Here is a 55,985-nt window from a genome sequence, read left to right as displayed (position 1 = left end):
CGCAGTTGTCCTACCCGGCCATGGTCGCGCCGTTCGTGCTCTGCGGTGTCGGCGTCTCGATGGCCATTCCCGCCGCCCAGAGCGCCGTGCTGCGTTCGGTGCCCTTGGCGGCGGTCGGTGCGGCGTCGGGCACGTTCAACACCTTGCGCCAGCTCGGCAGCACGTTCGGGATCGCCTTGCCCGGAGCGGTTTTCGCGACATTCGGTGGACTCGGATCCGCCGCTGCGTTCAGTGCCGGATTCGCCGCGGCGATCGGCACGGCGGCGCTGCTGGCGCTGATCGGCGCCGCGCTCGGGCTGCTGCTACCCGCGGGCGAGCCCGTCGCGGCACGCTCCGACGCGCAGCCGGTCGCGGCTCGGTAGGTTGCGGCCATGACGATCGGCGCCGACTTCACGGCCGAGACGATGGCCTACCGGCCGGAGTTACTCGCGCACTGCTACCGCATGCTCGGGTCCGTCCACGATGCCGAAGACCTGGTGCAGGAGACCTTGGTCCGGGCCTGGCGTGCCGCCGACCGGTTCGACGAGCAGCGGGCTTCGCTGCGCACCTGGCTGTACCGGATCGCCACCAATGCCTGCCTGACCGCGCTCGAACAGCGTGGCAGGCGGGCCTTGCCCACCGATCTGAACGGACCGGCCGCCACTCTCCAGACCCGGCCGGCCCGGCATCCCGAAGTGTCCTGGCTGGAACCGATTCCCGACGCGCTGCTCGGCGGCTCGGCCGATGATCCGGCGACCGTGGTGGCCGCGCGCAGCGGCATCCGCCTCGCCTTCATCGCCGCGCTGCAATATCTGCCCGCCCGCCAGCGCGCGGTGCTCATCCTGCGCGACGTGCTCGCCTGGTCCGCCGCAGAGGTTGCCGACCTGCTCGGCGCCTCCCCCGCCGCGGTCAACAGCGCGCTGCAACGCGCCCGCGCCCAGCTCGAGAAGGCCACCCCCATGATCGATCGGACGTCCGAGTCGTTGAGCCCCGGTGAGCGCGCGATGATCGACCGCTACGTCACCGCATTCGGTAACGGCGATATGGACGAGTTGAGCAAACTGCTGCGCGACGACGTGGTGCTCGAAATGCCACCCGCCCTGTTGTGGTTCGCGGGCCGCGCCCACGTAGTGGGTTTCTTCGCGGACAAGGAGGCCCGGGACGGCGACACCTGGCGCGCCGTGCCGACAGCCGCCAACACCCAGCCCGCCGTCGCCTATTACCTGCGCGACGCGGACGGTACCCACCGCGCGCACTCGATCCACGTTCTCGGCACCACGGATACCGCCATAGAGCGCATCACCGTCTTCCTCGGCGACGACTTGTTCCGGCCGTTCGGGCTGCCCACGGTACTTCGACGGCCGACCGAGAGCTCCATACCGGAGTGATGCTCGGTGCGGACGACTGCACAGGCGATGGGGCCGAATTCCCGGTGCGGCGGGGAGCTATATCGTCGGAGCATGCGAGCCCGGCCGTTGACTTTGATCCAGGACGACCTCGTCGACTACGACAAGGCCATGCAACGCATGGGAGAGCTGGTCGAAGAACGCCACAGCGGCGCGCGGCCGGACACCCTGTGGCTGCTGAGCCATCCGCCGGTTTACACCATCGGGCGGAAGACGCCGCAGGAGCACCTGCCGGACCCGGCACACGACATCCCGGTCGTGCAGACCACCCGCGGGGGCCAGCTGACCTATCACGGTCCCGGCCAGCTGGTCGGCTATCTCGTCGTCCGGCTCGATTCCGGCGAAGGGGTGGTGGACTACATCCGGGAGGTCGAGTTCCGCCTGATCGAGGCACTCGGCCGGTTGGGCGTGCCCGCCGAACGCCGCGACACTCCGCCCGGCTCCGAACTGCTCACCGGCGTGTGGACCCGGCACACCGGCCGCAAGATCGTCTCCATCGGCATGCGCCAGAGCCGAGGGATCACCAGTCACGGCTTCGCCCTCAATGTGAACGGCGACCTCAAGCCATGGCACTGGGCCGTCGCGTGCGGGCTCCCCGACGTCGATATGACCTCCGTGGCCAGGGAATCCGGCGCGGCGACCATGGAGCAGGTGCGCTCCATGGTCGCCACCGCTTTCGAGGCGAGCTGAACTTCGCCCGCAAACGATCCACGGCTCGCGCGGCGGCGACCCCGGAACTCGAAGCGCGCGGTGTGACCGTGCGCAACTTCGGCCTGGTCCGGTTGTCGGGCCGGTCGGCCGCGGAACTGGATCTCGCCCTGCGTGCGCGGAGGCTGTGGGAGGAGATCGGCGGGAAGGTGCTCGGCGTCCGCGCCGTCGATCCCGTTCTGCGGATAAGGCTCCCTACGAGCACCTGACGTCGGTGACCGAGGAGTTGCTGGGCCGCAAACCGCCTTCGGCCGAACCGATCGAGGCGATGTCTTCGACGCCGACGCGAGCGCCGGGACGGAGGCCGGGCCGTCGCCGTCCGGTCGCGCCATTATGCGTTACCAGACGTATCCCAAATTCCGTGCGCCCGGGTGCTGGCACACCACGAAATCCGCGCGTCGATTCGCGCAGGCGCGCGCGACGTGTGAAGAATGCTCGCAATCACGAAAGTAATTGTCCGCCTGGGGATAACGCGCCATATGGAGCGGACGGGGATGACTGGAGAAATAGCGGTGGTACTGCTGTGGGTGGTGATCGTTGCCATCGTCGTGGTTCTGCTCGGCGGTGCGGCCGCGGCAATGGTGTGGGATCCGAGTCCCCGCCGGAAAGCCCGGGCGACCGAGCGGGGCGCAGCGCTGCCGTTGGCGGGCATGCCATCGCCGCGCGACGGGTGGCCCCGGCGATCTTGACACTTCGCCCCGCCGCGAGCCGTTCCTTCTAGTCCGCCGAGCCGATCGGCCCGACCCGCCGCCGCGGCCCGCGATGTTGCCAAACAGTTGCCAACCGTTTGGCATGTCCCGCTTCACGACGTAGGCGCACCGGGTACGGTGGGCGCTGCGCTGCGCCTCCGCAGGCGTCCGCGTGCGGCACTGGCACCGAGAATCCCGAGACGACGGAGGTGCGGCAGTGACAGGCTCAGGAATCGCGCCCGAGCCGTGGCCGGCGTTGCGCGTCGATGACTGGACTCCCACGCGGGAGACGCTGCACATGTGGACGCAGATCGTCGGCAAGATCAGGCTCTCGTACGCCCCGCTGGTCAACCATTGGTGGCAGGTCACCTTCTACGTCAGCCCGAGAGGGCTCACCACCTCCGCCATTCCGCACCCGGCGGGATGCTTCGATATGGAATTCGATTTCCTCGATCATCGACTACACATCCGGTCCAGCGACGGCCGCGACCGGCAGGTCGCGCTGGAACCCAAACCGGTGGCGGCTTTCTACGCCGAAACCGTCGCGGCGCTAGAGGAACTCGGGATTCCGGCGCGAATCGAGGCCAAGCCCAACGAGGTCGAACTCGCCATCCCGTTCGCCGACGACTACGAACATCGCTCCTACGACGCCGCGGCCGCCACCTTGTTCTGGCGGCAACTGCTGGTCGCCGACCGGGTCATGCACGAATTCCGTGCGCGCTTCATCGGGAAAGTGAGTCCGGTGCACTTCTTCTGGGGCGCGATGGACTTGGCGTGCACCCGTTTCTCGGGGCGGGCGGCTCCACGACACCCGGGTGGCGCGCCGAACTGTGGCGACTGGGTCATGGTCGAGGGCTACTCGCACGAACTGAGCAGTTGTGGCTTCTGGCCGGGCGGCGGGTCGGAGGGCGCCTTCTACGCCTACGCGTACCCGGAGCCCGCGGGGTTCGCCGAGCACCCGGTCGATCCGCGAGAAGCCTTCTACAGCCGGGAGAACGGCCAGTTCCTCCTGCCGTACGAGGCCGTTCGCACGGCCCCCGCCCCGGAACGCGCGCTGCTCGAATTCCTCGAGACGACCTACGAGGCCGCTGCCGATCCGGGCCACTGGGACCGCGCCGCCCTGGAAGCCGACCCGGACCGCTGGAAGCACAAGCGCCGAGCGCACGAGACGGGCACGCCACGGCCGGCCGAGTGATCCGGCATGGCGCCGCGCGTGACCGATTCCTTCGGGGCGAGGGCTTGACGCCCGCCTTCGACGGCCCGTCAGGACAGCAGGGGATCCACCGTTGAGTGACCTGTACAACGGCACGTTGACCAGGTTAGAGATCCTCAGTCGCCAAGGCCACTTGATCCAAAAGCCGCTGTTCACAGGCCATTCCGCAACCCTTATCTTCCCATCATTGGGAACCCGCTATCTGATGGATCACCAATGAATGTATCGTTATATGACGGCACGTTAATCGACGGGATGAAACTAATGCACAACACGAGCAGGCGCGTGACAGTGCGTCGAGTGGTGGCCTCGGCGCTGATCGGCGGAGCGGTCGTCATGGCGGCGGCAGTCGCTTCGCCCGAAACCACGGTGACCACCACAGCCGACCGGTACTCCCACAACCCCGCCGACAAGCGCGGTTCCGGAGTGGGAGAGCGCGCCCGGAGCAGCAACCACGGCGGATACCAAGGGCGCAACGAGCGCCCGTGCCAGTACACCCCCGAGGGTTACTGCACCGGAGGGCGTTGATACCCATACCGGCGGCGAGCCGGATCGCCCGGGCGGCCCGAACGGGCCGCCCGTCCGCGTGCGATCAGCCCTCGGCCGGACCGTAGGACAGGTGGACGACGCCATTGGCGTAGACCTCGTGCTCTTTGAGCGCGAGCTTGGTCGCGTCGACGCCGTCGCTCCACAAGCGCTTGCCCTTCCCGAGTGCGATCGGGTAGACGAACAGGTGCAGATCGTCGATCAAGCCGTCGGCGAGCAACGCCCGCACCAGTGTGCCGCTGCCGCTGATGTAGATCACGCCGTCGATCTCGTCCTTCAGCTTGCGGATGACCTCCGCGTCGTAGGCGCCGACGCGGGTGCTGTTGGCCCACTCCACCTGCGGCTCGCTCGCACCGACGACGTATTTCGTCGTGTCGTTGAAGAACGGCGCCCCCGGGTCGTCCTCGACGGTGCGGGTCGACCAGGCCGGTGCGAACATCTCGAAAGTGGTGCGGCCCAACAGGATCGCCTTGGACGCCGAGGTGATCGCCCCGAGAGTCTCCCCCATCTTCGGGTCGAACCCGTACTCGAAGGTCCAGGACGGATCCTCGTACACGCCGTCGAGGGCGATGAACTCGTGGACTGCGATGGTTCCCATGGTTTTCCTTTCATCGGGTGCGGCGGTCGCCGGGTGCGGCCCGGTGCCGCTGTCGACAACGACTCTGCTGGCCGCGCCTTACGGTTTGTTTACGGTCGGTCCGTCGTTTCGGACGAGCCGGGTGTTCGAGGTTGCTTTCTACCGCACGAACGGCGTTTCGGCCCGCGCCTGGCGCAAGGCGCGCGCCCACCACATGAGCTGGTCCAGCGTGGCGTCGACGGCCTCGTCGAGTTCCGCGTCGCGGCGCGGCCAGCTGCCGTCGCTCGCGAAGCGCTGCCAGACCTTGGTCACGGTGACCGTGCGGCGGATGGGGACCGCGTTCAGTTCGCCGAAGACGGGACGCAACTGGGCGGCGGCGTGACCGCCGTCGGCGTCGCCGCCGTATCCCACCACCGTCACCGGTTTGGCGGCCCACTCCACGTCGAACCAGTCGACGGCATTCTTCACCGCGGCCGGAAAGCTCCGGTTGTACTCCGGAGTGACCAGGACGAACGCGTCCGCGGCGGCCAGCCGTTCGCCGAGCGCGCGGACGGCGGGCGGTAGCGGCTCGTCGGGATCGGGTAATCGATCGGGCAACCCGGTCTCCGCGAGATCGATCCGGTCCACATCGATATCGCGGCGGCGGCCCAGCCGCCCGGCGAACCAATCCGCCACTGTGGGGCCGAAGCGACCTGTGCGGGTGCTGCCCACGATCAGCGCCACCCGTACCCGGCGGGGTCCCCTCATCGCACGTCCCGCACCGGTGGCGCATCGGCTCCCGGCCCCGTGTGTCGATCGGCGTCGCACGGCACCCCTTGCTGTCCGGGTACCGGGTGCACCCTGCGGTCCGCGCGCGGTCTGTTCAGGCAGGCAGACGCCTCCTCGATAGGAGTCTCACCACAGCTGATTCGACGTGCGGTAGTCGTGATGAGTGGCATGTCGCGCTTTCCTTCCACGAGTTCGGCCTTCGGCGTTCTCATCGTGGGCGCGCCACCTTCCGATTTGTTTGCGGTCACCTTCCGCCGCCGCTCGCATAGGCTGCCCCAATGCGTTTCGGGGTGCTGGGTCCGTTGACGGTATGGACGGATGCGGGCGCCGTAGTGCCGATTCCGGGGGCCAAGGTGCGTGCACTGCTGGCCGACCTGCTGGTCACGCCCGGCCAACCGGTATCCGGCGACCGGCTGATCGATGACATCTGGACCGACGCCCCGCCGGGCAATCCGGCGGGCACGCTGGCGGCGAAGGCCTCGCAACTGCGCAGGGCGTTGGAAGACGCCGAACCCGGCGGCCGGGACCTCGTGGTGTCGCCACCGCCCGGATATCGGCTGGCCGCCTCCGACACCGACGCGCAGGAGTTCCGCGCATTGGTGGCGTCCGCGCGAGCGACGGCCGACACCGCCGAACGGGCCCGGGCGCTCGCCGCGGCGGTCGCACTCTGGCGCGGGCCCGCGTTCGCCGATTTCCGGGACGCGGCATTCGCCCAGCCCGCCATCGCGCAACTCGAAGAGCAGCGCTTGGTGGCGGTGGAGGAACTGGCGGAGGCGCGGCTGACGCTGGGCGAGTACCGCGAAGTGGCCGGAGAGCTCAGCGAAGTCGTGACGGCGCATCCGCTGCGCGAGCGGCTGCGCGCGGCCCACCTGCGCGCGTTGTACGGTGCGGGAAGGCAGGCCGAGGCGCTGGACGGTTACGAGGATCTGCGCAGGCACCTCGCCGACGAACTCGGCATCGACCCGAGCCCGGAGCTGGTCGCGTTGCAGCGCGCGCTCCTGGCCCAGGATCTGCCGCAGGCCGCGCCACCGGAGATCGTGGTCGCCCGGCGGCGCAGCTCGAACATTCCGGCGCAGCGCACCGAGCTGATCGGCCGCGACAGCGACCTCGCGCAGTTGTGCGACGCCGTCGAGAACGCCAGGCTGGTCACGCTCACCGGGCCCGGCGGCGTGGGCAAGTCGCGCTTGTCGCTCGCCGCCGCGGCGGCGCTGCCCCAGCGATTCGCCAACGGCACCTGGCTGGTGGAACTGGCCGCGCTGCAACCGACCGCGACCGATGCCGCCACGTTCCTCGCCGACGCCGTGGCCGGTGTGCTCGGCATCCGCGCCGCCGACGGCGCCGACATCACCGCGTCGTTGTGCGAGGCGCTGGCCGAACAGGAACTGCTGCTTGTCCTGGACAATTGCGAGCACGTGGTGGATCGCGCCGCCGATCTGGCCGAGACGCTGCTCGGCGCGGCTCCCCGGCTGCGCATCCTGGCCACCAGCCGGGAACCGCTGCGGCTGCCCGGTGAGGACGTCGTCGCGCTGCAACCCCTGGATGTGCCGGCGCGGGACGCGGCGTTCGACGAGATCGCCCGAGCGGGAGCGGTGCGGCTGTTCGTATCCCGGGCGCGCGCGGGCGCCCGGGATTTCGCGCTCGACGCCGACACCGCCACGTCGGTCGCGACGCTGTGCCGCAGGCTCGACGGCATACCGCTGGCATTGGAACTCGCCGCCACCCGAGTACGCGCGCTGGGCGTGCACGAGATCGTCGCCCGGCTCGACGACCGCTTCAAGCTCCTGGCCACCGGGCATCGCGGCGTGCCGCCGCGGCAGCAGACGCTGGCGGCGATGATCGACTGGAGCTGGGGACTGCTGGACGCGACCGAGCAGGCGGTGTTGCGCAGGCTCGCGGTGCACACGGGCGGCTGCACCCTGGCGGCCGCGGAGGCAGTGTGCTCGGCGGGCGCCGAGCCCGCGGTGGACGCGTCGCTCGTCGCCGACGTGATCGGCAGGCTGGTCGACCGGTCGTTGGTGCACCCGGCGGGACAGCGCTACCGCTTGCTGGAATCGGTGGCCGCGTTCAGTCTCGACCGGCTGGCCGATGCGGGGGAGTTCGACGCGGTGCACCTCGCCCACCATCGGTACCACCTGGGGCTGGCCGAGCGCGCCGAGCCCGAGCTGTACGGCGCCGACCAGCGTCGCTGGTTGCGTCGGCTGGACGACGAATCGGCCGATCTACGCGCGGCGCTGGACGGTTTCGTGCGCGCGGGCGACGCGGATCAGGCCCTACGGCTGGTGAACGCGCTCGCCTGGTACTGGCAGCTGCGCGGCAGGCCGACCGAGGCGCGGCGCTGGCTGGACGCCGCGCTGGCGCTCGGCGGCTCGCCGCGGCACCGGGCGCGGGCGCTGGCGTGGAGCGTCGGATTCGCGTTCCAGCAAGGCGATTTCGAGGACGGTTCGGCCAAGCGCGCCGCCGTGTTCGATCTGTACGACATGGTCGACGATCCGGCCGGGCGGGCGCGCGCGGAACTCTTCCTCGGCTTCTCCGCACTGGACTCCGGTGACGTGCAGGAGTTGGAAGAGCTGCTGCGCAAAGCGCTTCCCGTCTGCACCGATCTCGGCGACCGCTGGGGTGTGGCCTCCGCGCACGTGGCGCTGGCCAAGGCGGCCCACAATCGGGTCGATCTCCCGGCGCTGGAGCGGCACGCCCGCACGGCTGCCCGGCTGTTCGCCGAACTCGACGACCGCTGGGGCAGGCTCCAGGCCGCCGAATGGCTCGGCGGCCTGGCCGAACTCACCGGCGATCTGACCTCCGCCGCCGATATCCACGCCGAAGCACTCGGCTTGGCGCAGGAGCTGGAGCTGTGGGGGCAGGCGTGCACCCATCTGTGCTGGCTGGGCTGGATCGCCATGCAGCACACCGATTTCGGCCGGGCGCGGGCGCTCGGCGAACAGGCACAGCGCATCGCGGCCGAACACGGGTACGAGCCGGGCCGGTTGTTCGCCGCGCTCGTGCTCGCTTTCACCGCGCGCCGCGACGGCCGAACCGATGCCGCCGAGCGGATTCTGCGCGAACTACTCGCCCTCCCGCTGGCCGCGGGTGAGGAGACGCCGCTGTTCCTGCCGATGCTGCAGGTCGAGCTGGGCTACATCCTGGAACAGCGCGGCGAACCGAGCGCCGCGTTCGACCTCTATCTGACCGCGTTCGACGGCGCGCAACGCATCGGCGCACCACGCGACACCGCCTTCGCCCTTGCCGCGCTCGCCTCGGCGCTCACCGAACTGGGCCTGCCGGAGATCGCGGCACAGCTGCTCGGCTCGGCGGCGGCGGTACGCGAGGCGAACGGCATCGCGCTGCTTCCGGCCGAACGCCCCGACATCGACCGTCCGGCGAACCGCGCCACCATGGCGCTCGGCGAGCACGCCTTCACCGAGCGCCACGCCGCGGGAACGCGGTCAACTCCACTCCAGGCGCGCGAGCTGGCGGCCCGCGCGGTTCGGGTCAGCCGACGATCGAGTTCATGATCGTGCCCGCGCTCGTGGCCACCGCGCCACCGGCCATCGCGCTGGCGACCATCTTCGGCGACTGCAGGGTGCCGCCGTTCCATTTCTCCCACGCGAACCTTCCCCCGCCGTAAGTGATCGCCGTGATGCCGGACAGCTGCACCAACCAGGTGAAGTAGCGCCCCATCTGCATCAGTTTGTCCGCCAGCGGCGGCTCTTCGGGGGTCGGATTGTCGAATTGCTGCGCGATCACGGTGTCGTGCAGCGCGGCGAGAATCATGCTCACGTTCGTGCTCCTTTTCGCATGCCGAGGTGATGCCGGAGACAATCGAGAGAGAGAAAGAGCTGCGCTACCGAGACGTTCGGCGCGCCACGGGCACTGCGACGCCCACGGCCGCCGTTCCGGCGGTTCCGCGTCGTGATCGTATCCCGTTTGCCGGATGATTGCCGGAAAACGCGTGACAAGATCGATTAGACCGCATGGCGAAGGGGTGTTCCGCGCGACACACCGTCGTGCGCATGACTCAACTCACAGCCCTTCCCCGTGCCGGAGAAGGCTGCGACCTCTAGGATTTCACTAGGTGCAGGGGCTGATATGACGTCGGTGCAGTGCGGCGCCGAACCTTCCGCTGAGATCACCGTGACCGCGGGGAGGGCACAATGCACACCGCTTTCTTGATTCCACTGCTCATCACACTATTGATCGTCACGGCGACGGCCGTTGTGGCCGGTTACGCCACCGTCGTCGCAGCCTATTGGTTCGAGCTGCGCTCCACCGAAAGGCACGGCGGCCGTCCGGATATCTCGCCGCGCTGACCTTCCCCGGACAACCGAATGGGCCGGGGATCGCCGCGACACCCCGGCCCGTCCGTTTTCTCCGATTACGCCGTTACGCCGGATTCGGCGCGCACCGTCTCGCCGATCCACGGCACGACCGCGTCCCGGACCCGTACCGTCCGCGGCAGCAGGTCGTTGGCGGCCAGGAGATCGGCCGCGTGCTGCTGTTCGTCCAGGAAGTCCTCGGAAACGGGTTCGACACCGAAGGGCCTGCCGCGCAGCGCGGCTTCCCACGCGTCCAGGCTCGCCTTCCCGCCGCGAGCCACCACGTCGTCCACGAAGTACTGGGCGGCCGCGCGCGGGTTCGCCTTGATCCACGCGTCCGACTGTTGCAGAGCCGTGATGATCGCCGTCAGCGCCTCGCGGTTGCCTTCGGCGAAGTCCCGGCGGGTGAACCACAACGAGGGGTGGCTGAACAGCGATTCGGTGTCCACGAGAGTGCGCAGGTCGGCGGCCGCCTCGACCGCGGCCAGACCCGGATACGCGCCGACCCAGGCGTCGAGGTCGCCGCGCAGCAGAGCCGCGCCGCCGTCGTGCACGTCGACGTCCACCGGCTCGATGTCCTTCCAGGCCAGGCCCGCCTGGTCCAGCGCGAACAGCGCGAGCGTGGTCTGCCAGGAACCGTGCGCGATGCCGACCCGCTTACCCTTCAGATCCAGCACCGTCTCGATGCCGGAATCGGCCTTGGCGACCAGGCGGCCGTTCTCCACCCGCGGCCCGGAGATGCCGACGTAGACGATGTCGCGGCCGTTGGCGAGCGCGGTCACCGGCGGCGTGAAGCCGGTGCCGATGAAGTCGTAGCCGCCGTCGAACAGATGATCCGAATGCAGCGACGGCAGTCCGTGCTTGGGGTCGACCGGAGCCGGGCGCGGCAGCTCGCGCAGGTCGACCCATTCCACGTCGGGCAGCAGGTTTTCCAGGATGCCACGGTGGCGCAGGACGAACAGGGAGTTGTTGTGCGGGAAGTAACCGACACGAATGGTCATGATCGCTCCTCGATCTCGATGTGCGGGGCCGGTCAGATCAGGCCGTGGCGGCGCGCCTCGTCGGCGAGACCGGTGCGGCCCCACTGCACCGCGAGGTTGGACGGGTCGAATTCGACCGAGCCGCCGAGAGTTTCGGCGATCGCCTGATATTGCGCGCCCTCCTCCAGCAGCACCACGAACTTCGCCAGCTCCAGCAGTCCCGCGCGTCCGATGACGTTCGCGCCGCCGTTGGCCTCGAAGATCGCGACCAGATCCGGGTCGTCGACCAGCTTGGACAGGATGAAATCGCCCGCGCCGATGCTGCGGTCGATGTGCGGCGGAACGGCCCGGGACAGGGTGAGCCGCTGCGCGGCCGCGTAGCGGATCGGCAGCGTGCGATGGGTCTGCGCCCATCCACCGAGCCACGGCGTGTGGATGTGCACCACGGAGGTGATCTCCGGATGCGCCCGGAACACCTTCGCGTACCCGGTGACGAATCCCGCGGAGCCGGTCCCGGACAGCACCTCGCCGTCGAAGGTGGCGACCACCGGCGCGACGGTGCGGTCATCGGCCCACGGGCCCGGTTCGTTCAGGGCGACGGCGATCTCCTCGCCGGGCACTCGCTCCACGAAATTGACGGTGCCATTGCCCGCGACGGTGCCGGTCTCCCGGAACACCCGGAATGCCTTCTCGGCGTCGCGAACAGCGGCGGCGACGAAAGCGGTGACGGACTCCGGCAACCGGGTCTCGGTGGTGGTCATGGTCTCTCCTGAATCTATCGAGCGGGGGAAAGGGATGCCGCGGCGGCGGACGCGGTGAGCCGGGATCGGCCGAGCAGCGGGAGCACCTCTTCGCCGACGCGGTAGGCCTCCTCGAGATGCGGGTTGCCCGCGAGGATGAACGCGTCGACGCCGAGAGCGATCAGCTCGTCGAGCCGCTGCGCCACCTGTTCGTAGCTGCCGACCAGGCCGAACGCGGGACCGCCTCGGATCAGGCTGAATCCGCACCAGACGTTGGGTTGGACCTCGAGGTCCCGGTAGCCGGTGATGGTCTCGGGCACCCAGCCCTGGATGCGGGCGGCCCCGACCGAATCGCCCTTGGCGGCGCGCTCGGCCGCGCCACGGTCGACGAAAGCCCAGCCCTTCTCGATCTCCGCCCAGGCCGCTTCCTCGGTGTGCCGGGCCAGGACGTCGATGCGGACGGCGAATTTCGGTGTACGGCCCATGGTTTCGGCGTTCGCGCGCACGCCGTCGAACTTGGCGCGCAGATCGGCGAACGGCTCCAGCCAGGACAGGTAGTAGTCGGCGTGTCTGCCCGCGGCGTGCACCGCGGCGGCGGACGACCCCGAGAAGTACACCTCGGGGAAAGGCTGACCGGCGATGCCCGGCGCGAGCGCCGCACCCTCGGTGCGGAAGAACCGGCCGTTGTGGTCGTAGGGCTCGCCGTCCCACACGCCGCGCAGCACGTCGAGGAATTCGCTGGTGCGGGCATAGCGGTCGTCGTGGGCGACCTTGTCGCCCCACCACAGCTGGGCGGGCCCGCCGCCGCCGCTGATGATGTTGTAGACCAACCGGCCGCCGGTCGCGCGCTGCAGGCTCGCCGACATCCGCGCGGCCTGCACCGGATGCAGGAAGCCGGGCTGGAAGGCGACCATGAACCGGTAGGTGGTGGTCTCCCTGGCCAGGGCCGCCGCGACCGCCCACGGGTCGTCGGTCACGGGGAACGACGGCAGCAGGCCGCCGAGGAATCCGGCCGATTCGGAAGCCTTGGCGACCGCGGCCATATGGTCGATGTAGCCGTAGCCGTCGAGGGCGCCGTCGCGGATGGCCGGTGCGATATTGCCCGGCCCGTAACCGTTGGCGTGGCCGCGGTTGTAGCGGCGCGGCGTGCGCAGCGACGCGTGGTCGCCTTCCATGCCGATGCGCCAGTAGATGTCGATGGTCATGCGGTTGCCTCCTGCGCGGTCAGCGTGCGGCCGGCCGGGTCGGCGCGGAACAACAGGTGTTCGCCCGCGCGGTGCAGTTCCTCGATGTGCGGGTGTCCGAGAGCACCACGCTGTCGACGCCCGCCGCCACATAGGACGAAAGATGTTGCGCTATTTGCTCATAGCTGCCGACGAGGCCGATGTTCGCGGCGTATCCGAGTTCGGCGAACCCCGCCCAGCGGCCGTCGCCCAGATCGTGTTGCCGCGCGCCGGTACCGTCCGGGCGCACCTCGCGCCACTGACGTTCGACGCGGGCCCACGCCTCGTCCTCGGTTTCCCGCGCGACGACCGGCAGCTCCAGTCCGGCGCGCACCGCGCGTCCCGCCGCCGTCGCACGTTCGCGCAGGTCGGCGATAGCGGTATCCACGCCCGCCGCGGTCTCGGTGAAGACGTGCACGTCTCCGTGCTGGGCCGACAGCTCGAGCGCCGCCGCGGAATCACCGGACAGGTAGACCGTCGGGAACGGCAGCCCGGAGAGGATGCCGCGGAAACCGCCGTCGATCACGTCGTAATACGTGCCCTCGTAGTGGAATCCGGTACCGGCGAATCCCGCCGACGGCACCGGAGCGTCGTTCCATACGCCACGGGCGACGGTCAGGAACTCCGCGGCCCTGGCGTAGCGGTCGTCACCGGTGACGCGATCACCGCGTGCTCGCGCGTCGTCGGGATCGGTGTCCAGGGCCAGCTGCCAGGCCAGGCGACCACCCGAAATGCGTTGTAGGGTGGCCGACATCTTCGCGGCATAGACCGGAGTGCCGAAAGCGGGCTCGAATTCGACGACGACGCGCGAGTACCGCGTGCCGCGCAGCGCGCCGCCCGCCACGATCCACGATTCCTCGCCGTGCGGATCGTAGGGCGCGAGCACGCCGTCCAGCCCGGTCAATTCGGCGGCGTCGATGATCTGGACGAGGTCGTCGAACGGACCGAATCGCCCCGGACGCAGGTCGGTCACCGGCGTCACCGGCGCGGGCCCGCCGAATCCGCCGCGGTTGCGTCGATCCCGGCTGGCGTGGCGGCCGTCTCCACGGGAAGGCAAGCGCCACAGGAACTCCGTCATGCGGGGACCTTCCCGGACTCGACGATCTCCCTGGCCCGGGCCAGCGGCTCGGGCGCGACCCAGGAATCCAGGTCGAAGTCGGCGGCGAGGAATCCATGCGTGTAGAGGAATTGCTTCTGTACGCCGATCAGCTCGATCCGCTCGTCCGACAACGAGGGGTGCAGATCCCGGTGGAAGTTCTCGCCGTACGCCGCGACGACCCCCTCCGGACCGGACAGTGTTTCCCGCTGGAGCACGTCCCGCACTCCGCTCAGATTGCCCGCGGCCCAGTCCGCCGCGCGCAGGCTCTGCGCGAGGAACTCGACGACCACCTCCGGACGCGCCTGGAGTAGCTCCTCGTGCACGGTGATGGGGCGTGGCGTGCCGTTGTTGACCCGGAAGCGTTTGGCCTCGGTGGCGTCCAGGTCCACCGCGACGCGCAGGCCGTGCTCCCTGGCGACCTCTTGCGCCCGGGCACCCTTGACATAGATGGCGTCCACCTCGCCGCGCAGCAACTCCTCGACGCCCCAGGTGACCACGCGGCGATTCGCCTGGACCTCCGTGCGCACCTGCGGGTTCCGCTCGACGCCGATCTCGGTCACGCGGACGTCGGCGAGCGTGTGTCCACCGAGACGCAGCGCGTTCGCGAAACCGTGCAAGGCCATCGCGCGGGGAAAGCTGCGCGGCTGGTCCCGCGCCCACGCCGGGACGCCGATGCGCAGACCGGCCAGCTCGGCGGGGCCCCCGACGGTGGATTCCGGACCGACCAGAATGGCTTGCCCCTCATCGATCCAGGTCAGTCCGATCAACCGGGTCGGCGAGCTCTGGGCGCGCGCCGCCAGGGCCGGAACGTTGCCGCCCTCGCGGATCAGCCCGGACAGGTCGTGCAGGAAATGGTGGCCGGCCAATTCCGGCCCGGCGTCCTGCAGGACGCCGAACTCGAGCCCGGCCCGGGTGGCGGCGTCGCCGAGCCAGCCGAGGCTGTGCGCGAGCCCGCTCGCGGTGGGCACGGGGCAGCGGGTGTACCAGAGGGTGTCGGTCATGAGGCACTCCTTGGAGCGGACGTGGTGCTACCCACGCCGAGCCGGCTGAGGAAAAGTGATCGGAAATGCAGGGTTTCGGGGTCGGCGCGGTCGCGCGGACGGGCCACGTCGATGTCGACGTCCACGGCGAAGCGCCCTTTGTCCAGGATCAGTACCCGGTCGGCCAGGCGGATCGCCTCGTCGACGTCGTGGGTCACCATGAGCACCGCGGGGCGGTGCCGGGCCACCAGATCGCCCACCAGGTCCTGCATCTGCAGGCGGGTCAGCGCGTCCAGCGCCGCGAACGGCTCGTCGAGCAGCAGCAATTCCGGTTCGCGAACCAGGGCGCGTGCCAGCGCCGCGCGCTGCGCCTCGCCGCCGGAGAGCGTGGCGGGCCATTGCCTGGCTTTGCCGTCGAGGTTGACCTCGGCCAGTGCGCGTAACCCGGCTTCGCGGTTGTGCCGGGAACGCCGCTGTCCGACGATCACGTTCGCCAGCACCCGTTTCGAGGGGATCAGCCGCGGCTCCTGGTAGACGGTGGTGCGCCGCGCCGGGACGAGCACCTGTCCCGCGTCCGGAGCCTCCAGTCCGGTGAGCAGGCGCAGCAGCGTGGTCTTGCCGGTCCCGCTGGGCCCGAGCAGGACGACGAACTCGCCGCGCCGGATGGTGAGGTCGACGCCGTCGAGCACGGTCTTGGCGCCGAACGACTTGCGCAGGCCGGTGATCGAGACGGCGACCGGCTCCTCCCCGGCGGGTGCGGCGACCACCTCGGCCGCAGATTCGGTAATGGTGGTCATCGGATCGCCACCTGTCCGCGCCATGGCATCGCGAAGCGCTCCGCCACCCGCACCAACCCGTCGAAGACCAGGCCGAGCAGTGCGTACAACACCACGCACAGCACCATGTAGTCGGTGCGGTTGTACTCCTGGGCCAAGGTGACCAGGTAGCCGACGCCCTCCTTGGTGCCGACCTGCTCGGCCGCGATGAGACCGGTGATGCTGATCGACAGGCACACGCGCAGCGCCATCAGCACGCCGGGCAGCGCTGAGGGGAGGATGACCTCCAGCACCAGCCGCGGCCCGATCAGCCCGAAACTGCGGGCGGCCTCGACCATCTTGCGATCGACGTTGCGCACGCCGAGATAGGTGTAGGCGTACATCGGCGCGACCGTCGCGACGGCGATGAGCAGCACCTTGTACAGCTCGTCGATGCCGAACCAGGCGATGAACAGCGGCACCAGCGCCAGGAACGGCACCGCGCGCAGGATCTGCATTGTCGAATCGACCAGTTCTTCACCGAGACTGGACAAACCGGAGACCAACCCCAGCGCCAGCCCGATGGCCACGCCGATCCCGACGCCGAACGCGGCGCGGGTGAACGACGCCACCGCGAAGTCGAACAACTGGCCGGTGCCGAGCAATTCGGTGAACGCCGTCCACACCGCGGGCGGTCCCGCCAGCACGCGCTCGGAGATCGCTCCGCTCGCGGAACCCGCCCACCAGCCCGCCACGATCACTGCCGGGAGCAGGAACCGCAGCGGCACGGAAAACCATGCGGGCCTGCGCTTGCCGACACGCGTGCGGGGCGGGGCGAGCTCGGTGGGGCCCGGCCCGGCCGCCACGACGACCGCCATCTCAGCTGCCCGCCTTCACCGATGCCAGCTGCTCGGGCGTCAGCTTCGACTTCAGGTCGTAGAAGATGTCGGCGGCGGTGATCTTGCGGGTGACGACGCCGTTGTCGAAAAAGGTGTTCACCACGTCGGCCAGCGCGGTGGCGTCGGTCTCGTTAGGCAGGTGCGGCACGGTGGCCTCGGCCCCCACCCGGTAGGCGTCCGACAGCCGCTGGCCCGACAAGGCGCGCGGGCCGGTCTTCTCGAAGACGTTCTCGAACTCGGCGGGGTTGGCGCGCTGCTTCGCCGTGAGGTCCTGCAGCACTTCGAGGTATTTCGCCGCGATGTCCGGACGCTGATCGAGCACCTCGGTGCGGAACACCACCACCGAGTTGTCGTTGGAGCCGATGCTCTTCTCCGTGGCGATCTCGACGCCGCCGTTGGCCTTGGCCTCCTGGTAGGGCACCAGGAACGACGACCAGCCGTCCACCTTGCCGGTCGCGAACGCCGAGGCGGCGTCCTTCTGCTGCAACGGAACCCTGGTCACCTTGTCGGCCGGGACGCCTGCCTGCGCGAGCGCCTTGAGCAGGATGTATTCGCCCTTGGCCGCCGGGTTCACCGCCACGCGTCTGCCGACCAGCTCGGCGACCGAGTGCACGCCCGATTCCGGAGTGACGATGATGCCGCTCTGATCCTTGCCCGCTGGATCCTGTACCGCGACGATCCGCACGCCGACGTCCTTGGACAGCGCGCCGACGACGGGGCTGAACGCCGCGCCGGAGACGTCGAGTTCCTTGGTGTTGAACAACTTCAGGTTGGAGCTGAAGCCGGGGGTGATGCTGACCCACTCGATCTTCGCGCCGAGTGGTGCCAGCGCGGCATCGAAGGTGCCGTCGCGCTTGCCGACCGCCAGCGGCCCGGAGTTCCCCGGGTCGGCGACCTTGAGCACGAAGGAAGCGCCTGCGCCGGTGTCGCGGTCGGTGTCCGAACCACACGCGGCGACGAGTGCGACTAGGGGAACGATCGCCAGCGCGATGCGCATGAGGGCTTGCCGCCACATCGTGAGGACTCCTTGTCCGAATCGTCGATCAATGCCCTCGGAGAGTAGGGACGGCGGCGCGGAGTCACGAGGTAATGCTTTCCGTAGATCGGAAAGCTTGACATATCGAGTCCTCTGTACTGCCCGCGCTCAATGCGACCGTGAATGCGGATCGGACCGTGCCGTTGCCGGTCGGTCCACGCTGCTCATGCCAGAGTTTTCCAAATAACGGAAAGAGCAAACTCTTTGGTCCGCACTCTTGTGTTACCGTCACAGTCGTGGAACCCTCCGGCGTGCAGACCGTCACCCGCGCCCTCTCCGTGCTGGACTGCTTCCGTGACGGCCGGGAGCGCGGCGTCTCGGAGGTCGCGCGGCAACAGGGCCTGGCGGTCAGCACCACGCACCGGCTGCTGACCACGCTGGTGCAGGCGGGTTTTCTGGAGAAGAACACCGAATCCAGTCGATACCGCATGGGCGGCGCGCTGGCCGAGTGGGGGCAGATCGCCTACCGCCAGCACCGGATCTACCTCGCCGAACCGTATCTGGAACAGCTCGCGGGCACCACCGGGGCAAGCTGCTCGGTCGCCACCCGCCACGGCATCCACGCCGTGCTGCTCGGCACCAGCCGGTGGCGGGAGACCGACGGGCACAAACTGCAGGGCGTGCGGCTGCCCCTGCACGCCAGCGCGCTCGGCAAGGCCCTGCTCGCCTGGTCCGAGGCCACCGACGAGCAGCTACGCGAACTCCCCTACGACGAAGGTACCGAGCGCTCGGTGTCCGGGCCCGGCGAGCTGCGCGCCGAGCTGGTCACCACGCGGGAGCGCGGATACGCCTACAACGACGAGGAACTCGATCCGGGCTTCCGCACCATCGGCCTGCCCATCCTCGATCCGGCGGGCTGCTGCCGGTTCGCACTCGGTCTGCGCGGCCCCACGACACTGATGATTCCCGAACGGGTGCCGTTCTTCGTCGAACTCGCGAAGGTCACCGCGCAGGAGATCGCGGCCAGATTCGCCGCCGCCGAGTGACTCTCCGGAAACGGACCAATCGGCGGAATTACCGCTCATTGTGGATGCGTCACCCTATTCTTGACGCGTAATTCGTAGCGCGAGGTCGCCTTTGGAGGCGACAGGGGTGCGGCGCCGGTCCTGCGTCGCCGGGAAAGGAGTCGCCATGCCGGACGGTCACGCGCGAGTGCGCGCCGGATCGTCGACCAAGCTCGACACGAGCCTTCCCCATGAGGCACGGGTGTACGACTACTGGCTCGGGGGCAAGGACAACTACCCCGCCGACCGCTCCCTCGGCGACACGGTCGCCATGCACATCCCCGGTATCCGCGACATGGCCCGCGCCAATCGCGCGTTCCTCGGCCGGGCGGTGCGCCATCTGGCCCGCGAGGCGGGCATCGATCAGTTCCTCGACATCGGCACCGGCCTTCCCACCGCAGGCAGCACGCACGAGGTGGCCCAACGCATCGATCCGGCCGCGCGCGTGGTCTGTGTCGACAACGATCCGCTCGTGCTCGCCCACGCCAGAGCACTGATGGCGAGCACGCCGCAGGGCAGGATCGCCTTCCTGGACGCGGATCTGCGCGATCCGAGCGCCATCCTGGACGCACCCGCCTTGGCCGATACCTTCGACCAGGACCGGCCCATCGCGATCCTGCTGGTCGCGGTCATGATGTTCTTCTGCGACAGCGACGACCCATACGGTGTCGTCGGCCGGCTGCTGGACGCGGCCCCGTCCGGCAGCTATCTGGTGCTCACCCACTTCACCGGCGATTTCGACCCGCGCCCGATGGCGCGCGCGGCGGCCGCCGCTCAGCAGGCCGGCATCGCGTTCCAGCCGCGCAGCCACGCGGAGACCGAATCCTTCTTCGCCGGAACGGAACTCGTCGAGCCGGGAATCGTTCCGGTGGACGCGTGGCGCCCGGACACAGATGTCGCCCCGGCCACGACGCGGTCCGCCTGGTACCTGGCCGGCGTCGGACGCAAACCCTGAGCGGCGTTTGAGCCGCCGCCGTTCGGCAATCACGTCGGAGGAACCGGGGGCCAGGGACGGCGAGGTGGTGAACATGGTCGAAGACGTCGAGAAACGCTGGCGCGATCCGCGCGGATTCCGGCGCGCCGCGACCTACGTCGCTTCGGTGCTCGCCACCGCCGCGCTGGTCTTCCTGCTGGCCGTGCTGTGGGCCGCGCAGCGCGAGTGCGCGGACGCGGACAACCTGCTGTGCGATACCGCCGCGCAGGTCGCCGTGGTGCTCGGGCCGTCGGTGGTGCTGCTGATCGGCGGCATCGGCGCCTTCGTCGAAACCTACGTGCAGTGGCGCCGCGGCCGGACCTGGCCCATCTGGCAGGGCGCGGGCTGGTTCCTGTTCGTGCTGATGGTGGTCTACCTCGGGATCGGCGGCGGCGCGGTGGCGAGCTGATCAGTCGGCGACCCGCACGACCAGCTTGCCGAAGTTGCGGCCCTCCAGCATGCCGATGAACGCCTCGGGTGCGGCGGCCAAGCCGGACACGACGTCCTCGCGGTACCGCACGCGTCCGTCGGCGACCCACTCGCCCATCTCGCGCAAGAATTCCGGGTACAGCTCACGGACGAATTCGCTCTGAATGAACCCGCGCACCGTGAGGCTCTTGGTCAGGATCCGGCTGTAGTAGGCGGGCAGCCGGTCCGGGCCCTCCGGGGAGCCGGTGGCGTTGTACTCGGCGACCAGCCCGCAGACGGGCACACGCGCGTAGGTGTTCAGCAGCGGGTACACCGCGTCCGCCACCGCGCCGCCGACATTCTCGAAATAGACATCGATGCCGTCGGGGACCGCCGCCGCGAGCTGCTCGGCGAAATCGGGAGCGCGGTGGTCGAGCGCGACATCGAAGCCGAGTTCGTTCAGATAGGCGACCTTGCGCGGGCCGCCCGCGATCCCCACCGTGCGGGCGCCGTCGATCTTGGCGATCTGGCCGACGGCCGAGCCCACCGGTCCGGTGGCCGCGGCGACCACGAGCGTCTCACCCGGCTGGGGTCTGCCGATCTTGCGCAGCCCTGCGTAAGCGGTGAAGCCCGGCATGCCGAGCACGCCGAGGGCGGTCGAGACCGGAACCCTGCCGGGGTCGAGCTTGCGCACGCCGCGCGCCGGGACGACGTCATGGGACTGCCACCCCGAATAGGCCGAGACCACGTCGCCTTTCGTCAGCGACGGGTCGCGGGATTCGACCACTTCGGCCACGGTCTCGCCGACCATCACCGCGCCGATCTCGACCGGTTCGGCGTAGGACTTCGCCGAACTCATCCGGCCGCGCATGTACGGGTCGAGCGACAGGTACAGGGTGCGCAGCAGAACTTCGCCCTCGCCCGGAGCGGGGAGTTCCGCGGTCTCGGTCCGGAAATTCTCCGCGGTGGGCGCACCCACCGGTCGGGAAGCAAGCACGATTCGCGTCGACTCGACCATGCGCCCCACCCTAGCCGCAGGGGTGGGCGCGGGCCGCTCGCGCCGGACCGTGTCCGGCGATCGGCACGACTGCTGTTCGAACCGGGGAACAGGTGCAGGCTCCAGCATCCGGCCGATTATCCGTCCGGGCCGCCGCTGCTGTTCTTCCTGCCGCCCACCCATGCGCGTCGACAGCCGCATCGCACGGGCGCGCTACCCGCAAGTCGTCGTCGGGCGAAAGGCGTTACACGGTAGCAAGTTCGGTGTGAGTGTCCGGGATATCGACTCGAGCGGTCGGGACATTGGCGCGAGCGCCCGGTGTTCGTAGCGTCGACACCATGACCTTGGAAGTCGGCATCATCCTGCCCACCTCGACGCCTGATCCCGCACGACCCATCCTCGGTGACGTGCGTGCCGCCGCCCGCCTCGCCGAGGAGGGCGGCCTCGACTCGGTCTGGTCGACGGACCATCTCGTGGCCAGCGCGCCGATGCTGGACAGCACCGTGGTGCTGGCCACCGCCGCCGCCGCGACCGACCGCATCCGCATCGGCTACGGCGTGCTATTGCTGGCGTTGCGGCCGGTCGCGTGGGCCGCGAAGCAGATCGCCACGCTGCAGTATGTCTCCGGCGACCGGCTGATCCTCGGGGTCGGCACCGGCAACCCGGCGCACGGGGATGTCGCATGGCGTGCCGCCGGAGCGTCCTTCGCCGAGCGCGGCCGTCGCACCGACGAGGCACTGCGCGTGCTGCCCGGCCTGGTCGCCGGGCGGCCGGTCGTCCTCCCGGACGGCACCGAGGTCGCGTTGGCACCCGGTGCGACCATGCCGCCGGTGCTCGTGGCGGGCGACGCCGAGCGCGCGCGACGCCGCGCCGCCGAATACGCCGAGGGCTGGGTCGCCATCGGACTGGAGCCGAACCAGGTCGGCGCGCATGTGGCCGAACTGGCCGCGCTCGCCGCGGAATACGGCCGCCCGCCGCTCACCGTGACGGTCGTGGCACCCACTCTGGCAACTGACCTCGGCCGTGCGTCCGAGCAACTGGCCGCCTACGCGGAAGCGGGTGCGGCACGCGTCATCCTCGCCGTTTCCGGCCCTGAGTGGCAGGCCGACTACGAGTTCGCGGCGAAGGCCAAGGCACAGCTGTGACATCCCGCTCTCACCCGCTGCACAACAGTCCGAGCCCGAGGCCGAGCAGCACCGTCGCGATCACCGAATCCAGCACGCGCCAAGCGCGCGGACGGGCGAACAGCGGGCCGAGCAGACGCGCACCGAAGCCCAGTGCGGTGAACCACATCGCCCCCGCGCCGAGGAACCAGCGATCCGGGCTCGCGTACGTGCTGGCGAGGGAGCCGAGCAGCACCACGGTGTCCAGGTAGACGTGCGGGTTGAGCCAGGTCAGCGCGAGGGAGGTGACCACCGTCGCGCCGAGCGCCGCGGTGGTCCGCCCGGATTCGGCGCTCAGCGCGGCGGAGCCGAGGGCCCGCCGTGCCGCCAGCACCGCATAGCCGATCAGGAACGCCGCTCCGGCGTAGCGCGCCACCACGAGCACCCCCGGAGCCGCTTGGACGACCGCGCCGAACCCGCCGACCCCGGCCGCGATCAGCACGATGTCGGACACCGCGCACACCGCGACCACCGCAGGCACGTGCCTGCCGCTGATCCCTTGCCGCAGCACGAACGCGTTCTGCGCACCGATCGCCACGATCAACGACAGGCCGAAGCCCAAACCGGACACAGCCGCAACCACCGCCGAGGAAACGCTCACGTCCAGCGACGCTAAGGCCGCGGATCATACCCAGACAAGCTAAAGATTCTTATCTATCATTACGCTTTCTTAATATGGATCTCCAGCTCGACCAGCTCCGCGCACTCGACGCCGTGATCACCGAGGGGACCTTCGACGCCGCGGCCCGACGGCTGAGTGTCACGCCGTCGGCGATCAGTCAGCGGATCAAGGCGCTGGAGGACGCCGCGGGCCGGATTCTCGTGCAGCGCACGAAACCGGTGCGCGCCACCGAATCCGGACTGGCCGTCCTGCGCTTGGCCAGGCAGATCCAGTTGTTGACGGGCGACACCGCACGCGAACTCGGCGGCGAACCCTCCGACGGCCCGATCCGGGTGCCCATCGCGGTCAACGCCGATTCCCTGGAGACCTGGGTGCTGCCCGCGCTGGCCCGCGCACCGCGCGGCGTGTGCTTCGAGATCCATCGCGAGGACGAGGAACACACCACGCGACTACTGCGCGACGGCACCGTGATGGCGGCGATCACCTCGACCGCCCAGCCGGTGCAGGGCTGCAAGGTCGATCGACTCGGAGCGATTCGCTACCGGCCGATGGCGAGTCCGGAATTCGCCGCCGGCTGGTTCGCCGACGGGGCGACGGCGAAGTCCTACGCCGCGGCTCCGGTCGTGCTGTTCGACCGCAAAGACGACCTGCAGGATCGCCTCCTGCGCAGGCGCGGTCGCAAGCCGCTGAATCCGCCACGCCACTATGTGCCTTCGTCCACCGGATTCGCCGAGGCGGTCCGGCTCGGGCTCGGCTGGGGCATGCTCCCGGATCTGCAGACCCGCGAGGACCGAGCCGACGGCCGCTTGGTCTCGATCGATCCCGGCGTCGTCATCGATGTCCCGCTGTACTGGCAGCAGTGGCGTCTGGACTCCCCCGCCCTCGGTGCGGTCGCCGCGACCATCGCCGCCGAGGCGGCGAACGTCCTCCGCTGAGATCGGACTCATCTTGCCCGGCAACATGTTCCGTTCATGACACCGCCGAGGCAGGGTGCGAGCACCCAGCCCCGGCGGCACCGTATCCGAGAAGGTGCGACCGTGGGCACGGTAGCACCGCCAGTATGTTCGGAGCCCAGGACGAGTTGGATGGCCGCCGACCACCGCACCGCACGACACCAGGGCATTCGAGTACCTCGTATCGCTCCGCATCGCGACCCGGCGAGGTAACTTGATCTCCGCACGCCGACCGAAAGCTTCAGCTCCATCCCGCACCCACCCGAGATGCACAGGAGTTCACTTTGGCACGGCACCGTCGCCCGAACCACTCGCGCACCCGTGGCGCGCTCGCCATCGTCGCCGCGCTCGGCATCCTGCTCGCAGGCATCGTCCCCGATGCGGCGGCGCGCCCGATCGGCCCCTATGACGTGGGCGGAGCGATCGAAGTGGAGTACGACGAGGCCGGTGGGCCCGCGTTTTTCGGCGACCCCGTCACACCCGAGGACTCCGCTGCGCGCGGCGGCCGCTACCAAGCGTTCGAGCGCGGCTCGTCCATCTACTGGCACCCCGACACCGGCGCCCGTCAGGTCGGTGGCGCCATCCGCGACAAATGGGGCAATCTCGGTTACGAGGGCGGAGCGCTCGGCTACCCCGTGGCGCGGGAGGTGGCGACACCATCGAAGCCGGGAAGCTACAGCGTCTTTCAGAACGGCTCGATCTATTGGTCGCTCGGCACCGCCGCGCATCAGATCGGCGGCGTGATCCGTGACAAGTGGGGTTCCTTCGGCTGGGAGAGCAGCCCGCTCGGGTTCCCCATCACCGACGAATCCCCCGCCCGCGCGGGCAACGGCCGCTACAACCTGTTCGGCGGCGGCGCCATCTATTACGCCCCGCGCACCGGCGCCCATGTCGTCTGGGGATCCATTCGCGAGCACTGGGAGGCCGCGGGGGGCGAAGCCGGGCGTTACGGCTACCCCACCAGCGACGAGTACGACTTCGAGAACGGGAAAGCCCAGGACTTCGAGGGCGGCCGCCTCACATGGACGCCCTGATCGATCGCCCCGGAACGCGCGGTGGACATCAACCGATCGGCCTGCTGAGGAGTTGAACATGCTTGCTGGACGACTGTTCCCGCGTGCCGCCGACGGGCATCGGTTCCGCATGGAGGACGTCCCGGTGCCGACCCCGGGCCGGGGTCAGGTACTGATCGAGGTGGCGGCCGCCGGTGTCTGCCTGTCGGATGTCCACCTCATCGAGGGGGTGCTGTCGCCGATGTACCTGGCCGGCGACGCGGTCACCCTCGGGCACGAGGTCGCGGGTACGGTGCACACCCTCGGGCCCGAGGTGCAGGGTCCCCAGCCGGGCGACCGGGTGTTGTTGCAGGCGGGCGAGATCCGGGACGGCAAGACCTACACCCGCGGCGTTGACTACGACGGCGGCTGGGCGGAATACGCGCTGGCCACCGCGGACACCCTGGTGCCGATCCCCGGCGACCTACCGTTCGAGCAGGCCTGTTTCATCCCCGACGCGGTATCGACGCCGTGGGCCGCCATCACCCGTACCGGTCAGGTGCGGGCCGCGGAGTCGGCCGGCGTGTGGGGCGTGGGCGGGCTCGGCGCGCACGGGGTGCAGTTGCTCCGGCTGATCGGCGCCGCGCCGATCATCGCGGTCGATCCCTTGCCCGCCGCCCGGCAGCGCGCGCTCGAATTCGGGGCGGACCTCGCCCTCGATCCGGCCGACCCGGAACTGGCGAAAAAGGTGTACGCCGCCACCGCGGGAGCGGGACTCGATGCCGCGTTCGACTTCGCCGGCTTCGCGCCCGTGCGCGAACAAGCCGTCGGATGCCTCGCCGACGAGGGACGCTTGGTGCTGGTCGGGCTCACCGACAAGCCGATCACGATCACCAACGGCACCATCTTCAGTTTTCGGCAGCAACAGCTGCGCGGGCATTACGGCTCCGAGCCCGACCATGTGCTCGAACTCGTGCGCCTGCGCCGCGCGCATCGGCTCGATTTCGCCAAGTCGGTGAGTGCCGTGCTCCCCCTGTCCGAAGCGGACAAAGCGGTACACGCGTTGGAAAGCAAGGAGGGCAATCCGATTCGGATCGTGCTGACGCCGTGAACTATCGGCAATCCGGATACCGGAGCGGTTCGCGACGGCTCCGCCGGCGGCCCCAACTCGCATTGGGGCCGCCGTGGCCGAACCAGCCAGTGCCCGAGCCGATCCTCAGACCCCGACCTCGACAGGGATACTGCCACACCACAGCGGCCGCGTCGCGTCGGTGATCGTCCATCGGTACGTACATGCGCGCGTGCATGTGCATTGGCGCCACCGGTCTCGAAAACCTCGAAAATCGAGGTGAACGCAGGCTGCTCGATAACAAATCAGCATCGGCCGCGATGGAGCGATATCGAACCGTTACCTGCTGCCGATCGCATTTCACCGAGTTGTCGCCGACGACAACGGATTTCACGGCACGGAACGAGGATTCGATTCGAAGCCTTCGCTCTCCGCCGCTCCGCGCCGACCGACCGGTGTCCGAGCGCACGACGCGATCCCGGCACCGACAGCACGCGGCGGCGACTCCCCGGTCGCCCGCGACCCTGTTGGCAAACTTCCCGCGCCGAGCCGGCGCAGACACGTGGAGCACGGATATCGCACTCCGAAACGCCGATCGAGTCAGTCCTATTCGCCCGATTGCGGCTCGTTGAGCAGCCCGCGCAGGAAGCGCACGCTCTCGGCCGGGGAAAGCGCCTCCACGCTGATCCGGTTCATGACCGACATGTACAGCTCGACATCGCGCTGCTTGTCGAAATACAGGGAACTGGTGAGCTGCTCGGTGTAGACGATGTCGGGCAGCTCGGGCTCGGGAAACCGGAGGATGCTGAACGGGCCGCCCGCGGCGGAGTGCCCACCCGCCGCATACGGCAACACTTGGATCCGGATGCTGGGACGGTCGGCCATCGTGACCAGATGCTCGATCTGCTCGCGCAGCACCTCCACCCCGCCGACCGGCCTGCGTAGCGCGTTCTCATCGATGACAGCCCATAGCGTGGGAGCGGCGGCACGGTAGAGGATCTGCTGGCGGCGCATGCGAATGGCGACGCGGCGTTCGGTCTCGTCGGTGTTGCCCAGCTGGATCACCGCCCGTGCGTAATCGGCGGTCTGCAGCAGCCCAGGGACGAACTGCGCCTCGTAGGTGCGGATCGTGGTGGCGGCCTGTTCGAGGCCGATGTAGGTCTCGAACCACGCCGGGAGCAGATCGCTGTAGTGCTGCCACCATCCCGGGTCGTTGGCCCGCCGAGCCAGCTCGAAGTACGTTTCGCGTTCAGCGGGGTCGACAACTCCGTAGAGGTTCAGCAGGTCGTGCAGATCGCGTTCCTTGAACCCCGTCCGGCCAAGCTCCAGCCTGCTGATCTTGGCATGCGATCCACGGATCGCGTCGCCCGCCGCCTCCCTGCTGATTCCGCAGCCCTCGCGCAGCTGACGCAACCGGCTGCCGAGCGCGATCCGCAGTACCGTCGGACCACGTTCTGCCGCAGGGAATTCGGCGTTGTCACCACTGTCCTCGTCGTTGGTCATGCATGCCTCCGGCCGATCGGGGGTTAGACCGCGCGGCGTAGTGCCTCCACCATCACAGCTGTCGGAACGTCGGCTGACGATCCTACTCGGCCGCACGCAGACACCGGCCCGGACGCGAGCGCGTGCCGCGAATCGGATACGCACGAATGGATTCGCAAGAGCGCCAACGCAATATCCGGGCCGAATTCCCCGGCGCGCCGAGGCGGCTGTGCGTAGAGTCGCCCCCGACGGTGGCCACGCGGAGGAGGAGCGCCATGACGTCGGCAGAGGGATCGACCCGACTAGCGGGTGTGGACCCGGAGATACCCAGTATCGCACGGGTGTACGACTATGCCCTCGGCGGGACGGACTGGTTCGAGTCCGACCGGCAGGTGTACCAGCGCTTGAAGAAGGCGGTGCCGCACCAGGACGACGTCGGCGCCGCGAATCGGCGCTGGCTCGAGCGGGTGGTCCGGTACGTCACGCGGTCGGCGGGTGTCGACCAGGTTCTCGATCTCGGCAGTGGGCTGCCCACGCAGAAGAACACCCACGAGGTCGCCCAGGAACTCGGCGCCGAGGTCGCGGTGGTCTACGTGGACAACGACCCGATCTGCGCCGCGCGCGGGCGCAAGCTGCTGGAAGCCAACGAACGCACTCACTTTCTCGACCTGGACCTGACCCGGCCGGACGACGTGCTCGACGACCCCGCGGTCAACGGTTACCTCGATCTGACCCGACCGGTGCTGCTGATGCAGTGCGGCACCTTGCACCACGTCGACGACGATCGGGACCCGGCGGGCATCATGCGGCGGTATATCGATCGCCTCGCTCCGGGGTCCTATGTGATGATCAGCCACTTCTTCGATCCGGCCGCCGAGAGCGAACAGCTGCACGCGCTGGCCAGACTGGCCGAACGAGCACTGCACGACGGGGGCCTCGGCACCGGACGCTGGCGCACCCGCGCGGAGATCCAGGCTTTCTTCGACGGATTGGAAATGGTTCCACCGGGATTGGTGGAACTGCACGAATGGTGGCCCGGCGGCCCAGCGCTGCGCACGCCGTGGCCGGATGAACGTCTCATACTCGGCGGCGTCGGCCGCAAAACCTGAACCCGTCCCCCACCACGGAGCCCGACATGACATCGAACGACGTGCGGATCACCGATCAGGACATCCAGGACAAGCTGACCGGTGTCCTCGGCTTCACCAGCATCGACCTCGCCACGTCGAAAGCGGGCGTGAACTGGTGCTCGAACGCGTTCTTCGCCGAGCTGAACGGCGATCCGTTCCGCTTGACGCTCGTGCTCGAGTCGAGCGGACGGACGTTGGACGGCTTGCGCGCCAATCCCAGCGTCGGAGTCAAGGTCGTCCCCGACGGATTCCTCAACCCGTTCGCACAAGGCCTCGGCACGGCCGTGGTCCGCACCGGCGCGAGCGAGCGGGAGGAGACGTTCCGGACGCTGTTACGGAAGGAGCCACAGATCGAACCGTTCTTGTCCACGCCCATCGAGGCGGTGGAGGTGCACATCGACTGGTGGCGCGTGACGCATGTCCAGGGCGGGTGGCTGCCCGGACGGGTGCTGTACCGGCCCGGCGCGTCCTGAGTCATCGCCCGCAACCGATGAATACCGACCGGTTCCCATGCTCGGTCGCGCTCGGCAAGGCCGCCATCGGTTCACGAAAGCAGCACTGGCCGAATGCATCCGCACGGATTGCTCCCCGATTCGGCGGTCCCTAGGCTGGTGAGCCAGGCGACGGAAACTAGAGAGAGGTCTCCATGTCCGATTCCGCTCCCCAGACCGGTGTCCGCGCGCCGGTAGGCGTGGACACGACACGCGCGAGCATCGCCCGCGTCTACGACGCCACCCTCGGCGGCAAGGACAACTACGAAGTAGACCGCTACGTACGCGACCGAGTCGCCGAAGTCGCACCGCGGCAGAGCGACGTGGCCCGCATGAATCGCCGCTGGCTGCACCGCGTCGTGCGCTATCTGGCCGGGACCGTCGGCATCGGCCAATTCCTCGACATCGGCGCCGGTCTGCCCACCGTCGGCAACACACACGAGATCGCGCAACAGCAGAACCCCGCGGCGCGCGTGGTGTACGTCGACAACGATCCGGTGTGCAACATCCACGGCCGCGTACTGCTCGAGCGCAACGAGTTCACCCATTTCGTGCCCGCGGATCTGACCACCCCGCAAACCCTGCTGGCGAACTCCGAGGTGACCCAGCACCTCGACCTCACCCGACCGCTGGCGCTGATCCTGTGCGGCATCCTGCATCACGTCGACGACGATCTCGATCCGGCGGGGATCATGCGTCAGTACATCGATGCGCTGCCCGCCGGCTCCTACGTCGCGATCACGCATTTCTACGATCCCGCCGACGGCGGCGAGGCGCACGAGATGGCCATCGAGCTGCAACGGCGTTTCACCGAAATGGGCCTTGGCTCGGGGTGGTACCGCACCAGGGAGCAGATCGCCTCGTACTTCGGCGATCTGGAACTGATCGAGCCCGGCCTGGTCGAACTCGACGACTGGTGGCCGATGGGGCCCGCGCTGCGGCCGCGGCTGACGGAGGAACGTCTGCTACTCGGCGGCGTCGGCTACAAGTCCGGATCGTCGAACGGCGTCGTGACCCCCCTGCGCCGCCGGGCGACCGAGGACGACCTATCGGATCCCCCGAACGAATCGGCTGAAAGGTAACTGCCACGATGGTATATGACGACCTGAGCGGACCGGATCTACGCGAAGACCGGTGGCGCTTCCTCGAAGTCCCCCTCGGACCGGACCAGACGTGGCGCTACGCCGACCCGGCCGCCCGCACCGAGGTCGGCGAGGGCGCGGTATCGGTCCGGATCGACGCCTTCACCCGATCCCACGCCGAGGTCCAGATTCTGGACAACCCGAAGCATCTGCTGGTGTCGACCGAAACGTTCGATCTGACCGGCGGACCGCGGACCTTCGCGGTGGAGCTGGCGGCGGAGAACATCGGCGTCACCGGCGAGGACTACCGGGACGGCTTCGCCGCGTTCAACGTCCTCGATATGAGCAGCGCCCAGGTCTTCGACCTCATCGCGACGAGCAGGCACGCGTACGCCATTCACGAACGACTGTTCGTACCGGGCGTCGTGCCCGCGGAGGAGGCGTTCACCCACGTCGTGCACGCGCCCTTGGCAGGGGTCGACATCAAACCCGGCGAATTCCACCGTTACAGCGTCACCATCGACCGCGCCGCGGGAACCGCCGGCTGGTACGTCGACGACATCCCGGTGTACACCACGCGCGCGCCGCGGTTGCCGGAGACGGTGCAGATCGGTTTCGGCATCATCACCCTGCATCCGATCGAAGACGGGCGCAGCACGTCGCTGCGCGGGCAGGGCCTGCACGCGTCGTGGCGCGACTTCACCGTAGCGTGACCGGATCCCGGCCTTCGGGCGGAATTCGCCGAAAAACAATGGCGCCCAGCCACACTCGGCTGGGCGCCAGGGTCGCCACCGCCCGTCGGGCGGCCGTTGCCGCCGATCAGACGCTCTCCTTGCGCGGCCATTCGACATTGCGCGGGCGGGCGTACTCGTCCGCCAGGGCATCGTCCTCGCGCATGTCGTACTCGTAGTCGTATTCGTCCGACTCCGCACGGCGGCGCGGATCCCACACCATCGCCACGGCCGACACGGCCAACAAGGTCACGACAATGGCCGCGATGACTACATAGAGCACGTCTTCCACCCTCCTGAAGTAGACCGAAAAGCACGCAGCCGTGCCGGATAAGCAACGCGCACAGCTTGTTTCACACCGCTGGCATAGTAAGCCGGGCTGCCGGAAACCGGACATTCCGACGGCGGTTACCGACCGGTCGCCCCCGGATCCGGGCCGGTCGGCAACTCCTGCCGAATCCGCGGAAACGCCTCCGCGAATCTTCAGCGTCGCTTAGGCTCGTCACCGTCCCGGTGGCTCCGGGACATCCGGCGCGGCACCGCACGCCCAAGCGTGCCGCGATCGCTGGTGGTAGCGGTGGGGTTCACCCGAATAGATGAACCTCGCCGTCCCCCATTTTCTATCAAATCCAAAGGACATTCAGCGGGAATCACCCGCATTGGGCATCCTTCGAGCTACCGTCTTCGGTCATGGACGACATCGAACTGCAGCCACCGACCGTCGCCTCCGCCAAGCAGACCGGCCTGGTCCTGGACATCGCCGCGCTCGCCATCCACAACCCGCTCGCCCGGCCGGGCGAGATCACCTATCCCTATGTTCGCTGCACCGACCACCGGGTTCTGCGGCTACCCGAGCCGTTGCACCGGTGGGCCACCGAAACGATCGCCCTCAACCACACCCAGCACGCCACCGGCGCGCTGCCCCTGTTCCCCGGACAGGTCGAGTTCGGCATCCTCGACGGCACCATGTACGCCGAAGTCCTCTGACCAGCCTCGGAGCCCGGCAGACCCGGCCGGGCTCCTCCAGGTCACGGGGATTCGCCATAGCAGCCAGGCGGATTCGGCACCTCCGCTCGATCACTACCGCGCGCTCCCATCACGCGATGAATGCGCGGATACGTTCCCCGTCTCTCGCGCACAGATGGCGATCCGCCCGCGTCGTGGCGACCTCGCGCCGGCTCACGTCGACGCGGGCGCCATGCGGCGCTGTTGTCGCTGTTCGGTCCGCTCGGCGAGCAGTTGCCGGTACCGCACCCGACCAGCGAGCCCGGCCCGAGCGAATGGGGCTGCGTGACAAGAAAACGCCTGGTGGCAGCCCATTCCGAGTACGCGTGTGGCGCGGGTTGCGGGTGCACGACACACTGGAGCCCGTGAATCGCATGTCAACCCGACACCGCCGCGGATCGGACGGCCTGCCGTGACCGATCTCGCCCGCGGTGAGAACCGCCCCGCGCCCGGCGACCGGCTGGCGGTGACCGTCACCTGCTCGGCTCCCGTCGACGTATCGGCGCTGTTGCTGAACTCGGCGGGGCGCGTGCGCTCCGATGCCGATTTCGTGTTCTTCAATCAACCGGTCGCCCCGGGCGTCACCTACCGGCACGGCCAGGGCGCGGGCGACGTGGTGGACATCCAGACCGGCGCGCTGCCCAGCGACGTGGACCGCGTCGTGGTCACCGCGAGCCTCGACGGCAGCGGGCCACCGACTTTCGCCGCCGCGGGCTCGCTGCGCGCGACCATCGCGTCTTCGTCGAGCACACTCGCCTTTCCGATGACGGGCTTGAGCACCGAGACCGCCGTGGTGTGCGTCGAGATCTACCGCCGCGGCGGCGGATGGAAAGTGCGTGCGGTCGGCCAGGGGTACGACAACGGTTTGGCTGGTATCGCAACGGCTTTCGGTGTGAACATCGATGATGAACCGGCCCAGCCGACCTCGTCACCCGCTCCCGCACCGGCATACCGACCTGCGCCGCCCCCGGCACACCACCCTGCGCCACCTCCCGCGTACCAGCCCGCCTACCCACCGCAACCGGCCTATTCCGCGCCGGCCGCCGCGGTGCCGCCGCCACCGATGCCCTCACCTCAGCAAGGAGCGCTGCCGATGCAGAGCGAACTGTTCGCCCCCAGCCACGCCGAAGTCACCGGCGCGGGCATCCAGAAGCAGGGCGGCAAGATGATCAAGGTGGCCGTCAACGGCGAGGTCATGGCTCGGGCCGGATCGATGGTCGCCTACCAGGGCGATCTGCAGTTCCAGGCGCTCGGCGCGGGCGGGATCGGCCGGGCGATCCAGCAGCGGTTGACCGGTGAGGGCGTTCCGCTGATGAAGGTGTCCGGGCGCGGCGACCTGTTCGTCGCCAATGGCGCCGCCGACGTGCACACCATTGATCTGGACGGCACCGACGGCCTCACCATCAACGGCGCCAATGTGCTCGCCTTCGATTCCGGCCTGCGCTACGACATCCGGATGGTGCAGGGCGCCGCCGGATTCGCGAGCAACGCCGGGTTGTTCAACTGCGTCTTCACCGGCCGCGGCCGCATCGCCATCACCACGCACGGTACGCCCGTGGTGCTCAACGTCGACCAGCCGACCTACGCCGATCCGCAGGCGGCGGTGGCGTGGTCGTCGAGCCTGCAGACCGGCATCAAACGCAATGATTCGTTCGGGCTGGGCAGGCTGATGGGCCGCAGCACCGGCGAGGGGATGACGCTGTCGTTCTCCGGACGCGGCTTCGTCATCGTGCAGCCGTCGGAGCTGCCGCCGGGCGGTTTCGTCGGAGGCACCGGCGGCGGGCAGGAGGCCGGCCAGAGCGGCGGTGTGCTCGGCGGCCTGTTCGGCTGACCCGCGGGTTTCGCGTTCAAGCCTGGAGCGACACGAGTTCTACGACGGTGATGTCCGACGGTGCGCCGACCCGCACCGGCGGACCCCACGCCCCGGCCCCCCTGGAGACGTAGAGCTGGGTGTCGCCGTACCGTTCCAGCCCGGCGACGGTCGGATTCGCCAGGGCCGCAAGGTAATTGCCCGGCCAGAGCTGGCCGCCGTGGGTGTGGCCGGACAGCTGCAGGTCGACGCCGTGCGCCACCGCGTCCTCGATCAGCACGGGCTGGTGCGCCAGCAGCACGGCGGTGCGCGTGCGGTCGCGGTCGCCGAGCGCCTTGCCGAAGTCCGGGCCCTGTCCGGTTCGCTCGCCCTGCACGTCGTTCACGCCCGCCAGGTCGAATCCGGGCAACTCGGCGCGAGCGTTCGCGAGCAGATGCATGCCGAGTTCCTGGACATGCTCCACCCACCGCTCGGCGCCGGAGAAGTACTCGTGATTCCCGGTCACGAAGAACGCACCGTGGCGGGCACGCAGTCCGGCCAGCGGCTCGACGGCCGAGCGGAGGTGTTCGACGCTGCCGTCCACCAGGTCGCCGACGACCGCGATGAGGTCGGGCCGGGTGTCGTTGACGGTGCGCACCACGCGTTCGGCGAAGCCGCGTCCCAGGATCGGGCCGAGATGCACGTCGCTCACCACCGCGACGCGGAACCCGTCCGCTCGGCGCGGCAACTTCGCCAGCGGCACGGCGACCCGCTTCACACTGGGTCCGTCGAGCACGCCATGGGCGCCGATGCCGACCGTGGTCGCGGCCGCGGCGACGGCGGCGCCACCCATCACCCGCGCGACGAAGACACGGCGCGGCACCCGGGTCAGCGGGGATTCGGCCGGAGCGGTCGTGCCCCGCGGGGACTCCGGAGCGGAGACGGTTCTCGCCGAGGTGGAACCGCTTTCCGCTGAAGACTCCAGCTCGGACCCGGCCCTCGCCGGCGACTCCGGCCCAGCCCCAGCTCCAACCGACGACTCCGGCCCAGCCCCAGCTCCAACCGACGACTCCGGCGCTGACCCAGCTCCCGTTGACGACTTCAGCCCAGACTTGGGCCGCGACAACGACTCCGGCGCTAACTCGGCTGCCGCTGGGAACGCCGCCCCAGACCCCGCCCCCGCCGACGACTCGGGCCAGAGCCCAGCTCCCACTGGGAACTCCAGCTCAGACCTGGTCCCCGCCAACGACTCCTGCACGGGCACGGCTCCCGCCGAGGAACCCGACCCCGACCCGGCTTTCGCCACGGACTCCGACGCGAACCCGGTTTCCGCATATGTCTCCGGTTCGCGTGGCACCGGGCCTCGATCAGACCAGCGCAGCGCCAAAGCTCGAATCGGCTCGCCGGCCACCAGCGCGAGCAGCAGGTATATGAACAACGCGCCCCACAGGTAGCCGGGCCAGGCGATGATCCGGACCAACGCGAACGGAGCGGACGCCAACTCCGCCACCGTCGTGCCCAACAGCAGCAACGGTCCTGCCAAAACAATGGCGGTGCCGACGCGACGCGTGCGGGAACCCGCTGTGGTCGTGTCCCGCACGAGTCGCCGCCATATATACCAGTGCGCACCGACCACCGTGAGCACGACGACTCCCACGAGAACGAGCACGGCGAGACCGACCAGAACACTCTTCACGACCACGGCGGCACTCTCTGTGAACCTTCGGCTTGCGCGGCATCAACTTACGTCACAGCGCGGGCCGCGCAGGGCCGGTGACTTCCCGGTGCCGGTTATCTCGTTCGTTCCAGCACGCCGCGCAGAAACGCCGCTTGGCCCGCATGCTGCAGATCGTCCGAGATCACGCTGACCAGCCGCACACCGAGCGTCACCGGCGGATCCCATCGGGTGTCCACGACGCGGTCCAGATCGCCGTCCACCAGCCCCCGGACGAAGCGCAGCGTCTGTTCGTGCACCGCGTCGTAATACCCCGTGAGCAACTCGGCGGGCGCTCGGACCACCGCCACGTCGGCAGGCTGGTCGCCGTAGCCGGTCGCGCCCTTGTCGATGGGTAGACCGAAGCGGTCGTACCAGCCGTGGGCGGTCCAGACCTGCTCGATACCGGCCACATCCGCGATGTGGTCGTCCTGCACACGGGTCAGGTGCCAGATCAACCACGCGATCGAGTTGGCGCCCGCATCGATGCGGTGAGCGAGGATGTCCTCCCCCAGTCCGTCGACCGCTTCGTGCACCACCTCCCTGATCCGCTCGTAAGCGTCGGTCAGCACGTCGGCACTGGTCGCCATCAGTCGACTCCTCTCGAGTGTCCGCTGACCCGACGGTACCCAGCGTGGCCGCCCGGCACGAGCGCCGACATACGCGCCGCGAATTTTCGCACGACCGAACCACATTGAACGTACCGTTATTCAACGGTACGATGCGTGGTGGTGAGATTGGGTCGATGACCTTTCCGAATCGGTCACCGACCGGACGATGACGTACCGAAGTGAGGAAGTACCGATGATTCACGACGTCGAGACCGGACGCGCCCGGCGAGCGGTTGTCCGCGTGGCGATGGTCGCCGCGCTCGCACTGACCCCCGTTGCCGCGGCCGCCGTGCCCGCGGTCGCCGCACCCGCTGTGGCGCAGCCGACCGTTACACAGACGGCTCAGGCCGACGAGATCCACGGCGGCTGGCACCGCCACGGCGGGTGGGGCCACGGCGGCTACGGCGGCTGGGGTGGCTACGGCGGGTGGGGCGGCTACGGCGGCTACTGGGGTAGCCCGTTCGGCTACTGGGGCAGCCCGTTCGGCGTATGGCCCGGCATCGCCTGGCTGCTGCCCGGCTCCGGTAGCGCGTTCTGAGCAGGAACGATCCCGCATAGTCGGCCAGGTGATCCCGGCTCCGCGCGGTGTCGTGAGCGCGGAACCGGAATCATCTGCCGCCGTGGGCGAGACGATCGCCGGTCTCACTTCGCTGCCGGCATCCCTACGCTCGAGGCATCAGCGATGGCCCGCGGGATGAGCGACGGCGCGACAACCGCGGCGGCGGCGAAGGCGTAGAAGCCCAACGGGTGACCGTAGCCCGCCGCGATCAACCAGCCCGCTGTAGCCCGCCTTGCGCATCAAGGTCGGCAACCAGGTGTTGAGGCCGTAGACCAGCAGCGCACAGCTGTCGCTATCGACTGAATCAGTCGCGGAACCAGCACTTTTCCTGAAACAACCTCGCTCACTTTGTCCAATTTTGCTGCGTCGCAAGTCAATAGCACATTTTGGGCAATCGGCTGCGTCGTGTCGACGAAACAACCAGTGTCCCCGCATAATTCATGCGCCCATTGCTCGCGAGCGCAGCACGGATTTTTCCACGGAATTCGCAGAACGATTGCTTCGGGAATCCACTGCGGCCAGAATGGTGGGGCCGAGAACCGGCATCTTGGGGATCCGTCGGCACTCGTGGCCGACACGACTAAGTGGGGAAATACGATGAGAGTCAATAGATTCGCCGCAACCGCCCTACTCGCGGTCGGGGCCACCGGAATTGCGACGGGCGTCGCGCACGCCCAGCCCGCGGCGCCCGCGCAGGTCAGTGTGCACGGTGTCGAGCAGGGCGTCGGTTTCACCTCGGCTCCCGCCGCCGACGGGACAGGGGTGGTCACCACCCTCGACACTGGCACCTTCGCGTTGACGGCCGACGCCGCGGCGGTCGAGCTGCGGAGCGAAACGGGACAGGTCGTCGCGACGCTGCCGCTGACGTTCCAGGCCTCCGGCGCGACCCACGGGCTGGCCCCCGCGATCACCGACGCGGGCCGCACCCTCACGGTGACGCCGGTGGGCTCGCCCGCCACCACAGAGCGCCTCAACCAGTTCGTCGGTGAGGACGAGACGCTCGCCCGCAAGCAGTACAACGCCGGGGTCGGCGCCCTCATCGGCGCGGGGATCGGCGCCGTGCTCGGCTTCTTCCTCGGCGGGGTCGGCGCGCTGGTCACCATCCCGATCGGCGCGGGCATCGGTGCGCTGATCGGCTTCTCCACGCCGTAGTCGGCCGGTTCGGTGTGCGGCCGCCGCAGGGCGACCGCACACCGATCGCCGGCCGGGCCGCCGGGATTCCCTGGCGCGTGCGCTCGCGCGCCACTCGCCGAGGGGAACGCGGCGATCCGACCGTCGACGGTTGCCGTCCAGCCCCGTGGACCGCGAGCCAAAACCAAATGCCCGGCCGTACGCTGGGGCATGATGGGATGGCACGGAGACGATCGGAGCGAGATACAGGATCCGCGAGATGGCACAGCGCAGTTCCCTCTCGCAGCGACGCGCTGCACTGGAACAAGAGTGGTCCCGATGGATACCCGCCGGGACACCGCAGGGTGATTCCGCGCTGCGCAGCGAGGTGGCGCAATCATGGCTGCGGTCGCTGCGCACCGTCGATCCGTCCTGCGAGCACGCGCCACTCGCCGACGCCGACGTGACCGCGCGCTGGGCCGTATCTCCGTTGCGCACACCGGTATCCGAGTTGACCGATCAGTTGCGCGACATCACCGAGGGCGCGGGCTACGTCGCGGCGATCACCGACGAGACCGGAACCATCCTCTGGTCGCACGGTGGTCCGGTGATGCGCCGCCGCGCCGAACAGGTGAACTTCGCGCCGGGCGGTCGCTGGGACGAGGCGCACATGGGCACGAACGCGCTCTCGCTGGCGCTGCGCACCGAACAGCCGCACACGGTGTTCTCCGCCGAGCACTTGGTCGCCGCACTGCACGGCTGGGTCTGCTACTGCGCACCCATCCGTGGCGCGGACGGTCGCCAGCTCGGCGTACTCGACCTGTCCACCACCTGGGACCGCGCCCACCCGCTGGCCATGTCCACCGCCCGCACCCTGGTCACCGCCATCGAGACCAAGCTGCACCACCGGATGGCCGCGCCCGGGGTCCGGCTGACCTGCCTCGGCGCGGCCCGCCTGATCCGGGACGGCGCACCCGTCCGGCTGCGCCCGAGACACCTGGAGCTGCTGACGCTGTTGGCGCTCGAGCCCGAGGGCTTCACCCACGAACGCCTGCACTTCGCGGTGTACGGCGACCGGCCGGTCGGCACGAGCACGCTCAAATCGGAGATGTCCTACCTGCGTCGCGCCACCGGCGGCGACATCACCAGCCGGGTCTATCGGCTGGTGAGCCCCCTGTCCTGTGACGCCGTGGACGTGCTCGCGGCGCTCGAAGCGGGCGACACCGCGACGGCGGTCGAGTTGTATCGCGGCCCCCTGCTGCCGGATTCGGACACGCCGGGCATCGTGCAGTGGCGCGAGTACCTGGAAGTCGGTGTGCGCACCGCGGTGCTGTCCAGCGGAAATGTCGAGCACGCGCTGCGCTACGGGGAGCGCGCACCACACGACATCGAGATCCACGAACACGCGTTGCGCTTGCTTCCCGGGGGCGACGGACGCCGGGCGCTCGCGGTCGCCCGTTTGCACGGCGCGCTGCGCGACTGAGCTCGCGCGCCTCAACGTTTCGTCAACCCTCGCGGGGCATAGTGACCCGCATCACGGCCGATCCGCCGTGTGCATCACGTCCGCAACCAGCGAGGAGTCACCCGCCATGAGCTACGCGAAGCCGGGAACCGAGGGCAGCGTCGTCGAATTCGCGACGCGCTACGACAACTTCATCGGCGGTGAGTGGACCGCGCCGGTCGAAGGCCGCTACTTCGAGAACCCGTCCCCGGTGGATGGCCAGACGTTCTGCGAGGTCGCGCGGTCCTCGGCCGCCGACATCGACCTGGCCCTGGACGCCGCGCATCAGGCGGCCGACGCGTGGGGCGCAACGTCGACGACCGAACGGGCCAACATCCTCAACAAGATCGCCGACCGGATCGAGGACAACCTCGAGGCGCTGGCGGTGGCCGAGACGTGGGAGAACGGCAAACCGGTACGGGAGACGCTGGCCGCCGACCTGCCGCTGGCGGTCGACCACTTCCGCTACTTCGCCGGGGCGGTCCGCGCCCAGGAAGGCGGGATCAGCGAAATCGACGCCGACACCATCGCCTACCACTTCCAGGAACCGCTCGGCGTCGTCGGCCAGATCATCCCCTGGAACTTCCCGATCCTCATGGCCACCTGGAAGCTCGCGCCCGCATTGGCCGCGGGCAACGCGGTGGTGCTCAAGCCCGCCGAGCAGACCCCGGCCTCGATCCTGAAGGTCGTCGAACTGATCGCCGATCTGCTGCCGCCGGGAGTCCTCAACGTGGTCAACGGCTTCGGCGTCGAAGCGGGCAAGCCGCTGGCGGCCAGCCCGCGCGTGGCCAAGGTCGCCTTCACCGGCGAGACCACCACCGGCAGGCTGATCATGCAGTACGCCAGCGAGAACATCATCCCGGTCACGCTCGAACTGGGCGGCAAGAGCCCCAACATCTTCCTGCCCGACATCATGGCCGCCGACGACGCCTTCCTGGACAAGGCCGTGGAGGGCTTCGTGATGTTCGCGCTCAATCAGGGCGAGGTGTGCACCTGTCCGTCCCGCGCGCTGATCCACTCCTCGATCTACGACGAGTTCATCGCCCGGTGCATCGAACGGACCAAAGCCATCCGCAGCGGCAACCCGCTCGACGAGGCCACCATGATCGGCGCGCAGGCCAGCAACGACCAGTTCGAGAAGATCCTGTCCTACATCGACATCGGCCGCCAGGAAGGCGCCGAGGTGCTCACCGGCGGCGGCCCGCGCAAGGTCGAGGAGTTCCCCGGCGGCTACTACGTCGAGCCCACGATCTTCTCCGGCCGCAACGACATGCGGATCTTCCAAGAAGAGATCTTCGGACCGGTCGTGTCGGTGACCACGTTCGACTCCGTGGACGAGGCGCTGAAGATCGCCAACGACACCCTCTACGGACTCGGCGCGGGCGTATGGACTCGCGACATCAACGCCGCCTACCGCCTGGGCCGCCAGATCAAGGCGGGCCGGGTGTGGACCAACTGCTACCACGCCTACCCCGCGCACGCGGCCTTCGGCGGCTACAAGAAGTCCGGCATCGGACGCGAGAACCACCGCATGATGCTCGACCACTACCAGCAGACCAAGAACCTGCTGGTCAGCTACTCGCCGGACAAGCTCGGATTCTTCTGATGCCGCAGCCGGTCCGCCGCGTCGAGTTCACCGGACCCGCGGAAGCACTGCTGCGCCGACTGATCGAACAGCACGGTCCGGTGATGTTCCATCAGTCCGGCGGCTGCTGCGACGGCAGCGCACCGATGTGCTACCCGCGCGGCGAGTTCCGGGTCGGCGGGTCGGACCTGCTGCTCGGGTACCCGGCGGCGGACACCCCGTTCTGGATGAGCGCCGACCAGTACGACTACTGGCGGCACACCCATCTCACCGTGGATGTGGTGCCCGGCCGAGGTAGCGGGTTCTCCCTGGAAGCGCCCGAAGGCGTGCGCTTCCTGATCCGCTCGCGGCTGCTCACCGACGAGGAACTCGCCGTGCTCGAAGCCGAGCCGCCACCCACCGGGGCGGATCTGTCCCACTGAAATCGGAGCACGGGCTGCTCACCGATGTTCCGGTGAGCAGCCCTTTCCCGGTTCGGAGGGCGGAAAAAATTCCATGCGGGAATAGTCGGCAACCGGATACGGTCGTTCGAGGTGGTTAGACAGGCGAACGAGAGGGGCCGCGGGTGGCGACCGAGACCGCGACGATGTCCGTGGGTTTCCGATCCGAGCGCGGTGCCATTCTCGGCTCGCTGATGCTGGCGACCGCGCTGGTCGCGCTCGACTCGACGGTCATCGCCACGGCGGTGCTCACCATCACCGACAGTCTCGGCGGCTTCGCGCAGTTCCCCTGGTTGTTCTCCATCTATCTGCTGGCGCAGGCGGTGACGGTGCCGATCTACGGCAAACTCGCCGACACCGTGGGCCGTAAACCGGTGATCCTGTTCGGCATCGCGATGTTCGCGCTTGGTTCGCTGCTGTGCGGCGTCGCGACCAGCATGCTCGGACTGATCGTCTTCCGCGCCGTCCAGGGTATCGGCGCGGGAGCGATCCAGCCGATGACGATGACGATCGCGGGCGACTTGTACACGCTGTCCGAGCGCGCCAAGGTCCAGGGCTATCTGGCCAGCGTGTGGGCCATGTCGAGTGTGGCGGGCCCGCTGCTGGGCGGCCTGTTCGCCGAGTACGTCAGCTGGCGCTGGATCTTCCTGATCAACCTTCCGCTCTCCGCGCTCGCCGGATGGATGCTGGTGCGTAATTTCGCCGAGAACGCGCCCCGGCAGCGGCAGAGCGTCGACTATCTGGGCGCGGCACTGCTGACGTTCGGTGCGGGCGCGTTGATCCTCGGACTGCTCGAAGGCGGGCAAGCCTGGGCGTGGTCGTCTCCGTCGAGCATCGGGATCTTCGCGGGCGGCGCGGTCGTGCTCGTGCTGTTCGGGCTGGTGGAACGCGGAGCGCGGAATCCGATCCTGCCGCTGTGGGTGTTCACCCGGCGCGTCGTGATCGCGAGCAGCTTGGCGTCGGTGCTGGTCGGCGCCGTCGTGCTCGGCGCGACCTCCTATGTCCCCACCTTCACCCAGGGCGTGCTGGGCACCGGGGCGCTGGTCGCGGGTCTGACGGTGGGCGCACTCACGCTGGGGTGGCCGCTGGCCGCGTCCCAAGCGGGAAAGGTGTACCTGCGCTTCGGCTTTCGCACCACTGCCTTGATCGGTAGCGGATTGGCCGCCCTCGGCGCCACCAGCACGTTGTTCATCACGCAGCATTCCACGCTGTGGCAGGTCGCGGCGTCCTGCTTCGTGATCGGCACCGGGATGGGACTGGTCGCCACCCCGACCTTGATCGCCGCGCAGACCAGCGCCGAATGGACCGAGCGGGGTGTGGTCACCTCGGCCAACATGTTCGCACGCTCGATCGGCAGTGCGGTGGGCGTCGCGGTGTTCGGCGCCATCGTGAACTCGCGCGTCGGCCACACCGATCATCCGGAGCCCGCCGCACTGGCCTCGGCGGTGCATCTGGTCTTCGTCACGATCGCGGCGATGGCCGTCGTCATGCTCGTCGCCTCGGCCATGATGCCCCGGCGTTCGGCGAACGCCTGAGCGAGGCAGCGGGTTTTCGGAAGCGTTCGCCACCGCACCCGGCGCAAGCTGGGCGTTCCAACCGAACGAGATTCTGGAGGTCGCAGTGGCGCAGGCCGTATGCGTGATAGTCGGCGTGTTCTTCCTGGGTATGGGTATCTACGCGCTCGCCGCGCCCGCCGCTCTGATCCAGCCGTTCGGCATCCGGCTCACCGAACCGAGCGCGCGCTACGAGGTGCGCGCCGTCTACGGCGGCTTCGGACTGGCGATGGCGGCCGTGCTCGCGGTGGCCGCCCTCGACCTCGCAGGGCTGCGCGGCGGGATCATGGTCGCGATCGGCGCGGCATTGGCGGGCATGGCCCTCGGCCGGGTGCTCTCGGCCGTCCTCGATGAGCGAACCGCGTTCTATCCCACCTGGTTCTACGGCGCGGTGGAGGCGATCGGCGCCGCCGCGCTCTTCCTCACCGCCTAGCGGAAACCGGCCGTCAGCTGGTGTGCGTGACGTCGGTCGGCGTGCTGGAACTGCCGAGTTTGCGCAGCGCGAAGTATCCGGCCGACACCAGCACCGCCCACACCGCGCCGACGACGAGCGCCGTGCGCCCGCTGTCGGTGAACAACAGCAACACGACCACCAAGCCGAGGAACGCCAGCGCGAGCACGGTGGTGTAGGGCGCGGCGGGCAGCCGGTAATCGCTGGCGGGCAGTTCGCCGCGGGCGACCTTGACCCGGTAGAGCAGGTGGCAGACCAGGATGATGCCCCAGACGAAGATGATGCCGATGGTCGACACCGAGGTGATGTAGGCGAAGGCCTTGTCCGGGGAGATGACATTGACGATCACGCCGATCACCATCGCCGCCGCCGACACGGAGATCCCCACATAAGGCACCGCGTTCGCGCTCAGTTTGTTCAGCCGGGCGGGCGCCTCGCCGTGCAGCGACAAGGTGCGCAGCATCCGGCCGGTGGAGTAGATCCCCGAGTTACACGACGACAGCGCCGCGGTGAGCAGCACGAAGTTGACGATGCCCGCCGCGCCCGGGATGCCGATCAGCTCGAAGACCTCCACGAACGGGCTCTTGCCCGCGTGGAAATTGCGCCAGCTGGACACCGACATGATCACAACGAGCGCACCGACATAGAACAGGCCGATCCGGAAGGGGAGCGTGTTGATCGCCTTGCGCAAAGTCTTACGCGGTTCGCGCGCCTCCCCGGCGGTGACCCCGACCAACTCCACGCCGACGTAGGCGAACAGCACGATCTGCAAAACGAGCAGCGACTGACCGATGCCGTTGGGGAACACGCCCCCGTCGGCCCACAGATTGGTGACGGTGGGGTTCGTCGCGTGCCCGAAGCCGAACAGCAGCACGCCGATGCCGAGCAGGATCATGCCGACGATCGCGGTGACCTTGATGGTGGAGAACCAGAACTCGCCCTCGCCGAACAGCCGCACCGAGATCAGATTCGCGCAGAACATCACCGCGAGCACGACCAGCGCGGTGACCCACGGCGCGATGTCGAACCAGTACTCCACGTACTTGCCCGCCACGGTGATCTCGGCCATGCAGGTGGCCACCCACACCGCCCAGTACGACCAGCCGGTGACGAAGCCGGCGAAGCGGCCGAGGAACTCGTGCGCGTACTCGGCGAAACTCCCCGAGATCGGCCGGTAGGTCAGCAGTTCGCCGAGCGCCCGCATGATCACGAAGATGGCCAGGCCCGCCGCCAGGTAGGCCAGGATCAGGCCGGGCCCGGCCTGCTCGATCGCGCCGCCCGCGCCGTAGAACAGGCCCGTGCCGATGGCGCCGCCGATGGCGATCATCTGAATGGTGCGCGGGCTCAGGCCCCGGGCATAACCCTCCGAGTCGTCGGTGTCCGCCGGAACCGATGGTCCCGCGTCCTGGAGGTGACGGTCGGAGGCTGTCATACTACGGTCCTTTCGCTGGGCAGCGATGCGACGATCCGGTCGCCGAACCCGCGACGTCGGATCATCGCACGTCCGGTCCGGAGCACGTGGTCACGCTACCGCCCCGCCCGCGCGCGCGTCGTCTCCGGGCCGACCGCGGCGGTCGTGCGCGCTTACCGGACGGGCGTCCGGCATGCCATCATCGGATTCCCCGACGATGGGTTCCCGTCATGACCGAATCGCCGTCCCGGCGCACGCGAACGCGCCGCTACGCGCTCCGCACCGCCGTCGTCCTGCTCGCTGTCATCGCCGTCTTGGTCGGCGCGGCATTCGCGACGACCGCGGTCCTGCACATCCCGGCCCCGCCGACGCTGCTGCGACTGCTGACCGACCCGCCCTCGACACAGGGCGAATTGTTCGAGAGCCGCACGGTGGCCGCCTCCCCCACCCCGCGTCCGCTGCCGGTCGCACCGCGGCCGCTGCCCGACCGGGTGCCGTGGAAGGGCTCGCAGATCTCGGTCGCCGACGTCCTCGCCGCCACGCACACCAATTCGTTCCTCGTTCTGCGCGGCGGCGCTCTCACCCACGAGTGGTATCGCGACGGCGTCACGGCCACCACCCGCCAGTCCTCGTGGTCGGTGGCGAAGTCCGTCGTGTCACTGCTGACCGGCCGCGCCATCGCGGCGGGGCGGCTCCACGAGGACGACCGCCTGGTGCGAATCCTGCCCGAGCTGAGCACCGGCGGCCCGTACGACACCGTCACCATCCGCGACTTGCTGGACATGGCCTCCGGCGTCGACGTCGACGAGAACTACAACAAGTACATGCCGCTGACCGGCACCGCCCGGATGTACCTCACCGAGGACCTCGCCGGGTTCGTCCGCGAGCACCAGGGCCTGCGATTTCCGCCGGGCAGCGCGGGCGAGTACCGCAGCGTGGACACCCAGCTGCTGGGCATGGCACTGGCGCGGGCCGAGGGCCTGCCGCTGAGTGAACTGCTGGAACGCGACCTGTGGGCTCCGATCGGCGCGCAGGACGCCGCGCTGTGGAATCTCGATCGCGCGGGCGGCCAGGAGAAGGCGTTCTGCTGCCTGAACGCGACGGCCCGCGACTTCGCCAAGATAGGCCAGGTCGTCCTGGACGGCGGCCGCGTCGGCGACGCGCAGATCGTGCCGCCGGCCTGGATCGAACGCATCCGCACCCCGGTCCACCGGGTGGGCGAGTGGCCCTACGGCGCACAGTGGTGGCACCCGACCGGTGGGGACGGCGCCGATCTCACCGCCGTCGGCGTCTACGGCCAGTACGTCTACGTCGACCCGCCCAGCGGCACCGTCATCGTCAAGCTCAGCGACTACGGCACCACCCAGGACGAGCAGGAGACCATCGAGGTGTTCCGCGCGATCGCGCGCGGCTGAGCCGGCCGGCGAAATACACCGGGGACCCGCGACGTTGGCAGTGGAGATCGCCACTGTGAGGAGACCCATGATCGACGTCCCGCTGTCCGTACTGGATCTCGCGCCGGTGCAGTCCGGCCGCACCGTCGGCGAGGGGCTCGACGCGACCACCGAATTGGCCCGGCGCACCGAGGCTTTGGGCTACCACCGCTTCTGGGTCGCCGAACATCACAACATGCCCGGCATCGCCAGTTCGGCGCCGAGCGTGCTGCTGGCCCACCTGGCCGCGGCCACCTCGACCATCCGCGTGGGCTCCGGCGGGGTGATGCTGCCCAACCACGCGCCGCTCGTGGTCGCCGAGCAGTTCGGCACCCTGCACGCGCTGCATCCCGGACGGATCGACCTGGGCATCGGACGCGCGCCGGGCACCGATCAGGCGACCGCACGGGCGCTGCGGCGGACCGCGGACGGACTGTCGGCGGAGTCGTTCCCTCAAGAACTGGCCGCCTTGCTGGGCTACTTCCGCGGGTCTGACCCCGGCGGCATCGCCGCCACGCCCGGGCGCGGTGAGGAACCGGAGGTCTGGCTGCTCGGCTCCAGCGGCTACAGCGCCCAGGTCGCGGCGCTGCTCGGGATTCCGTTCGCCTTCGCGCACCACATCGCCCCCGACAACACCGAGCCCGCGCTCGCGCTCTACCGCGAGCACTTCCGGCCTTCGGAGCGCCTGGAGCGCCCGCATGCGATGGTCGCGGTCGCGGCGATCTGCGCGGACACCGACGAGCGCGCCGAAATCCTGGCCGCCCCGCGCGACCTGGCGTTCTTGAACCTGGTGCGCGGCACGCCGCGGGCACTGGCCACGCCGGAGGAAGCGGCCGCGTTCCGTCCGTCGGAACAGGAGCGCGCGTTCATCGGGCAGCGCCGGGCCGGGCAGTTGCTCGGCTCCCCGGAGACGGTGCGCGGTCAGCTCGAGGATCTGCTGCGCCGCACCCAGGCCGACGAGCTGATGATCAACACGCTGGTCTACGACATCGACGACCGCGCCCGATCGTTCGAACTGCTCACCGAGACGGTCGCGGCCTGAGGCCGGTCAGTGCAAGCGGAAGCCGTGGTTGGCCAGCGATTCCCGCAGCCGATGCCTGCCGTTGAGGGCCGCCGCGGAGGCGAGCCGGGCCAGCACACGTTCGGTCCAGGAATGCGAGAGCCGTTGTTCGGCATAGAATTCCGCGATCCGGGTCTCGTACTCGGCCACGTGCACCCGCTGCGCGTCCAAGTCGTAGGTCTCCCGATGCAGGACGGCCTCCTGCGGCAGGCGCGGCTTCACCCGCGCGTCCTCGGCGGGATCCGGGTGACCGACCAGCAAGCCGAAGACGGCGAAGACCTGCGGCGGCAACCCCAGCTCGGCGGCGACTTCCTCCGGCTTGTTGCGCAGCGCGCCGATGTAGACGGTGCCGAGCCCGAGCGATTCCGCCGCCACCACCGCGTTCTGCGCCGCGAGCGCGGCGTCGATGAATCCGACGTAGCTCGATTCCAGGTAGTCCGCGCCCTCCAGCGGCGCGCTCCGGTCTTCGGCGAGCTGGCGCAGGCGCGCGAAATCGGCCGTCCAGACCAGCAGCACCGGCGCTTGCACGATGTGGGCCTGATCGCCCGCGAGCGCGGCCAGGCGCGCCTTGCGTTGCGGGTCACGCACCGCGATGACGCTCCAGACTTGCAGATTCGACGAGGTCGGCGCGGACTGCGCCGCGGAGATCAGCAGCCGCAGCGTGGCGTCCGGCACCGGGTCGGACAGGTAGCGGCGCACCGAGCGATGCTCGTGCAGCACCTGCAGGACCTGGTTCCACTGCGCGGGTTCGACCGGCTGCGGGTCGCGGTAGCGCTGTTGCACGGCGTGGGTCGGGGTCGGCACGGACTGCGTCATGGGCATCATCCTTTCGCCCGGACGGCGCGCCGTCAGCGGTTGGCCGCAGCCTGAGCGGAACACAGGTAGGGTAAGTAAGGCAATCCTAATTATTCATATCGGAGGTTCTCTTGGCACGTCCCCGCACCACCCTCACGGTGCAGCGCACCGAATGGCTCACCCCGCACTTGATTCGGGTGTACCTCGGCGGTCCCGGCTTCGCCGCGTTCCGTCCCAGCGAGTTCACCGACTCGTACGTGAAGTTCATCTTCCCGCAGGACGGGAACGAGGTGCTGCGCACCTACACCGTCCGGTCCGTCGACCCCGTCGCCGGAGAGATCGCGGTGGACTTCGTCTACCACGGCGCGGAGGGCATCGCGGGACCGTGGGCTGCCGCGGTCCAGCCCGGCGAGACCATCGATTTCTATGGCCCCAACGGCGCCTACGCCCCGCGCCCGGACGCCGACTGGCATCTGCTGGCCGGTGACGAGGCGGCGCTGCCCGCCATCGCGGCCGCGCTGGAGGCGATGCCCGGCGAGGCGACGGGGCTGGCGTTCGTCGAAGTCGCCGGTCCGGACGACGAACTGCCGGTGAAGAAGCCGGACGGCATCGAGCTGACCTGGCTGCACCGCGGCGTGCGGCCCCCTGGCGAGGTGCTCGCCGAGACCGTTCGCTCCGCGCCGTGGACGCCGGGGCAGGTCCAGGTGTTCATCCACGGCGAAGCCGAAGCGGTCATGAAAGACCTGCGCCGCTACATCCGCAAGGATCGCGGCGTTTCCGCCGAGTGGGCGGCGTCGATCTCCGGATATTGGCGCCGCGGCCGCACCGAGGAGGGCTTCCGGGAATGGAAGGCCGAACTGCGGGCGGTCGAGGGGGCCAACGGCTGACCCCCGTCAACTCAGCAGTCCGACGATGGTGGCGGACAGGAAGCTGACCAAGGTGGCGCCGTAGAGCAGGCGAAGCCCGTTGCGGGCGATGACGGTGCCTTGTTTCTCGCTGAGGCTGCGGACCGCGCCGGTGACGATGGCGATGGTGGAGAAGTTCGCGAACGACACCAGATAGGTGGACACGATCGCGACGGTGTGGTCCGACAGTCCGGCGTGTTGCCGGTTCAGTTCCTGCATGGCGACCACCTCGTTGGATACCAGCTTGGTGCCCATGAACCGGCCCGCGGCCGCCGCCTCGTCCCACGGGATGCCGGTCAACCAGGCCAGCGGGGCGAAGACGTGGCCCATCACGTCCTGGAACGTGGTGCCGTGGAACAGCGCCGCGAAGATTCCGTTGACCATGGCGAGCAAGGCGATGAATCCGATCAGCATGGCCGCGACGGTGAACGCGACCTTGAAGCCGACCAGGATGTATTCGGTGAGCATCTCGAAGAACGATTGCCGCTTACGGCTGTCGGCGATCTCCTCGCCGATCAGCCGGGCATCGTCGGCGGCGCCGACCTTGTAGGGGTTGATCAGCGAGCACACCACGAAGGCGCCCAGCATGTTCAGCACGATGGCCGCGATCACGTACTTCGGGTCGATGAGCACCATATAGGCGCCGAGGATGCCCGCCGAGACCGTCGACATCGCCGAGGCCGCCAGGGTGTACATCCGCTGCGGCGGAATGTCGTCGAGCATGGCGCGCAGCGAGATGAACACCTCGGATTGGCCGAGGATGGCGGAGGCGACCGCGTTGAACGATTCGATCCTGCCGAAGCCGCTCACCCAGGCCAGCAGCAGGCCGAGGTATTTGATGATCAACGGCAGCACCCGCAGGTGTTGCAGGATGCCGATCAGCGCGGAGACGAGCACGATCGGCATCAGCACCGCGAACAGGAACGCGGGGCCGCCGCTGCCGACGGCGGGCAGGTCGCCGAACACGAACGCGGTGCCCTGGGCGGCGTAGCCGAGAATGTGGGCGAAGGCATCGCTGACCGCGCGGATCACCGTGCCCCCGATCCCGGTCTTCAGCAACAGGAAACCGAGCGCGAGTTGCACGATCAGCAAAACGGCTATCCGCGGCAGCCGTGTGGCGGCGACGCGGCGGTCGGTACTGGGCAACCAGGCCAGCAGCAGGAAGCACGCCAGCCCGGCCAATCCGATCAGATGCTGCACGCGCACCTCGGCTGCCGTGGCGTGCATCGGCTTATGGGAGCACCTCTCATGTCGGTTTATGGTGCGGTGTCTCCACAGTTGAGAAGCTCGGCGCGGCTGTCGGAACACCGCCGCCGCCCGGCCGCCCGGGACGATTCCGGGCGGCCGGGCATGGTCCACCGGCGCCGCTACTGTCGCGGCGCGCGCAACGCCTCCTCCACGAACTGCGTGGTGTAGGTCTCGGACAGGTCGATCCGATCGCGCACGGGACGCACGTTCTTCGAGTACTTGCCGAGGATCTCCAGGACGTTCTGCGCGCCTTCGGGTTTCATCAACCCGTCGCCGTTGAACATGCCGATGGAATCGCGGATCGACTGGACGTAGAGGTCCTTGCCCGCGCTCGCGTACTGCGGCGGCATCTTCTCGGCGATCTGCTCGGGCGTGTGCGTCCGGATCCACTGCAGCGTCTGCACGAACGCGGCGGCGAGCTTGCGCACGATGTCCGGGTGGGCCTCGATCGTCGCGCAGCTCATGTAGAGCGACGTCGCCGGATACAGCCCGCCGAGCGCGGCCCTGGTGCCCGCCTCGGTGCGCAGGTCGACGAGGACGCGCGCATCGCCGGAGTTCACCATCTGCGCCACCGTGGGATCGGTGGTCATGCCCGCGTCGATGCCGTCGTGGTTCATGCCCGCGATGAACGTCTGTCCCGCACCCACTTTAACCCGGGTGTAATCGGCGGTGCTCATCCCGGCCTGGCCGGTGAGCGCCTGGGTGAGGAAGTCGGTCGACGAGCCGAGCGAGGTCACGCCCAGCTTCTTGCCGCGCAGATCGGCGACCGAGGTGATGTCCGCGTCCGCCTTCGACACCAGTTCGACCTCACCGGGCACGTCGGACATCTGCACCACCGAGCGGATGCACTGGTCCTTGGCCTGCAGATCGATGGTGTGGTCGTAGAACCCGACCACGCCCTGCACGTCGCCGGTGAGCAACGCCGTCTCGGCCGTGGCTCCGGACTGCTCGCCGAGCAGTTTCACGTCGATGTCGTTGCGCTCGAAGAAGCCGAGTTGCCGGGTCAGCACGGCGGGCAGATAGATCACCTTCTCCAGCCCGCCCACCATGATGGTGATCTGCGGTCGGCCGTCGGCCATCGGAATGGTGCGGGAGTCCCGGCATCCGGTGGCCGTCAGCAGTGCCGCGATCACGACGGCGACGAGCGCGAGTTGCTTGCGATGCCTCATGGTCAGATCCCGTGGTTCGAGGTCGCCTGCGAGGGCCGCCATTTCAGCAACCGGTTCTCCGCCATGCCGATCCCCCATTCGGCGATCAGCGCGGCCACGGTGACGATGATCATGCCCGCGTAGATGCCCGCCGAGTCGAAGGTGCCCTGCGCGTTGCTGATCAGCAGGCCCAGGCCCTTGCTCGCGCCCGCGTACTCGCCCACCACCGCGCCGATCAGCGCGAAGCCGAAGGCAGTGTGCAGGCTGGAGAGGATCCAAGTGGTCGCGCTCGGCAGCACGATCGACACCAGCACTTGCCTGCGGCTCGCGCCCAGGATACGGGCGTTGTCGATCACATTGCCGTCCACTTCCCGCGCACCGGTGAACGCGTTGAAGAACACCGCGAAGAACACCAGCACCACCACGGTCGCGACCTTCGAACTCAGCCCGAGACCGAACCAGATGATGAACAGCGACGCCAGCACGATGCGCGGAACCGCGTTGAGCGCCTTGATGAACGGCGCGAGCACCTCGGCCCAGTACCGGCTGCGGCCGAGCAGCACGCCCAGCACGACGCCCGCCACCGTGCCGATCACGAAACCGAGCACGGCCTCCTGCACGGTGGTGTAGATCTGCAGCCAGATCGAGCCGAATTGCGTTCCCTCGGTGAACCATTCGGCCAACCGCGCCCAGATCAGCGACGGCTTCGAGTAGAAGAACGGATCGATCCACACCGTGGCGGTGAGCTCCCACGCGCCCAGCCACAGCGCCACCAGCGCGACGCGTAGGGCCCAAGTCCGGATCCGGGCGCGCCGCGCGGCGGTGCGCACCCGGGCCAGGATCTGTGCCTCGGTCTCGTTCTCCACCGCGGGCTCGTCGACGGCGTCCTGCACCAGCACGTCATGCGACACGGGAGGCTCCCTTCGCCCGAGCGGCCTCGACCTGATCGCGCAGCGTCTCCCAAATCTCCTTGTAGATGTCGCGGAACTCGGCGGTCAGCCGGACGTCCTCGACACTGCGCGGCCGTGCCAGGCCCACGGTGAAGTCCCCGCAGACGGTGGCCGGACTCGCGGTCATCACGACCACCCGGTCGGCGAGCACGATCGCCTCCTCCAGGTCGTGCGTGACGAAGACGACCGCCGCGTTGGTGCCCGCCCAGACGCGCAGCAGCTCGTCCTGCATGAGCTGCCGGGTCTGCACGTCCAGCGCGCTGAACGGCTCGTCCATCAGCAGGATCTCCGGCTCGTTGACCAGTGTCTGTGCCAGCGCCACGCGCTTGCGCATGCCGCCGGACAACTGGTGCGGGTAGTAGCTCTCGAACCCGGCCAGACCGACCTTCCGCACCCACCCGGACGCCTTCGCCCGCGCCTCGGCCTTCGACGCGCCGCGCAGGCGCGGGCCGAGCGCGACGTTGTCCAGCACGCTCTTCCACGGCAGCACCGCGTCCTGCTGGAACATGTAGCCGATGCCGTCGGGAATGCCGTCGACGTCCTTGCCGCGCACAAGGGTCCGCCCTGCCGAGGCCGGTTCCAGCCCGGATACCAGCGACAACGTGGTGGACTTGCCGCATCCGGTGGGGCCGACGACGGCGACGAATTCGCCGGGGCGCACCGTGAGGTTCAGATTGCGCACGGCGGTGTGGATGCCACCGCCGGTGCCGGGGAAACGCTTGGTCGCGTTCCGCAGCTCGATGAGGGATTGCGTCATTGCTTCCTACTTCTGCGAGATCGGGTAGGGCGAACGTACGTGGCCCCGGTCACACGCCGGAGCTTGTGCGCACAACCGCCACAAACGCGGGATATGCGGGTTTTGCGCATTCTGCTCATGCGCGGTGCGCGGTGGTCTGCGCCTATGCTGCGGCCATGGCCACTGAGGGCGCGCGGGCCGTGCGGTTGCGGACCCAGGTTCTGCTGTCGCAGATCCTGGTGGTCGCGCTGACGCTCGGTGTCGCGTTCGCGGTGTTCGGCTACCTCAGTGATCAGCGGCTGCGCGACGCCTATGGTCAGCGCGCGCTTGCCGTCGCGCGCACCGTCGCCGCCGACCCGGTGGTGCGCGCGGAGGTGGCCAGGTACGCGCCGGGCGCGGTCGATCCGGGCGTGCGCCAGGAGCTGGCCACCGGCCCGCTGGAGCGGCTCGCGGTGGACGCGACCCAGCGCAACAACGCCCTGTTCGTGGTGATCACCGATGACGCGGGCATCCGCTTGGCGCATCCGGACGCCGCACGGCTCGCCGAGCACGTCAGCACCGATCCATCCGAGGCGCTCGCGGGCCGCGAGTCGATCACCGAGGAACGCGGCACGCTCGGCGACTCGGTGCGCGCGAAGGTCCCCGTCACGGCGCCCGGCTCCGATCGTGTGGTCGGCGCGGTCAGCGTCGGCATCGCCACCGACGCGGTGCACGAGCAACTACTCGGCGACCTGCGCACCGCGGGCGGCCTGGTCGCGGTGGCACTCGCGGTCGGCATCGCCGGATCGATCCTGCTCGCCCGCCGCTGGCGCGGGCTGACGCTCGGGCTGGAACCCGACGAGCTGGCCGAACTGGTCCGCGGGCAGGCCGCGGTGCTGCACGGCATCGGCGGCGGCGTGCTCGCCGTCGACGCGTCGTGGCGCACGACCTTCGTCAGCGACGAGGCGCGCAGGCTGCTCGGCATCGCGCCGGACATCGGGCGCCCGGTCGACGAGATCGGGCTCACCCCGCGAGTACTGGAGGTGTTCCGCGACCTCGATCGGCAACCCACCTCGGCGACGGTCGGTGCGAACGTCGTCATCGTCTCGGCGCGGCGGGTCAGCCGGGACGGCCGTGATCTCGGCGCGGTGCTCACCGTGCGCGACCGCACCGACGTGGAATCGCTGACCAGGCAGCTGGACGCGGTGCAGTCGATGAGCACGGTGCTGCGCGCGCAGCGCCACGAGTTCTCCAACAAGATGCACCTGGTCAGCGGGCTGCTGCACAGCGGGCACGTCGAGGAGGCGGCGCGGTCGGTCGACGAGCTGATCGGGGCGGGTCCGCTCGGTCCGGCGACGCCGGGCATCGATGCCATCCACGACACGTATCTCCAGGCCTTCCTGGCCGCCAAGGCCGCGCACGCCAGGGAGAACGGGGTGGAACTCGTGCTCGGGCCCAACACCTGGGTCGAGGGCGATCTCGCCGACCCCGTGGACGTGACCACCGTGCTCGGCAATCTGCTGGACAACGCCATGGAGGCCGTGCGCGCTCGGCAGCGGCCGGTGCGGCAGGTGGAAGTGGAACTGGTGCAAGAGGATTCGACGCTGCACATCACCGTCGCCGACAGCGGCGACGGTGTCGCGCCCGACCTGGTGGACACGCTGTTCACCGAAGGGATCTCGACCCGCGACGACCTCGGCGTCCCCGGTGGGCGCGGGGTGGGCCTGGCCCTGATCCGCCAGATCGTCCGCGCCCACGGCGGCGACGTGTGCCTGTCGAGTCCCGGCGGCGGCGAGCCGCCACTGACCGGCGCGGAATTCATCGCACGCATCCCCGGGGTGCTCGTGCAGAGCGAGGTGTCATGGCCCCGCCGTCCCTGACCGTCCTGATCGTCGACGACGACTTCAGGGTGGCGAATCTGCACGCCGGGATCGTGCAGGCCATCCCGGGTTTCACGGTGGCGGGCACCGCCAATACCCTCGCCGCCGCGCGGGAACTCGTCGCGGCGCGGCCGATCGACCTGGCCCTGGTGGACGTCTACCTGCCCGATGGATCCGGTATCGATTTCGTCCGCGAGCTGCACTGCGACGCCATGGTGCTCACCGCGTCGACCGAGAGCGAGTCGGTGCGCGCCGCCGTCGCGGCGGGTGCGGTGTCCTACCTGGTCAAGCCGTTCCCGCATACCGAACTCGCCGCGCGACTCGCCGCCTACGCTCGCTACCGGCGCATTCTCGCCGTGCCACAGGTCGACAACGCCCGGGTCGCCGCGGCGCTGCACGCGCTGCGTCCTTCGGTCACCGCGAGCCCGGCGGCGACCGTGGCCTCCCCCACCAAAGACGCTGTCCTGCAAGCCATTCTCGATGCGGGCACGCCTCTGTCCGCAGGAGAGGTAGCGAGCGCCATCGGCATCTCCAGGGCCACCGCCCAGCGTTATCTCGCCGCACTCGTCGCCGGCGGCGCGGTGCGCATGAGCCTGCGCTACGGCAGCACCGGGCGGCCCGAACAGGAGTACGCCGCCGCACCGCCGCATTGAGCTGGGCGCGGGAAGAACCGGCCCGTGCGCGCGGCCGGTCGGCGGGGCGTCCCGGGCAGTCCGGAACCTCGCGCGGTATCCCCGGCCGCCGTCGCCGCACATGCCCGGACGTCGCAGGTCGACAGCCGGACCATTGGCGGCCCGACATCCGCTCAACCGGCGCACGACGTGGCACCTACACGGCCAGGCCGATGCGTCTCCGTCTGCCGGACATACGAGCCGATGGTCACCGGACCACCGATTGCGGGAGCACAAGAGCGAACGGCGCGGTCCACCTCGGTGGCGCGCCGCACGAGGTGGCGCTCCTCGGCCGACCAGCGCCTACGGGGTGAAGCCTGACGCGGTCTTCAGCGGCGGTAGCGTCGGGGTATGAGACACCTTCTGTCAACCTCAGGCGGCGAGTACGCGTTGGCGGTTGCTGACGTGGGTTTCTTCGTTGTAGGCGGTGCCGCGGGTCAGGCAGT

56 protein-coding genes and 1 pseudogene (1 of these 57 running past the window's edge) are annotated in these 55,985 nt (G+C 69.1%); 34 read left to right on the top strand and 23 right to left on the bottom strand.

Translation table 11 applies throughout. The features are described 5' to 3' along the window. The 7 genes from ACWEO7_RS12220 to ACWEO7_RS12190 form a co-directional block, all read left to right on the top strand. Positions 1–362, top strand: partial view of an MFS transporter gene (locus ACWEO7_RS12220; RefSeq protein ID WP_452422983.1) — the final stretch only. It extends 1,045 nt beyond the left edge of the window; the window shows 362 of its 1,407 coding nt (coding positions 1,046–1,407); its start codon lies off the left edge, out of view; the stop codon is at positions 360–362. Between the two features lie 9 nt (positions 363–371). Continuing rightward, positions 372–1,367, top strand: a complete 996-nt coding sequence (locus tag ACWEO7_RS12215; protein WP_452422981.1) for a sigma-70 family RNA polymerase sigma factor — start codon at positions 372–374, stop codon at positions 1,365–1,367. 72 nt (positions 1,368–1,439) lie between these two features. After that, the gene (gene lipB, locus ACWEO7_RS12210; RefSeq protein WP_452422979.1) at positions 1,440–2,075 is read left to right on the top strand and encodes a lipoyl(octanoyl) transferase LipB; all 636 of its coding nucleotides are present in this window, start codon (positions 1,440–1,442) and stop codon (positions 2,073–2,075) included. 62 nt (positions 2,076–2,137) lie between these two features. After that, positions 2,138–2,302, top strand: coding sequence for a hypothetical protein (locus tag ACWEO7_RS12205; protein ID WP_452422978.1), 165 nt, complete (start codon positions 2,138–2,140; stop codon positions 2,300–2,302). 285 nt (positions 2,303–2,587) lie between these two features. Further along, the gene (locus ACWEO7_RS12200) at positions 2,588–2,782 is read left to right on the top strand and encodes a hypothetical protein (protein ID WP_452422976.1); all 195 of its coding nucleotides are present in this window, start codon (positions 2,588–2,590) and stop codon (positions 2,780–2,782) included. 217 nt (positions 2,783–2,999) lie between these two features. After that, entirely contained in the window at positions 3,000–3,977 is a 978-nt protein-coding gene (locus ACWEO7_RS12195) for a DUF5996 family protein (protein WP_452422974.1), read from the top strand. Positions 3,978–4,280: 303 nt separating this feature from the next. Further along, positions 4,281–4,523 (top strand): hypothetical protein, encoded by a 243-nt coding sequence (locus ACWEO7_RS12190; protein ID WP_356965283.1) that lies wholly within the window; start codon positions 4,281–4,283, stop codon positions 4,521–4,523. A gap of 64 nt (positions 4,524–4,587) precedes the next feature. On the opposite strand, the gene ACWEO7_RS12185 is transcribed toward ACWEO7_RS12190, so the two are convergent. Continuing rightward, positions 4,588–5,139: a dihydrofolate reductase family protein gene (locus tag ACWEO7_RS12185; protein WP_452422972.1), complete on the bottom strand. Its 552-nt coding sequence runs from the start codon at positions 5,137–5,139 to the stop codon at positions 4,588–4,590. 138 nt (positions 5,140–5,277) lie between these two features. Then, on the bottom strand, positions 5,278–5,865 hold the full coding sequence (locus tag ACWEO7_RS12180; protein WP_452422970.1) for an NADPH-dependent FMN reductase: 588 nt from the start codon (positions 5,863–5,865) through the stop codon (positions 5,278–5,280). A gap of 299 nt (positions 5,866–6,164) precedes the next feature. On the opposite strand from ACWEO7_RS12180, the gene ACWEO7_RS12175 reads away from it, so the two are divergent. Further along, on the top strand, positions 6,165–9,395 hold the full coding sequence (locus tag ACWEO7_RS12175; RefSeq protein WP_452422968.1) for a BTAD domain-containing putative transcriptional regulator: 3,231 nt from the start codon (positions 6,165–6,167) through the stop codon (positions 9,393–9,395). On the opposite strand, the gene ACWEO7_RS12170 is transcribed toward ACWEO7_RS12175, so the two are convergent. Further along, positions 9,373–9,654 carry a hypothetical protein gene (locus ACWEO7_RS12170; protein ID WP_450023169.1) on the bottom strand — a complete coding sequence of 94 codons (282 nt, stop codon included), beginning with the start codon at positions 9,652–9,654 and terminating at the stop codon, positions 9,373–9,375. The genes ACWEO7_RS12175 and ACWEO7_RS12170 overlap by 23 nt on opposite strands. A gap of 380 nt (positions 9,655–10,034) precedes the next feature. Here ACWEO7_RS12170 and ACWEO7_RS12165 point away from each other — a divergent pair, with 380 nt between their 5' ends. After that, positions 10,035–10,190 carry a hypothetical protein gene (locus ACWEO7_RS12165; protein WP_355080477.1) on the top strand — a complete coding sequence of 52 codons (156 nt, stop codon included), beginning with the start codon at positions 10,035–10,037 and terminating at the stop codon, positions 10,188–10,190. A 65-nt stretch (positions 10,191–10,255) separates the two neighbouring features. On the opposite strand, the gene ACWEO7_RS12160 is transcribed toward ACWEO7_RS12165, so the two are convergent. The 8 genes and pseudogenes from ACWEO7_RS12160 to ACWEO7_RS12125 all read right to left on the bottom strand — a co-directional run bounded on the left by ACWEO7_RS12160 (position 10,256) and on the right by ACWEO7_RS12125 (position 17,887). Then, positions 10,256–11,197 carry an ABC transporter substrate-binding protein gene (locus ACWEO7_RS12160; RefSeq protein ID WP_452422966.1) on the bottom strand — a complete coding sequence of 314 codons (942 nt, stop codon included), beginning with the start codon at positions 11,195–11,197 and terminating at the stop codon, positions 10,256–10,258. 32 nt (positions 11,198–11,229) lie between these two features. Beyond that, positions 11,230–11,937 carry a class II aldolase/adducin family protein gene (locus ACWEO7_RS12155; protein WP_452422964.1) on the bottom strand — a complete coding sequence of 236 codons (708 nt, stop codon included), beginning with the start codon at positions 11,935–11,937 and terminating at the stop codon, positions 11,230–11,232. 14 nt (positions 11,938–11,951) lie between these two features. Further along, positions 11,952–13,121 carry an LLM class flavin-dependent oxidoreductase gene (locus ACWEO7_RS12150; protein WP_452422962.1) on the bottom strand — a complete coding sequence of 390 codons (1,170 nt, stop codon included), beginning with the start codon at positions 13,119–13,121 and terminating at the stop codon, positions 11,952–11,954. Next, positions 13,118–14,217 (bottom strand): annotated as a pseudogene (locus ACWEO7_RS12145) (LLM class flavin-dependent oxidoreductase). Before ACWEO7_RS12145 ends, ACWEO7_RS12150 begins: the two are co-directional and overlap by 4 nt. Beyond that, the gene (locus tag ACWEO7_RS12140; protein WP_452422960.1) at positions 14,214–15,239 is read right to left on the bottom strand and encodes an ABC transporter substrate-binding protein; all 1,026 of its coding nucleotides are present in this window, start codon (positions 15,237–15,239) and stop codon (positions 14,214–14,216) included. The pseudogene ACWEO7_RS12145 and the gene ACWEO7_RS12140 overlap by 4 nt, the downstream one beginning before the upstream one ends. Further along, positions 15,236–16,015, bottom strand: coding sequence for an ABC transporter ATP-binding protein (locus ACWEO7_RS12135; RefSeq protein WP_452422958.1), 780 nt, complete (start codon positions 16,013–16,015; stop codon positions 15,236–15,238). The genes ACWEO7_RS12140 and ACWEO7_RS12135 overlap by 4 nt, the downstream gene beginning before the upstream one ends. Beyond that, positions 16,012–16,851: an ABC transporter permease gene (locus ACWEO7_RS12130; RefSeq protein ID WP_452422957.1), complete on the bottom strand. Its 840-nt coding sequence runs from the start codon at positions 16,849–16,851 to the stop codon at positions 16,012–16,014. Before ACWEO7_RS12130 ends, ACWEO7_RS12135 begins: the two co-directional genes overlap by 4 nt. 1 nt (position 16,852) lies before the next feature. After that, complete coding sequence (locus ACWEO7_RS12125) at positions 16,853–17,887, bottom strand: NrtA/SsuA/CpmA family ABC transporter substrate-binding protein (RefSeq protein ID WP_397077695.1); 1,035 nt, start codon at positions 17,885–17,887, stop codon at positions 16,853–16,855. 257 nt (positions 17,888–18,144) lie between these two features. Here ACWEO7_RS12125 and ACWEO7_RS12120 point away from each other — a divergent pair, with 257 nt between their 5' ends. From ACWEO7_RS12120 to ACWEO7_RS12110, 3 genes are all read left to right on the top strand, one after another. After that, the gene (locus ACWEO7_RS12120; protein WP_452422955.1) at positions 18,145–18,894 is read left to right on the top strand and encodes an IclR family transcriptional regulator; all 750 of its coding nucleotides are present in this window, start codon (positions 18,145–18,147) and stop codon (positions 18,892–18,894) included. Between the two features lie 145 nt (positions 18,895–19,039). Then, positions 19,040–19,867 (top strand): SAM-dependent methyltransferase, encoded by an 828-nt coding sequence (locus ACWEO7_RS12115; RefSeq protein ID WP_452422953.1) that lies wholly within the window; start codon positions 19,040–19,042, stop codon positions 19,865–19,867. Positions 19,868–19,940: 73 nt separating this feature from the next. Beyond that, a complete protein-coding gene (locus tag ACWEO7_RS12110) occupies positions 19,941–20,294 on the top strand; it encodes a hypothetical protein (RefSeq protein WP_355080497.1) in 354 nt (117 codons plus the stop codon). Here ACWEO7_RS12110 and ACWEO7_RS12105 read toward each other — a convergent pair whose 3' ends face one another. Continuing rightward, entirely contained in the window at positions 20,295–21,311 is a 1,017-nt protein-coding gene (locus tag ACWEO7_RS12105) for an NADP-dependent oxidoreductase (RefSeq protein WP_452422951.1), read from the bottom strand. A gap of 317 nt (positions 21,312–21,628) precedes the next feature. On the opposite strand from ACWEO7_RS12105, the gene ACWEO7_RS12100 reads away from it, so the two are divergent. Further along, positions 21,629–22,435, top strand: a complete 807-nt coding sequence (locus ACWEO7_RS12100) for an LLM class flavin-dependent oxidoreductase (protein WP_452422949.1) — start codon at positions 21,629–21,631, stop codon at positions 22,433–22,435. 10 nt (positions 22,436–22,445) lie between these two features. Here the strand turns inward: ACWEO7_RS12100 and ACWEO7_RS12095 are convergent, their stop codons facing one another. Beyond that, positions 22,446–23,054, bottom strand: a complete 609-nt coding sequence (locus ACWEO7_RS12095; protein ID WP_452422947.1) for a LysE/ArgO family amino acid transporter — start codon at positions 23,052–23,054, stop codon at positions 22,446–22,448. 74 nt (positions 23,055–23,128) lie between these two features. Here ACWEO7_RS12095 and ACWEO7_RS12090 point away from each other — a divergent pair, with 74 nt between their 5' ends. The 3 genes from ACWEO7_RS12090 (at position 23,129) to ACWEO7_RS12080 (ending at position 26,131) form a co-directional block, all read left to right on the top strand. Beyond that, positions 23,129–24,010, top strand: coding sequence for a LysR family transcriptional regulator ArgP (locus tag ACWEO7_RS12090; protein WP_452422946.1), 882 nt, complete (start codon positions 23,129–23,131; stop codon positions 24,008–24,010). Positions 24,011–24,312: 302 nt separating this feature from the next. Continuing rightward, complete coding sequence (locus ACWEO7_RS12085) at positions 24,313–25,062, top strand: LGFP repeat-containing protein (protein ID WP_452422944.1); 750 nt, start codon at positions 24,313–24,315, stop codon at positions 25,060–25,062. Positions 25,063–25,120: 58 nt separating this feature from the next. Further along, the gene (locus ACWEO7_RS12080; protein WP_452422942.1) at positions 25,121–26,131 is read left to right on the top strand and encodes a zinc-binding dehydrogenase; all 1,011 of its coding nucleotides are present in this window, start codon (positions 25,121–25,123) and stop codon (positions 26,129–26,131) included. Positions 26,132–26,695: 564 nt separating this feature from the next. On the opposite strand, the gene ACWEO7_RS12075 is transcribed toward ACWEO7_RS12080, so the two are convergent. Further along, entirely contained in the window at positions 26,696–27,592 is an 897-nt protein-coding gene (locus ACWEO7_RS12075; protein ID WP_452422940.1) for a helix-turn-helix domain-containing protein, read from the bottom strand. A gap of 254 nt (positions 27,593–27,846) precedes the next feature. On the opposite strand from ACWEO7_RS12075, the gene ACWEO7_RS12070 reads away from it, so the two are divergent. From ACWEO7_RS12070 to ACWEO7_RS12055, 4 genes are all read left to right on the top strand, one after another. Next, positions 27,847–28,680 carry an SAM-dependent methyltransferase gene (locus ACWEO7_RS12070; RefSeq protein WP_452422938.1) on the top strand — a complete coding sequence of 278 codons (834 nt, stop codon included), beginning with the start codon at positions 27,847–27,849 and terminating at the stop codon, positions 28,678–28,680. A gap of 26 nt (positions 28,681–28,706) precedes the next feature. Next, positions 28,707–29,174: a hypothetical protein gene (locus ACWEO7_RS12065; protein ID WP_450023152.1), complete on the top strand. Its 468-nt coding sequence runs from the start codon at positions 28,707–28,709 to the stop codon at positions 29,172–29,174. 173 nt (positions 29,175–29,347) lie between these two features. Beyond that, positions 29,348–30,274 (top strand): SAM-dependent methyltransferase, encoded by a 927-nt coding sequence (locus ACWEO7_RS12060; protein WP_452422936.1) that lies wholly within the window; start codon positions 29,348–29,350, stop codon positions 30,272–30,274. Between the two features lie 8 nt (positions 30,275–30,282). Continuing rightward, on the top strand, positions 30,283–30,987 hold the full coding sequence (locus tag ACWEO7_RS12055; RefSeq protein WP_452422934.1) for a DUF6081 family protein: 705 nt from the start codon (positions 30,283–30,285) through the stop codon (positions 30,985–30,987). A 106-nt stretch (positions 30,988–31,093) separates the two neighbouring features. Here the strand turns inward: ACWEO7_RS12055 and ACWEO7_RS12050 are convergent, their stop codons facing one another. Continuing rightward, positions 31,094–31,288: a hypothetical protein gene (locus ACWEO7_RS12050; protein ID WP_452422932.1), complete on the bottom strand. Its 195-nt coding sequence runs from the start codon at positions 31,286–31,288 to the stop codon at positions 31,094–31,096. 407 nt (positions 31,289–31,695) lie between these two features. Between ACWEO7_RS12050 and ACWEO7_RS12045 the strand changes: the two genes are divergently transcribed. Together ACWEO7_RS12045 and ACWEO7_RS12040 are read left to right on the top strand one after the other, a co-directional pair. After that, a complete protein-coding gene (locus tag ACWEO7_RS12045) occupies positions 31,696–31,992 on the top strand; it encodes a hypothetical protein (RefSeq protein ID WP_452422931.1) in 297 nt (98 codons plus the stop codon). A 430-nt stretch (positions 31,993–32,422) separates the two neighbouring features. Next, on the top strand, positions 32,423–33,841 hold the full coding sequence (locus tag ACWEO7_RS12040; protein WP_452422929.1) for an AIM24 family protein: 1,419 nt from the start codon (positions 32,423–32,425) through the stop codon (positions 33,839–33,841). Between the two features lie 16 nt (positions 33,842–33,857). On the opposite strand, the gene ACWEO7_RS12035 is transcribed toward ACWEO7_RS12040, so the two are convergent. Together ACWEO7_RS12035 and ACWEO7_RS12030 are read right to left on the bottom strand one after the other, a co-directional pair. Beyond that, complete coding sequence (locus ACWEO7_RS12035) at positions 33,858–34,682, bottom strand: metallophosphoesterase (RefSeq protein ID WP_452422927.1); 825 nt, start codon at positions 34,680–34,682, stop codon at positions 33,858–33,860. Between the two features lie 908 nt (positions 34,683–35,590). Continuing rightward, positions 35,591–36,103, bottom strand: coding sequence for a mycothiol transferase (locus ACWEO7_RS12030; RefSeq protein ID WP_452422925.1), 513 nt, complete (start codon positions 36,101–36,103; stop codon positions 35,591–35,593). Positions 36,104–36,317: 214 nt separating this feature from the next. On the opposite strand from ACWEO7_RS12030, the gene ACWEO7_RS12025 reads away from it, so the two are divergent. The 7 genes from ACWEO7_RS12025 to ACWEO7_RS11995 all read left to right on the top strand — a co-directional run bounded on the left by ACWEO7_RS12025 (position 36,318) and on the right by ACWEO7_RS11995 (position 43,305). After that, positions 36,318–36,662 carry a hypothetical protein gene (locus tag ACWEO7_RS12025; RefSeq protein ID WP_364433454.1) on the top strand — a complete coding sequence of 115 codons (345 nt, stop codon included), beginning with the start codon at positions 36,318–36,320 and terminating at the stop codon, positions 36,660–36,662. Between the two features lie 618 nt (positions 36,663–37,280). Beyond that, the gene (locus tag ACWEO7_RS12020; protein WP_452422923.1) at positions 37,281–37,835 is read left to right on the top strand and encodes a hypothetical protein; all 555 of its coding nucleotides are present in this window, start codon (positions 37,281–37,283) and stop codon (positions 37,833–37,835) included. 238 nt (positions 37,836–38,073) lie between these two features. Continuing rightward, complete coding sequence (locus ACWEO7_RS12015) at positions 38,074–39,276, top strand: transcriptional regulator (RefSeq protein ID WP_452422921.1); 1,203 nt, start codon at positions 38,074–38,076, stop codon at positions 39,274–39,276. Positions 39,277–39,382: 106 nt separating this feature from the next. Then, positions 39,383–40,900: an acetaldehyde dehydrogenase ExaC gene (gene exaC / locus ACWEO7_RS12010; protein WP_452422919.1), complete on the top strand. Its 1,518-nt coding sequence runs from the start codon at positions 39,383–39,385 to the stop codon at positions 40,898–40,900. Then, positions 40,900–41,301 (top strand): DUF779 domain-containing protein, encoded by a 402-nt coding sequence (locus tag ACWEO7_RS12005; RefSeq protein ID WP_355076349.1) that lies wholly within the window; start codon positions 40,900–40,902, stop codon positions 41,299–41,301. Before exaC ends, ACWEO7_RS12005 begins: the two co-directional genes overlap by 1 nt. 143 nt (positions 41,302–41,444) lie before the next feature. Then, complete coding sequence (locus tag ACWEO7_RS12000) at positions 41,445–42,854, top strand: MDR family MFS transporter (protein WP_452422917.1); 1,410 nt, start codon at positions 41,445–41,447, stop codon at positions 42,852–42,854. 85 nt (positions 42,855–42,939) lie between these two features. After that, positions 42,940–43,305: a DUF4345 family protein gene (locus tag ACWEO7_RS11995; RefSeq protein WP_452422916.1), complete on the top strand. Its 366-nt coding sequence runs from the start codon at positions 42,940–42,942 to the stop codon at positions 43,303–43,305. 13 nt (positions 43,306–43,318) lie between these two features. On the opposite strand, the gene ACWEO7_RS11990 is transcribed toward ACWEO7_RS11995, so the two are convergent. Next, positions 43,319–44,755, bottom strand: a complete 1,437-nt coding sequence (locus ACWEO7_RS11990; protein ID WP_452422914.1) for an amino acid permease — start codon at positions 44,753–44,755, stop codon at positions 43,319–43,321. Between the two features lie 209 nt (positions 44,756–44,964). Here ACWEO7_RS11990 and ACWEO7_RS11985 point away from each other — a divergent pair, with 209 nt between their 5' ends. Together ACWEO7_RS11985 and ACWEO7_RS11980 are read left to right on the top strand one after the other, a co-directional pair. After that, on the top strand, positions 44,965–46,149 hold the full coding sequence (locus ACWEO7_RS11985) for a serine hydrolase domain-containing protein (protein WP_452422912.1): 1,185 nt from the start codon (positions 44,965–44,967) through the stop codon (positions 46,147–46,149). A gap of 67 nt (positions 46,150–46,216) precedes the next feature. Further along, positions 46,217–47,209 (top strand): LLM class flavin-dependent oxidoreductase, encoded by a 993-nt coding sequence (locus ACWEO7_RS11980; protein ID WP_452422911.1) that lies wholly within the window; start codon positions 46,217–46,219, stop codon positions 47,207–47,209. A gap of 6 nt (positions 47,210–47,215) precedes the next feature. Here the strand turns inward: ACWEO7_RS11980 and ACWEO7_RS11975 are convergent, their stop codons facing one another. Next, positions 47,216–48,043 carry an NADPH-dependent oxidoreductase gene (locus ACWEO7_RS11975; protein ID WP_452422909.1) on the bottom strand — a complete coding sequence of 276 codons (828 nt, stop codon included), beginning with the start codon at positions 48,041–48,043 and terminating at the stop codon, positions 47,216–47,218. 110 nt (positions 48,044–48,153) lie between these two features. Here ACWEO7_RS11975 and ACWEO7_RS11970 point away from each other — a divergent pair, with 110 nt between their 5' ends. Continuing rightward, positions 48,154–48,909: a siderophore-interacting protein gene (locus tag ACWEO7_RS11970; RefSeq protein ID WP_452422908.1), complete on the top strand. Its 756-nt coding sequence runs from the start codon at positions 48,154–48,156 to the stop codon at positions 48,907–48,909. A gap of 6 nt (positions 48,910–48,915) precedes the next feature. Here the strand turns inward: ACWEO7_RS11970 and ACWEO7_RS11965 are convergent, their stop codons facing one another. The 4 genes from ACWEO7_RS11965 to ACWEO7_RS11950 all read right to left on the bottom strand — a co-directional run bounded on the left by ACWEO7_RS11965 (position 48,916) and on the right by ACWEO7_RS11950 (position 53,030). Further along, complete coding sequence (locus ACWEO7_RS11965; protein ID WP_452422906.1) at positions 48,916–50,154, bottom strand: NupC/NupG family nucleoside CNT transporter; 1,239 nt, start codon at positions 50,152–50,154, stop codon at positions 48,916–48,918. A gap of 140 nt (positions 50,155–50,294) precedes the next feature. Then, entirely contained in the window at positions 50,295–51,344 is a 1,050-nt protein-coding gene (locus ACWEO7_RS11960; protein WP_452422904.1) for an ABC transporter substrate-binding protein, read from the bottom strand. Positions 51,345–51,346: 2 nt separating this feature from the next. Beyond that, positions 51,347–52,234 (bottom strand): ABC transporter permease, encoded by an 888-nt coding sequence (locus ACWEO7_RS11955; protein ID WP_452422903.1) that lies wholly within the window; start codon positions 52,232–52,234, stop codon positions 51,347–51,349. Further along, entirely contained in the window at positions 52,224–53,030 is an 807-nt protein-coding gene (locus tag ACWEO7_RS11950) for an ABC transporter ATP-binding protein (protein ID WP_450022911.1), read from the bottom strand. The genes ACWEO7_RS11955 and ACWEO7_RS11950 overlap by 11 nt, the downstream gene beginning before the upstream one ends. Positions 53,031–53,185: 155 nt before the next feature. Here ACWEO7_RS11950 and ACWEO7_RS11945 point away from each other — a divergent pair, with 155 nt between their 5' ends. Then, positions 53,186–54,868, top strand: coding sequence for an ATP-binding protein (locus ACWEO7_RS11945; protein ID WP_452422902.1), 1,683 nt, complete (start codon positions 53,186–53,188; stop codon positions 54,866–54,868). Then, positions 54,850–55,521 (top strand): response regulator transcription factor, encoded by a 672-nt coding sequence (locus ACWEO7_RS11940; protein WP_452422900.1) that lies wholly within the window; start codon positions 54,850–54,852, stop codon positions 55,519–55,521. Before ACWEO7_RS11945 ends, ACWEO7_RS11940 begins: the two co-directional genes overlap by 19 nt. The last annotated feature ends 464 nt before the right edge of the window (positions 55,522–55,985 follow it).

It is taken from the genome of Nocardia sp. NPDC004260 (assembly GCF_053603155.1).
This window is presented reverse-complemented; position numbering and strand designations above follow the sequence as displayed.

Bases quoted from the DNA above. Each gene is read 5' to 3' on its own strand.
- ACWEO7_RS12175 (WP_452422968.1), top strand. From the start codon at position 6,165: ATGCGTTTCGGGGTGCTGGGTCCGTTGACGGTATGGACGGATGCGGGC.
- ACWEO7_RS12160 (WP_452422966.1), bottom strand. From the start codon at position 11,197: ATGACCATTCGTGTCGGTTACTTCCCGCACAACAACTCCCTGTTCGTC.
- ACWEO7_RS11940 (WP_452422900.1), top strand. From the start codon at position 54,850: ATGGCCCCGCCGTCCCTGACCGTCCTGATCGTCGACGACGACTTCAGG.
- ACWEO7_RS11945 (WP_452422902.1), top strand. From the start codon at position 53,186: ATGGCCACTGAGGGCGCGCGGGCCGTGCGGTTGCGGACCCAGGTTCTG.
- ACWEO7_RS12070 (WP_452422938.1), top strand. From the start codon at position 27,847: ATGACGTCGGCAGAGGGATCGACCCGACTAGCGGGTGTGGACCCGGAG.
- ACWEO7_RS12125 (WP_397077695.1), bottom strand. From the start codon at position 17,887: ATGTGGCGGCAAGCCCTCATGCGCATCGCGCTGGCGATCGTTCCCCTA.
- ACWEO7_RS11990 (WP_452422914.1), bottom strand. From the start codon at position 44,755: ATGACAGCCTCCGACCGTCACCTCCAGGACGCGGGACCATCGGTTCCG.
- ACWEO7_RS12060 (WP_452422936.1), top strand. From the start codon at position 29,348: ATGTCCGATTCCGCTCCCCAGACCGGTGTCCGCGCGCCGGTAGGCGTG.
- ACWEO7_RS12130 (WP_452422957.1), bottom strand. From the start codon at position 16,851: ATGGCGGTCGTCGTGGCGGCCGGGCCGGGCCCCACCGAGCTCGCCCCG.
- ACWEO7_RS12165 (WP_355080477.1), top strand. From the start codon at position 10,035: ATGCACACCGCTTTCTTGATTCCACTGCTCATCACACTATTGATCGTC.
- ACWEO7_RS12150 (WP_452422962.1), bottom strand. From the start codon at position 13,121: ATGACCATCGACATCTACTGGCGCATCGGCATGGAAGGCGACCACGCG.
- ACWEO7_RS12185 (WP_452422972.1), bottom strand. From the start codon at position 5,139: ATGGGAACCATCGCAGTCCACGAGTTCATCGCCCTCGACGGCGTGTAC.
- ACWEO7_RS12015 (WP_452422921.1), top strand. From the start codon at position 38,074: ATGGCACAGCGCAGTTCCCTCTCGCAGCGACGCGCTGCACTGGAACAA.
- ACWEO7_RS12115 (WP_452422953.1), top strand. From the start codon at position 19,040: ATGCCGGACGGTCACGCGCGAGTGCGCGCCGGATCGTCGACCAAGCTC.
- ACWEO7_RS12045 (WP_452422931.1), top strand. From the start codon at position 31,696: ATGGACGACATCGAACTGCAGCCACCGACCGTCGCCTCCGCCAAGCAG.
- ACWEO7_RS11950 (WP_450022911.1), bottom strand. From the start codon at position 53,030: ATGACGCAATCCCTCATCGAGCTGCGGAACGCGACCAAGCGTTTCCCC.
- ACWEO7_RS11960 (WP_452422904.1), bottom strand. From the start codon at position 51,344: ATGAGGCATCGCAAGCAACTCGCGCTCGTCGCCGTCGTGATCGCGGCA.
- ACWEO7_RS12215 (WP_452422981.1), top strand. From the start codon at position 372: ATGACGATCGGCGCCGACTTCACGGCCGAGACGATGGCCTACCGGCCG.
- ACWEO7_RS12020 (WP_452422923.1), top strand. From the start codon at position 37,281: ATGAGAGTCAATAGATTCGCCGCAACCGCCCTACTCGCGGTCGGGGCC.
- ACWEO7_RS12090 (WP_452422946.1), top strand. From the start codon at position 23,129: ATGGATCTCCAGCTCGACCAGCTCCGCGCACTCGACGCCGTGATCACC.
- ACWEO7_RS11985 (WP_452422912.1), top strand. From the start codon at position 44,965: ATGACCGAATCGCCGTCCCGGCGCACGCGAACGCGCCGCTACGCGCTC.
- ACWEO7_RS12170 (WP_450023169.1), bottom strand. From the start codon at position 9,654: ATGATTCTCGCCGCGCTGCACGACACCGTGATCGCGCAGCAATTCGAC.
- ACWEO7_RS12140 (WP_452422960.1), bottom strand. From the start codon at position 15,239: ATGACCGACACCCTCTGGTACACCCGCTGCCCCGTGCCCACCGCGAGC.
- ACWEO7_RS12180 (WP_452422970.1), bottom strand. From the start codon at position 5,865: ATGAGGGGACCCCGCCGGGTACGGGTGGCGCTGATCGTGGGCAGCACC.
- ACWEO7_RS12200 (WP_452422976.1), top strand. From the start codon at position 2,588: ATGACTGGAGAAATAGCGGTGGTACTGCTGTGGGTGGTGATCGTTGCC.
- ACWEO7_RS11980 (WP_452422911.1), top strand. From the start codon at position 46,217: ATGATCGACGTCCCGCTGTCCGTACTGGATCTCGCGCCGGTGCAGTCC.
- lipB (WP_452422979.1), top strand. From the start codon at position 1,440: ATGCGAGCCCGGCCGTTGACTTTGATCCAGGACGACCTCGTCGACTAC.
- ACWEO7_RS12135 (WP_452422958.1), bottom strand. From the start codon at position 16,015: ATGACCACCATTACCGAATCTGCGGCCGAGGTGGTCGCCGCACCCGCC.
- ACWEO7_RS11965 (WP_452422906.1), bottom strand. From the start codon at position 50,154: ATGCACGCCACGGCAGCCGAGGTGCGCGTGCAGCATCTGATCGGATTG.
- ACWEO7_RS12155 (WP_452422964.1), bottom strand. From the start codon at position 11,937: ATGACCACCACCGAGACCCGGTTGCCGGAGTCCGTCACCGCTTTCGTC.
- ACWEO7_RS11975 (WP_452422909.1), bottom strand. From the start codon at position 48,043: ATGACGCAGTCCGTGCCGACCCCGACCCACGCCGTGCAACAGCGCTAC.
- ACWEO7_RS12100 (WP_452422949.1), top strand. From the start codon at position 21,629: ATGACCTTGGAAGTCGGCATCATCCTGCCCACCTCGACGCCTGATCCC.
- ACWEO7_RS12030 (WP_452422925.1), bottom strand. From the start codon at position 36,103: ATGGCGACCAGTGCCGACGTGCTGACCGACGCTTACGAGCGGATCAGG.
- ACWEO7_RS12080 (WP_452422942.1), top strand. From the start codon at position 25,121: ATGCTTGCTGGACGACTGTTCCCGCGTGCCGCCGACGGGCATCGGTTC.
- ACWEO7_RS12065 (WP_450023152.1), top strand. From the start codon at position 28,707: ATGACATCGAACGACGTGCGGATCACCGATCAGGACATCCAGGACAAG.
- ACWEO7_RS12075 (WP_452422940.1), bottom strand. From the start codon at position 27,592: ATGACCAACGACGAGGACAGTGGTGACAACGCCGAATTCCCTGCGGCA.
- exaC (WP_452422919.1), top strand. From the start codon at position 39,383: ATGAGCTACGCGAAGCCGGGAACCGAGGGCAGCGTCGTCGAATTCGCG.
- ACWEO7_RS12105 (WP_452422951.1), bottom strand. From the start codon at position 21,311: ATGGTCGAGTCGACGCGAATCGTGCTTGCTTCCCGACCGGTGGGTGCG.
- ACWEO7_RS12025 (WP_364433454.1), top strand. From the start codon at position 36,318: ATGATTCACGACGTCGAGACCGGACGCGCCCGGCGAGCGGTTGTCCGC.
- ACWEO7_RS12055 (WP_452422934.1), top strand. From the start codon at position 30,283: ATGGTATATGACGACCTGAGCGGACCGGATCTACGCGAAGACCGGTGG.
- ACWEO7_RS12110 (WP_355080497.1), top strand. From the start codon at position 19,941: ATGGTCGAAGACGTCGAGAAACGCTGGCGCGATCCGCGCGGATTCCGG.
- ACWEO7_RS12005 (WP_355076349.1), top strand. From the start codon at position 40,900: ATGCCGCAGCCGGTCCGCCGCGTCGAGTTCACCGGACCCGCGGAAGCA.